This window comes from Pseudomonas sp. PSB11, assembly GCF_014596605.1.
Lineage (GTDB): Bacteria > Pseudomonadota > Gammaproteobacteria > Pseudomonadales > Pseudomonadaceae > Aquipseudomonas > Aquipseudomonas umsongensis.
In genome coordinates, this window is sequence record NZ_NOIO01000012.1 from 1 (window position 1) to 57,671 (window position 57,671).

Annotated in this window: 50 protein-coding genes and 2 pseudogenes (1 of these 52 running past the window's edge); 29 read left to right on the plus strand and 23 right to left on the minus strand. The window is 59.8% G+C overall.

Features of this window, described 5'->3' with window-relative positions:
* From CGA21_RS15555 to CGA21_RS15630, 16 genes and pseudogenes are all read left to right on the plus strand, one after another.
* Positions 1 to 269: pseudogene (locus tag CGA21_RS15555) on the plus strand (urocanate hydratase); the annotation flags it as partial.
* A 169-nt stretch (positions 270 to 438) separates the two neighbouring features.
* Entirely contained in the window at positions 439 to 1,911 is a 1,473-nt protein-coding gene (locus tag CGA21_RS15560) for a purine-cytosine permease family protein (protein ID WP_188264543.1), read from the plus strand.
* A gap of 69 nt (positions 1,912 to 1,980) precedes the next feature.
* Positions 1,981 to 2,949 (plus strand): ABC transporter substrate-binding protein, encoded by a 969-nt coding sequence (locus CGA21_RS15565; protein ID WP_020798508.1) that lies wholly within the window; start codon positions 1,981 to 1,983, stop codon positions 2,947 to 2,949.
* Positions 2,950 to 3,019: 70 nt separating this feature from the next.
* Positions 3,020 to 3,871: an ABC transporter permease gene (locus CGA21_RS15570; protein WP_110755251.1), complete on the plus strand. Its 852-nt coding sequence runs from the start codon at positions 3,020 to 3,022 to the stop codon at positions 3,869 to 3,871.
* On the plus strand, positions 3,868 to 4,698 hold the full coding sequence (locus tag CGA21_RS15575) for a glycine betaine/L-proline ABC transporter ATP-binding protein (RefSeq protein ID WP_110755250.1): 831 nt from the start codon (positions 3,868 to 3,870) through the stop codon (positions 4,696 to 4,698). The genes CGA21_RS15570 and CGA21_RS15575 overlap by 4 nt, the downstream gene beginning before the upstream one ends.
* 184 nt (positions 4,699 to 4,882) lie before the next feature.
* Complete coding sequence (gene hutH / locus CGA21_RS15580; protein WP_110755249.1) at positions 4,883 to 6,406, plus strand: histidine ammonia-lyase; 1,524 nt, start codon at positions 4,883 to 4,885, stop codon at positions 6,404 to 6,406.
* 118 nt (positions 6,407 to 6,524) lie between these two features.
* Positions 6,525 to 8,057 carry a histidine ammonia-lyase gene (hutH, locus tag CGA21_RS15585; RefSeq protein WP_179057042.1) on the plus strand — a complete coding sequence of 511 codons (1,533 nt, stop codon included), beginning with the start codon at positions 6,525 to 6,527 and terminating at the stop codon, positions 8,055 to 8,057.
* Positions 8,058 to 8,182: 125 nt separating this feature from the next.
* On the plus strand, positions 8,183 to 9,388 hold the full coding sequence (gene hutI, locus CGA21_RS15590) for an imidazolonepropionase (protein ID WP_110755247.1): 1,206 nt from the start codon (positions 8,183 to 8,185) through the stop codon (positions 9,386 to 9,388).
* Between the two features lie 10 nt (positions 9,389 to 9,398).
* The gene (gene hutG, locus CGA21_RS15595; protein ID WP_188264544.1) at positions 9,399 to 10,202 is read left to right on the plus strand and encodes an N-formylglutamate deformylase; all 804 of its coding nucleotides are present in this window, start codon (positions 9,399 to 9,401) and stop codon (positions 10,200 to 10,202) included.
* Positions 10,203 to 10,423: 221 nt separating this feature from the next.
* Complete coding sequence (pip, locus tag CGA21_RS15600; protein ID WP_188264545.1) at positions 10,424 to 11,395, plus strand: prolyl aminopeptidase; 972 nt, start codon at positions 10,424 to 10,426, stop codon at positions 11,393 to 11,395.
* Complete coding sequence (gene dtd, locus CGA21_RS15605; protein ID WP_188264546.1) at positions 11,392 to 11,829, plus strand: D-aminoacyl-tRNA deacylase; 438 nt, start codon at positions 11,392 to 11,394, stop codon at positions 11,827 to 11,829. The genes pip and dtd overlap by 4 nt, the downstream gene beginning before the upstream one ends.
* Positions 11,830 to 12,149: 320 nt before the next feature.
* Positions 12,150 to 13,967, plus strand: a complete 1,818-nt coding sequence (locus CGA21_RS15610) for a glucan biosynthesis protein G (RefSeq protein ID WP_110755244.1) — start codon at positions 12,150 to 12,152, stop codon at positions 13,965 to 13,967.
* A complete protein-coding gene (gene mdoH, locus CGA21_RS15615; protein WP_110755243.1) occupies positions 13,960 to 16,530 on the plus strand; it encodes a glucans biosynthesis glucosyltransferase MdoH in 2,571 nt (856 codons plus the stop codon). The genes CGA21_RS15610 and mdoH overlap by 8 nt, the downstream gene beginning before the upstream one ends.
* Before the next feature lie 242 nt (positions 16,531 to 16,772).
* Positions 16,773 to 17,570, plus strand: a complete 798-nt coding sequence (locus CGA21_RS15620) for a transporter substrate-binding domain-containing protein (RefSeq protein WP_110754762.1) — start codon at positions 16,773 to 16,775, stop codon at positions 17,568 to 17,570.
* Between the two features lie 154 nt (positions 17,571 to 17,724).
* On the plus strand, positions 17,725 to 18,684 hold the full coding sequence (locus tag CGA21_RS15625; protein ID WP_110754764.1) for an amino acid ABC transporter permease: 960 nt from the start codon (positions 17,725 to 17,727) through the stop codon (positions 18,682 to 18,684).
* Positions 18,677 to 19,411 (plus strand): amino acid ABC transporter ATP-binding protein, encoded by a 735-nt coding sequence (locus CGA21_RS15630; protein WP_188264547.1) that lies wholly within the window; start codon positions 18,677 to 18,679, stop codon positions 19,409 to 19,411. Before CGA21_RS15625 ends, CGA21_RS15630 begins: the two co-directional genes overlap by 8 nt.
* Before the next feature lie 119 nt (positions 19,412 to 19,530).
* On the opposite strand, the gene CGA21_RS15635 is transcribed toward CGA21_RS15630, so the two are convergent.
* From CGA21_RS15635 to ubiE, 12 genes and pseudogenes are all read right to left on the minus strand, one after another.
* Positions 19,531 to 22,602: a fibronectin type III domain-containing protein gene (locus CGA21_RS15635; protein ID WP_188264548.1), complete on the minus strand. Its 3,072-nt coding sequence runs from the start codon at positions 22,600 to 22,602 to the stop codon at positions 19,531 to 19,533.
* 172 nt (positions 22,603 to 22,774) lie between these two features.
* Positions 22,775 to 23,638 carry a methyl-accepting chemotaxis protein gene (locus CGA21_RS30410; RefSeq protein WP_411157074.1) on the minus strand — a complete coding sequence of 288 codons (864 nt, stop codon included), beginning with the start codon at positions 23,636 to 23,638 and terminating at the stop codon, positions 22,775 to 22,777.
* A pseudogene (locus tag CGA21_RS30415) lies at positions 23,630 to 24,691 on the minus strand (methyl-accepting chemotaxis protein); the annotation flags it as partial. The gene CGA21_RS30410 and the pseudogene CGA21_RS30415, both read right to left, overlap by 9 nt.
* Before the next feature lie 180 nt (positions 24,692 to 24,871).
* Entirely contained in the window at positions 24,872 to 25,579 is a 708-nt protein-coding gene (locus CGA21_RS15645; protein WP_110754754.1) for a 16S rRNA (uracil(1498)-N(3))-methyltransferase, read from the minus strand.
* A complete protein-coding gene (gene tatC, locus CGA21_RS15650) occupies positions 25,576 to 26,370 on the minus strand; it encodes a twin-arginine translocase subunit TatC (RefSeq protein WP_008058092.1) in 795 nt (264 codons plus the stop codon). Before tatC ends, CGA21_RS15645 begins: the two co-directional genes overlap by 4 nt.
* Positions 26,367 to 26,792, minus strand: a complete 426-nt coding sequence (tatB, locus tag CGA21_RS15655; RefSeq protein WP_110754752.1) for a Sec-independent protein translocase protein TatB — start codon at positions 26,790 to 26,792, stop codon at positions 26,367 to 26,369. Before tatB ends, tatC begins: the two co-directional genes overlap by 4 nt.
* A gap of 10 nt (positions 26,793 to 26,802) precedes the next feature.
* On the minus strand, positions 26,803 to 27,075 hold the full coding sequence (locus CGA21_RS15660) for a twin-arginine translocase TatA/TatE family subunit (RefSeq protein WP_110754750.1): 273 nt from the start codon (positions 27,073 to 27,075) through the stop codon (positions 26,803 to 26,805).
* A gap of 25 nt (positions 27,076 to 27,100) precedes the next feature.
* Positions 27,101 to 27,433 carry a phosphoribosyl-ATP diphosphatase gene (locus CGA21_RS15665; protein WP_007899279.1) on the minus strand — a complete coding sequence of 111 codons (333 nt, stop codon included), beginning with the start codon at positions 27,431 to 27,433 and terminating at the stop codon, positions 27,101 to 27,103.
* Positions 27,426 to 27,827, minus strand: coding sequence for a phosphoribosyl-AMP cyclohydrolase (hisI, locus tag CGA21_RS15670; protein WP_033045332.1), 402 nt, complete (start codon positions 27,825 to 27,827; stop codon positions 27,426 to 27,428). Before hisI ends, CGA21_RS15665 begins: the two co-directional genes overlap by 8 nt.
* 80 nt (positions 27,828 to 27,907) lie before the next feature.
* The gene (ubiB, locus tag CGA21_RS15675) at positions 27,908 to 29,512 is read right to left on the minus strand and encodes a ubiquinone biosynthesis regulatory protein kinase UbiB (protein ID WP_020801015.1); all 1,605 of its coding nucleotides are present in this window, start codon (positions 29,510 to 29,512) and stop codon (positions 27,908 to 27,910) included.
* A complete protein-coding gene (locus CGA21_RS15680; protein ID WP_110754747.1) occupies positions 29,509 to 30,132 on the minus strand; it encodes an SCP2 domain-containing protein in 624 nt (207 codons plus the stop codon). Before CGA21_RS15680 ends, ubiB begins: the two co-directional genes overlap by 4 nt.
* Positions 30,132 to 30,902: a bifunctional demethylmenaquinone methyltransferase/2-methoxy-6-polyprenyl-1,4-benzoquinol methylase UbiE gene (ubiE, locus tag CGA21_RS15685; RefSeq protein ID WP_033045331.1), complete on the minus strand. Its 771-nt coding sequence runs from the start codon at positions 30,900 to 30,902 to the stop codon at positions 30,132 to 30,134. The genes CGA21_RS15680 and ubiE overlap by 1 nt, the downstream gene beginning before the upstream one ends.
* Positions 30,903 to 31,057: 155 nt before the next feature.
* Between ubiE and CGA21_RS15690 the strand changes: the two genes are divergently transcribed.
* The 3 genes from CGA21_RS15690 to CGA21_RS15700 all read left to right on the plus strand — a co-directional run bounded on the left by CGA21_RS15690 (position 31,058) and on the right by CGA21_RS15700 (position 32,881).
* Positions 31,058 to 31,333 carry a polyhydroxyalkanoic acid system family protein gene (locus tag CGA21_RS15690; RefSeq protein ID WP_110754745.1) on the plus strand — a complete coding sequence of 92 codons (276 nt, stop codon included), beginning with the start codon at positions 31,058 to 31,060 and terminating at the stop codon, positions 31,331 to 31,333.
* A gap of 248 nt (positions 31,334 to 31,581) precedes the next feature.
* Entirely contained in the window at positions 31,582 to 32,004 is a 423-nt protein-coding gene (locus CGA21_RS15695) for a phasin family protein (protein ID WP_110754743.1), read from the plus strand.
* 10 nt (positions 32,005 to 32,014) lie between these two features.
* Positions 32,015 to 32,881 carry a phasin family protein gene (locus CGA21_RS15700; protein ID WP_188264549.1) on the plus strand — a complete coding sequence of 289 codons (867 nt, stop codon included), beginning with the start codon at positions 32,015 to 32,017 and terminating at the stop codon, positions 32,879 to 32,881.
* Between the two features lie 142 nt (positions 32,882 to 33,023).
* Here CGA21_RS15700 and CGA21_RS15705 read toward each other — a convergent pair whose 3' ends face one another.
* From CGA21_RS15705 to CGA21_RS15750, 10 genes are all read right to left on the minus strand, one after another.
* Complete coding sequence (locus CGA21_RS15705) at positions 33,024 to 33,641, minus strand: TetR/AcrR family transcriptional regulator (RefSeq protein WP_110754739.1); 618 nt, start codon at positions 33,639 to 33,641, stop codon at positions 33,024 to 33,026.
* A 57-nt stretch (positions 33,642 to 33,698) separates the two neighbouring features.
* On the minus strand, positions 33,699 to 35,381 hold the full coding sequence (gene phaC, locus CGA21_RS15710) for a class II poly(R)-hydroxyalkanoic acid synthase (RefSeq protein WP_110754737.1): 1,683 nt from the start codon (positions 35,379 to 35,381) through the stop codon (positions 33,699 to 33,701).
* Positions 35,382 to 35,509: 128 nt separating this feature from the next.
* Positions 35,510 to 36,364: a poly(3-hydroxyalkanoate) depolymerase gene (phaZ, locus tag CGA21_RS15715; RefSeq protein WP_110754735.1), complete on the minus strand. Its 855-nt coding sequence runs from the start codon at positions 36,362 to 36,364 to the stop codon at positions 35,510 to 35,512.
* A 218-nt stretch (positions 36,365 to 36,582) separates the two neighbouring features.
* On the minus strand, positions 36,583 to 38,262 hold the full coding sequence (gene phaC / locus CGA21_RS15720) for a class II poly(R)-hydroxyalkanoic acid synthase (protein ID WP_110754733.1): 1,680 nt from the start codon (positions 38,260 to 38,262) through the stop codon (positions 36,583 to 36,585).
* A gap of 257 nt (positions 38,263 to 38,519) precedes the next feature.
* Complete coding sequence (locus tag CGA21_RS15725; protein WP_188264550.1) at positions 38,520 to 38,897, minus strand: gamma-butyrobetaine hydroxylase-like domain-containing protein; 378 nt, start codon at positions 38,895 to 38,897, stop codon at positions 38,520 to 38,522.
* A 115-nt stretch (positions 38,898 to 39,012) separates the two neighbouring features.
* Positions 39,013 to 40,350 carry an ATP-dependent protease ATPase subunit HslU gene (hslU, locus tag CGA21_RS15730; RefSeq protein WP_110754729.1) on the minus strand — a complete coding sequence of 446 codons (1,338 nt, stop codon included), beginning with the start codon at positions 40,348 to 40,350 and terminating at the stop codon, positions 39,013 to 39,015.
* A 54-nt stretch (positions 40,351 to 40,404) separates the two neighbouring features.
* Complete coding sequence (gene hslV / locus CGA21_RS15735) at positions 40,405 to 40,935, minus strand: ATP-dependent protease subunit HslV (RefSeq protein ID WP_020801247.1); 531 nt, start codon at positions 40,933 to 40,935, stop codon at positions 40,405 to 40,407.
* Between the two features lie 212 nt (positions 40,936 to 41,147).
* Positions 41,148 to 41,858, minus strand: a complete 711-nt coding sequence (locus CGA21_RS15740) for an SPOR domain-containing protein (RefSeq protein ID WP_188264551.1) — start codon at positions 41,856 to 41,858, stop codon at positions 41,148 to 41,150.
* 1 nt (position 41,859) lies between these two features.
* Complete coding sequence (gene argS / locus CGA21_RS15745) at positions 41,860 to 43,596, minus strand: arginine--tRNA ligase (protein WP_033044373.1); 1,737 nt, start codon at positions 43,594 to 43,596, stop codon at positions 41,860 to 41,862.
* Positions 43,597 to 43,823: 227 nt separating this feature from the next.
* The gene (locus tag CGA21_RS15750) at positions 43,824 to 46,043 is read right to left on the minus strand and encodes a primosomal protein N' (protein WP_188264552.1); all 2,220 of its coding nucleotides are present in this window, start codon (positions 46,041 to 46,043) and stop codon (positions 43,824 to 43,826) included.
* Positions 46,044 to 46,218: 175 nt separating this feature from the next.
* Here CGA21_RS15750 and rpmE point away from each other — a divergent pair, with 175 nt between their 5' ends.
* Complete coding sequence (gene rpmE, locus CGA21_RS15755) at positions 46,219 to 46,437, plus strand: 50S ribosomal protein L31 (protein ID WP_008047849.1); 219 nt, start codon at positions 46,219 to 46,221, stop codon at positions 46,435 to 46,437.
* Between the two features lie 284 nt (positions 46,438 to 46,721).
* The gene (locus tag CGA21_RS15760; RefSeq protein ID WP_110754725.1) at positions 46,722 to 47,990 is read left to right on the plus strand and encodes a malic enzyme-like NAD(P)-binding protein; all 1,269 of its coding nucleotides are present in this window, start codon (positions 46,722 to 46,724) and stop codon (positions 47,988 to 47,990) included.
* A gap of 242 nt (positions 47,991 to 48,232) precedes the next feature.
* Here the strand turns inward: CGA21_RS15760 and CGA21_RS15765 are convergent, their stop codons facing one another.
* Positions 48,233 to 50,674 carry a penicillin-binding protein 1A gene (locus CGA21_RS15765; protein WP_188264553.1) on the minus strand — a complete coding sequence of 814 codons (2,442 nt, stop codon included), beginning with the start codon at positions 50,672 to 50,674 and terminating at the stop codon, positions 48,233 to 48,235.
* A 214-nt stretch (positions 50,675 to 50,888) separates the two neighbouring features.
* On the opposite strand from CGA21_RS15765, the gene CGA21_RS15770 reads away from it, so the two are divergent.
* From CGA21_RS15770 to CGA21_RS15805, 8 genes are all read left to right on the plus strand, one after another.
* The gene (locus CGA21_RS15770; protein ID WP_110754721.1) at positions 50,889 to 51,950 is read left to right on the plus strand and encodes a type IV pilus assembly protein PilM; all 1,062 of its coding nucleotides are present in this window, start codon (positions 50,889 to 50,891) and stop codon (positions 51,948 to 51,950) included.
* Positions 51,950 to 52,516, plus strand: coding sequence for a PilN domain-containing protein (locus CGA21_RS15775; protein ID WP_188264554.1), 567 nt, complete (start codon positions 51,950 to 51,952; stop codon positions 52,514 to 52,516). The genes CGA21_RS15770 and CGA21_RS15775 overlap by 1 nt, the downstream gene beginning before the upstream one ends.
* Positions 52,513 to 53,133 carry a type 4a pilus biogenesis protein PilO gene (locus CGA21_RS15780; protein ID WP_110754716.1) on the plus strand — a complete coding sequence of 207 codons (621 nt, stop codon included), beginning with the start codon at positions 52,513 to 52,515 and terminating at the stop codon, positions 53,131 to 53,133. The genes CGA21_RS15775 and CGA21_RS15780 overlap by 4 nt, the downstream gene beginning before the upstream one ends.
* Positions 53,133 to 53,657 (plus strand): pilus assembly protein PilP, encoded by a 525-nt coding sequence (locus tag CGA21_RS15785; RefSeq protein WP_188264555.1) that lies wholly within the window; start codon positions 53,133 to 53,135, stop codon positions 53,655 to 53,657. The genes CGA21_RS15780 and CGA21_RS15785 overlap by 1 nt, the downstream gene beginning before the upstream one ends.
* 13 nt (positions 53,658 to 53,670) lie before the next feature.
* Positions 53,671 to 55,719 (plus strand): type IV pilus secretin PilQ family protein, encoded by a 2,049-nt coding sequence (gene pilQ / locus CGA21_RS15790; RefSeq protein WP_188264556.1) that lies wholly within the window; start codon positions 53,671 to 53,673, stop codon positions 55,717 to 55,719.
* Positions 55,720 to 55,723: 4 nt separating this feature from the next.
* On the plus strand, positions 55,724 to 56,242 hold the full coding sequence (gene aroK / locus CGA21_RS15795; protein WP_032831512.1) for a shikimate kinase AroK: 519 nt from the start codon (positions 55,724 to 55,726) through the stop codon (positions 56,240 to 56,242).
* A 151-nt stretch (positions 56,243 to 56,393) separates the two neighbouring features.
* Positions 56,394 to 57,494, plus strand: coding sequence for a 3-dehydroquinate synthase (aroB, locus tag CGA21_RS15800; protein ID WP_110754710.1), 1,101 nt, complete (start codon positions 56,394 to 56,396; stop codon positions 57,492 to 57,494).
* A 10-nt stretch (positions 57,495 to 57,504) separates the two neighbouring features.
* Positions 57,505 to 57,671, plus strand: the start of a protein-coding gene (locus tag CGA21_RS15805) for an SPOR domain-containing protein (protein ID WP_110754708.1). It continues 1,417 nt past the right edge of the window; 167 of the gene's 1,584 nt are visible here — the first part of the coding sequence; the start codon lies at positions 57,505 to 57,507; its stop codon lies off the right edge, out of view.

Below are 57,671 nucleotides of genomic sequence, written 5' to 3' on the forward strand. Positions count from 1 at the left end.
GGCCACTGCTCAACGCCCTGCTCAACACCGCGAGCGGCGCGACCTGGGTGTCCCTGCACCACGGCGGCGGCGTCGGCATGGGCTTCTCCCAGCACTCGGGCATGGTGATTGTCTGCGACGGTACTGACGAAGCGGCCGAGCGTATCGCGCGCGTTCTGCACAACGACCCGGCGACCGGCGTCATGCGTCACGCCGATGCCGGTTATCAGATCGCGATCGACTGCGCCAAGGAACAAGGGCTGAACCTGCCGATGATTACCGGTAAATAAAAATGCGGGCCGCCTGTAATGGGTGGCCCGACGCATAACCTGTAGGAGCTGCCGCAGGCTGCGATCTTTTGGCGTCATCAGTGACGCCGAAGATCAAAAGATCGCAGCCTGCGGCAGCTCCTACATAGAACAAAAACGACATCGACAAACAATCCACAGAGGTTGAACCATGGCTGTCAGCAGCGAGCGTGCAGGCAACAAACCGTTGATCGAGAAACGTTCGATCGACTACATCCCGGAAGCGGAAAGACACGGTCGTCTGTTTAGCCAGTTCACCCTGTGGATGGGTGCCAACCTGCAAATCACCGCGATTGTTACCGGAGCCTTGGCCGTGGTGCTCGGCGGTGATGTGTTCTGGTCGTTGATCGGTTTGCTGATCGGACAAGTGCTCGGCGGCGGCGTAATGGCGTTGCATGCCGCGCAAGGTCCCAAGCTTGGCCTGCCGCAGATGATCTCCAGCCGTGTGCAATTCGGAGTTTATGGCGCGGCCATCCCGATCGTGCTGGTCTGCCTTATGTACCTGGGCTTCACCGCCACGGGCACCGTGCTTTCCGGCCAGGCGCTGGGGCAGTTGTTTGGCGTCAGCGACAGCGTCGGGATCCTCATCTTCGCCAGTGTCATCGTGCTGGTCACTGTGCTCGGTTATCGGGTGATCCATTGGATCGGCCGTGTTGCCAGTGTCATTGGTGTGATTGCCTTTGTTTACCTGTTCAGCCGTCTGATGAGTCAGGTTGACGTTGGCGCACTGCTGGAAATTCGCCATTTCAGCTGGAGCAGCTTTCTGCTGGCCGTGTCGCTTGCGGCGTCCTGGCAAATCGCTTTCGGCCCCTACGTGGCTGACTATTCACGCTACTTGCCGAGCCAGACTTCCTCGGTGAAAACCTTTTTCGCCGCAGGCGCAGGTTCGGTGATTGGCGCACAAGTGGCGATGATTCTCGGTGTGTTTGCTGCTGCTTCGGCCAATGGACAATTCGCTGGCCACGAAGTCGCCTACATCGTTGGTTTGGGCGGTACCGGCGCCACCGCTGCGTTGCTGTATTTCAGCATTGCGTTTGGCAAGGTCACCATTTCCACGCTGAACTCCTACGGCAGCTTCATGTGCATCGCGACCATCATCAGCGGCTTCCGTGGTGACCTGAAGGTAACGCGCTTGCAGCGTCTAGCCTTCGTGCTAGTCATCGTCGGGGCTGCGACCTTGATGGCTTTGCTCGGCCAGCACTCGTTCCTCGGCGCGTTCAAGTCCTTCATCCTGTTCCTGCTGGCGTTCTTTACGCCATGGAGCGCGATCAACCTGGTGGACTACTACTGCATCACCCGCGAGCGCTATGACGTGCCGGCGCTGTCCGATCCGAATGGCCGCTACGGTCGTTGGAACACCCTTGGTATCAGCGTCTATGTTTTCGGTGTGCTGGTGCAGCTGCCGTTCATCGCCACCAAGTTCTATACCGGTCCGCTGGTGGATGCCCTTGGAGGGGTGGATATCTCCTGGATCATCGGTCTGGTGATCCCTGCAGCCCTGTACTACGTGTGTGCGAAAAAATGGCACGGCTCAGTGCCCGATCACCTGATTCTGCCGGTCGAGCAGGACAGCGTTGTAGAACCTATAACAAGCGGGGCCGGTCGTGCTGCGGCGCAGGCCTGATTGGACGTGGACAGGGCTGGATGCCTCTTGACTGCCGTAAGCCAATTCATGATTAGGAGCGTCATTACAATGAAATCGAACAAGACCCTGCTGACCACATTGCTTTCCATGGGCCTGCTGGCCAGTGCCGGCGCCACTCAGGCGGCGGGTTGGTGCGAGTCGGGCAAACCGGTGAAATTCGCCGGCCTGAACTGGGAAAGCGCCATGTTGCTGACCGACGTGATGCAAGTCGTGTTGGAAAAAGGCTACGACTGCAAGACCGACAGCCTGCCGGGCAACTCCATCACCATGGAAAACGCCCTGAGCAGCAACGATATCCAGGTGTTCGCCGAAGAGTGGGTCGGCCGCAGCGAGGTCTGGAACAAGGCCGAGAAGGCCGGCAAGGTCGTCGGGGTCGGCGCTCCGGTCGTCGGCGCGATCGAAGGCTGGTACGTGCCGCGCTACGTAATCGAAGGGGATGCCAAGCGCAAGCTGGAAGCCAAGGCTCCGGACCTGAAAAACATCGCTGACCTGGGCAAATACTCCGCCGTGTTCAAGGACGCTGAAGAGCCATCCAAAGGGCGTTTCTACAACTGCCCGGCCGGCTGGACCTGTGAGCTGGACAACAGCGAAATGCTCAAGAGCTACGGCCTGGAAAGCACCTACACCAACTTCCGCCCAGGCACCGGCCCGGCGCTGGATGCCGCCGTACTGTCGAGCTACAAGCGCGGCGAGCCGATCCTGTTCTACTACTGGTCGCCGACGCCATTGATGGGCCAGGTCGACGTAGTGAAGCTCGAAGAGAAACCCGGTGTGAACAAGACCGTGACCATCAAGGTCGGCTTGTCCAAGACTTTCCACGACGAAGCGCCGGAACTGGTGGCCGTGCTGGACAAGGTCAACATTCCGATCGACCTGCTGAACCAGAACCTGGGCCGCATGACCAAAGAGCGGATCGAGTCGCCAAAACTGGCCAAGATCTTCTTGAAGGAACATCCTGAAGTCTGGCACGCCTGGGTAAGTGAAGACGCAGCCAAGAAAATCGACGCGGCCTTGTAGGTTGGGCTTCTCCGGCAGTCGGTAACGGCTGTCGGATGCTTGATCGCAACCCCTTGATTGAGAGTCTCTTATGTTTCCCGAAAGCTTTACCTTTTCCATCGCCGACTGGGTCAACGGTTGGGTCGATTCGCTGGTCACCAACTACGGCGATGTGTTCCGCAGCATCTCCGACACCCTGTTGTGGGCCATCGTCAATCTTGAAGGGCTGCTGCGTGCGGCGCCCTGGTGGCTGATGCTGGCAATCGTGGCGGGCGTTGCCTGGCATGCCACTCGCAAAGTCGTGACCACCGGCGTGATCGTCGGCTTGCTGTTCCTGGTGGGCGCGGTTGGCCTCTGGGACAAGCTGATGCAGACCCTGGCACTGATGATGGTGGCCACGGTTATTTCGGTGCTGATCGGCATCCCGTTGGGCATCCTCTCGGCGCGCAGCAATCGCCTGCGTTCGGTGCTGATGCCGTTGCTGGACATCATGCAGACCATGCCGAGCTTCGTGTACCTGATCCCGGTGCTGATGCTGTTCGGCCTGGGCAAGGTTCCGGCGATTTTCGCGACCGTGATCTACGCCGCGCCACCGCTGATCCGTTTGACCGACCTGGGCATTCGCCAGGTTGACGGCGAGGTGATGGAAGCCATCAACGCCTTCGGTGCCAACCGTTGGCAGCAACTGTTCGGCGTGCAACTGCCGCTGGCCCTGCCGAGCATCATGGCCGGGATCAACCAGACCACCATGATGGCCCTGTCGATGGTGGTGATCGCCTCGATGATCGGTGCCCGTGGCTTGGGCGAAGACGTGTTGGTGGGGATTCAGACCCTCAACGTCGGACGCGGCCTGGAAGCCGGTCTGGCGATCGTGATTCTGGCAGTGGTGATCGACCGCATTACACAAGCGTACGGTCGCGCACGGCATGAGGTGAGCAAATGAACAACGCAACCGTGAGCAAGATTGAAGTCAAGAATGTCTTCAAGATTTTCGGCAACCGTGCCAAGGATGCCTTGGCGATGGTTGGCCAGGGTAAGACCAAGGATCAGGTGCTGGCCGAAACCGGCTGCGTGGTCGGGGTAAACGATTTGTCCCTGAGCATCGGCAGCGGCGAGATTTTCGTGATCATGGGCCTGTCCGGTTCCGGCAAATCCACCTTGGTGCGCCACTTCAATCGCCTGATCGACCCGACCAGCGGCGCAATCCTGGTGGATGGTGTGGACATCCTGCAATACGACATGGAAGCCCTGCGCGAATTTCGCCGGCGCAAGATCAGCATGGTGTTCCAGAGTTTCGGCCTGCTGCCGCACAAGACCGTACTGGACAACGTCGCCTATGGCTTGAAGATCCGTGGCGAGAGCAAGCAGATGTGCGCCGAGCGCGCGCTGCACTGGATCAACACCGTGGGCCTCAAGGGCTACGAAAACAAATACCCGCACCAGCTCTCTGGCGGCATGCGTCAACGTGTGGGTTTGGCCCGTGCTTTGGCGGCGGACACCGATATCATCCTGATGGACGAAGCCTTCAGTGCCCTCGACCCGCTGATCCGCGCCGAGATGCAGGACCAGTTGCTGGAACTGCAAAAGACCCTGCACAAGACCATCGTCTTCATCACCCACGACCTCGATGAAGCCGTGCGCATCGGCAACCGCATCGCGATCCTCAAGGACGGCCGCCTGATCCAGGTCGGCACGCCGCGAGAGATCCTGCATTCGCCAGCGGATGAGTATGTCGACCGGTTCGTGCAGCGACGGGCGGCGGTGGTGTAAACAGCACCGCTTTTGTGGCGAGGGGATTTATCCCCGTTCGGCTGCGTAGCAGTCGTAAAGCCATTAGACGCGGTATGCCTGAGAAACTCTGGTGGCATGTTTTGGGGCCGCTTCGCTGCCCAACGGGGATAAATCCCCTCGCCACAGAGTTTCATTAGTCAAAAGAGTTTGTATGAGGTTAATGATGTCCCAGGCTGAAAAAATCGTTATCGCCGATGCCCCGTTGCGTTGGCAGGATGTGGTTGCCGTAGCCCGCCATGGCGCACAGCTTGAGCTGTCGGAGCAGGCCTGGGCTCGCATCGAAAATGCCCAGGCGATCGTCCAGCGCATCGTCTCCAGCGGCGAACGCGCCTATGGCGTGAATACCGGGCTGGGCGCTTTGTGCAACGTTTCGCTCAAAGACGAACAACTCAGCCAACTGTCGCGCAATACCTTGCTCAGTCACGCCTGTGGCGTGGGTGCTCCACTGGCCGACGAACAGACTCGCGCGATCATGTGCGCGGCGATCCGTAACTATTCCCACGGCAAATCCGGCATTCATCGCCGAGTGGTCGAAGCCTTGCTGGCGTTGCTCAATCGCGGCATCACTCCGCAAGTGCCGTCTCAGGGTTCGGTCGGCTACCTGACCCACATGGCCCACATCAGCATCGCCCTGCTGGGTGTCGGCAACGTCAGCTATCGCGGGCAAGTCGTGTCGGCGCAACAAGCGTTGGCCGAAGAGGGCTTGCAACCGGTTCAACTCGGCGCCAAGGACGGGCTGTGCTTGGTCAACGGTACGCCGTGCATGAGCGGCCTCAGTTGCCTGGCCATTGCCGACGCCACGCGACTGCTGCAATGGGCCGATGTGATCAGCGCCATGAGCTTCGAGGCCCAGCGTGGCCAGATTGCAGCGTTCGATGCCGAGATCATCGCCCTCAAGCCGCATCCGGGCATGCAACAGGTCGGGATCAATTTGCGGGCGCTGCTCGATGGCAGTGAAGTGATTGCCCAAAGCAAAGGCATTCGTACGCAGGATGCATTGAGTATCCGCTCGATTCCGCAAGTGCACGGCGCCGCTCGCGATCAGCTTGAGCACGCGATCAAGCAAATCGAAACCGAACTCAACGGCTGCACGGATAACCCGTTGTTGCTGGGTACACCGGACAACTTCCGCGTCATGTCCCAGGCCAATCCCCACGGCCAGTCCGTGGCAATGGCGGCGGACCTGCTGGCGATTGCCATGGCCGAAATCGGCTCCATCGCCGAGCGGCGCCTGGACCGTTTGATCAACCCGCACGTCAGCGGCTTGCCGGCGTTCCTGGTGGCCAACCCGGGGGTGAACTCCGGGATGATGATCGTGCAGTACGTCGCCGCGTCGCTGTGTGCGGAAAATCGCCAACTGGCGCAACCGGCGGTGCTCGACAACTACGTCACCTCCGGCTTGCAGGAAGACCACCTGAGCATGGGCACCAACGCCGCATTGAAGCTGCACCGCGCGTTGGAAAACTGCACGCAGATTCTCGCCATCGAGTACTTGCTGGCGGCCCAGGCTTTCGAGTTCCTGAAAGAACAGCGTTTTGGTGCTGGCACCGATGCCGCGTGGCGCCTGCTGCGCGAACGCGTGCCGGCCTACGATCAGGACCGCTGGCTGGCGCCGGACATCGCCGCCGCTGCCGGCGTTTTGAAAGACCCGGCTTTGTTGCAAAAGGCTTTACCGAATCTGAACTGATTTCCATACCAAACCAGCGTGCCAAGGCGCCAGCCCTTTCAAAAAGAGGGAAGCGACGGACAACGGATCAATCCGGAGCGTCTGGTAGTTAATAACAAACTCTCAAAAGGAGCATGAAATGACTGCGCTTAACTTGATTCCTGGCCAACTGAGCCTTGCCCAATTGCGTGATGTTTATCAGCAACCGGTCAAAATCACCCTCGACCACAGCGCCGCGGCCCAGATCGAAGCCAGCGTCGCCTGCGTGGAGCAGATCCTCGCCGAAAACCGCACCGCTTACGGTATCAACACCGGTTTCGGCCTGCTGGCCTCGACCCGCATTGCCAGCGAAGACCTGGAAAACCTGCAGCGCTCGCTGGTGCTGTCCCACGCGGCTGGTGTTGGCGAGCCGATTAGCGACGCGCTGGTGCGTCTGGTCATGGTGCTCAAGGTCAACAGCCTGAGCCGTGGTTTCTCCGGCATTCGTCGTGTAGTGATCGACGCATTGATCGCCTTGATCAACGCTGAGGTCTACCCGCACATTCCGCTGAAAGGTTCGGTCGGTGCGTCCGGCGACCTGGCCCCGTTGGCGCACATGTCGCTGGTACTGCTGGGCGAAGGCAAGGCACGCTACAAAGGCGAGTGGATGGAAGCGAGGGAAGCGCTGAAAGTCGCAGGCCTGACTCCGCTGACCCTGGCTGCGAAAGAAGGCCTGGCGTTGCTCAATGGCACGCAAGTATCCACGGCATTCGCCTTGCGCGGTCTGTTTGAGGGTGAGGACTTGTTCGCCGGAGCCCTGGCTCTGGGCGGCCTGACCGTTGAAGCGGTCCTGGGTTCGCGCTCGCCATTCGACGCACGCATTCACGCCGCCCGTGGCCAGAAAGGCCAGATCGATGCCGCTGCCGCCTACCGCGACCTGCTGGGCGAGCGCAGTGAAGTCTCTGATTCTCACCAGAACTGCGAAAAGGTCCAGGACCCGTACTCCCTGCGCTGCCAGCCGCAAGTCATGGGCGCCTGCCTGACCCAGTTCCGCCAGGCTGCCGAAGTGCTGGCGATCGAAGCCAACGCCGTATCCGACAACCCGCTGGTGTTTGCCGCCGAAGGTGACGTGATTTCCGGCGGCAACTTCCACGCCGAACCGGTGGCCATGGCCGCTGACAACATGGCCTTGGCCATCGCTGAAATCGGCTCCCTGAGCGAGCGGCGCATTTCGTTGATGATGGACAAGCACATGTCGCAACTGCCGCCGTTCCTGGTGGCCAATGGCGGCGTCAATTCCGGCTTCATGATCGCCCAGGTGACCGCAGCGGCGCTGGCCAGCGAGAACAAGGCGCTGTCCCATCCGCACTCGGTGGACAGCCTGCCGACTTCCGCCAACCAGGAGGACCACGTGTCCATGGCTCCGGCCGCAGGCAAGCGTTTGTGGGAAATGGCCGAGAACACCCGTGGCATTCTGGCTGTGGAATGGCTGGCCGCCGCTCAGGGCCTGGACCTGCGCAATGGCCTGAAGACGTCGCCGAAGCTGGAAAAGGCTCGGGCCATCCTGCGTAAGGAAGTGCCGTTCTATGAGAAGGACCGCTTCTTTGCGCCGGACATCAATGCGGCGACTGAGTTATTGGCTTCGCGTTGCTTGAATGAATTGGTCGCGGCGAAGTTGCTGCCTAGCCTCTAACCCGCCCCCAACCGATCGTTCCCACGCTCCGCGTGGAATGCAGCCCGGGACGCTCCGCGTCCCAAGAGCGTCCATTGAGGCATTCCCACGCAGAGCGTGGAGCGATCAACCATCGGAGGAACCGAATGAAAACCCTCTGGCAACACTGCCACGTCGCAACCATGGCCCAGGGCGTGTACTCGATCATCGAGGATGCGGCCATCGTGACGTCCGGTGCACTCATCGAATGGGTCGGCCCGCGCAGCGAACTGCCGTCCGGCGAGTACCCGGTGGTCAATGATTTGAATGGGGCCTGGGTCACGCCGGGCCTGATCGACTGCCACACCCACACGGTGTTCGGCGGCAACCGCAGCGGTGAATTCGAGCAGCGTCTGCAAGGCGTCAGCTACGCGCAAATCGCCGCAAGCGGCGGGGGTATCGCCAGCACCGTGCGTGCCACTCGCGCAGCCAGTGAAGATGAACTGTTCGCCAGCGCCGCCAAGCGCCTGAAAAGCCTGATGCGCGACGGTGTCACCAGCATCGAAATCAAATCCGGGTACGGCCTGGACCTGGCCAACGAACGCAAGATGCTGCGGGTCGCCCGTCGCCTCGGTGCCGAACTGCCGGTCAGCGTACGCAGCACCTGCCTGGCGGCTCACGCCTTGCCGCCGGAGTACACCGATCGCGCCGACGACTACATCGATCACATCTGCAGCGAAATGCTCCCGGCCCTGGCCGCCGAAGGGCTGGTGGACGCGGTGGACGCCTTTTGCGAATACCTGGCGTTTTCCCCTGCCCAGGTTGAGCGCGTATTCGTCACTGCTCGGGAACTGGGCTTGCCGGTGAAGCTGCACGCCGAGCAGCTCTCGTCCCTGCATGGATCGAGCCTCGCGGCGCGTTACCACGCACTGTCGGCCGACCACCTGGAATTCATGACAGAAGACGACGCCATCGCCATGGCCAAGTCCGGCACAGTGGCCGTGTTACTGCCCGGCGCTTTCTATTTCCTGCGCGAGACCCAATTGCCACCGATGGAGGCCTTGCGCAAACACGGGGTGAAAATCGCCATCGCCAGCGACCTCAACCCCGGCACCTCTCCGGCGCTGTCGTTGCGGCTGATGTTGAACATGGCCTGCACCTGTTTCCGCATGACCCCGGAAGAGGCCCTGGCGGGCGCGACGATTCATGCCGCGACGGCATTGGGCATGGCCGCTACCCACGGTTCGCTGGAGGCGGGCAAGGTAGCCGATTTTGTTGCCTGGCAAATCGATCGTCCGGCCGACCTGTGCTACTGGCTGGGCGGCGACCTGGAAAAACGCGTCGTGCGTCACGGCGTCGAAACAAGTCTGTAGGAGAGCAGTTGTGGATAAGGTTCTGAACTTCAAACAAGGCCGCGTGCCGCTGCTGATCAGCATGCCCCACGCCGGTGTGCGCCTGACCCCCGCGGTCGAAGCCGGGTTGATCCCCGCCGCGAAAAGCCTGCCGGACACCGATTGGCACATCCCGCAGCTGTACGATTTCGCCGCCGAACTGGGTGCCAGTACCCTGGCCGCCGAATACTCGCGGTTTGTCATCGACCTGAACCGGCCATCCGACGACAAGCCTTTGTATGTCGGCGCCACCACCGGTCTGTACCCGGCGACACTGTTCGACGGTATTGCGTTGTTCCATGAGGGAATGGAGCCTTCGAAAGAAGAGCGCGCGACCTATCTGGAGCAGATCTGGACGCCATACCACAGCACCTTGCACAACGAGCTGGCGCGATTGAAAGCCGAGTTCGGCTACGCGCTGTTGTTCGATGCCCACTCGATCCGCTCGATCATCCCGCACCTGTTCGACGGCAAACTGCCGGATTTCAACCTCGGCACCTTTAACGGCGCCAGTTGCGATCCACAGCTTGCAACTCAACTGGAAGCGATCTGCGCGGGGCATCCGGACTACAGCCATGTGCTGAATGGGCGCTTCAAGGGCGGACACATCACCCGTCACTACGGCAATCCGGCGCAAAACATTCATGCCGTGCAACTGGAGCTGGGCCAGTGCACCTATATGGAAGAGTTCGAGCCGTTCCGTTATCGACCAGACCTGGCAGAGCCGACCCGCGTGGTTTTGAAGGAATTGCTGCAAGGCCTGCTGGCCTGGGGCGAAAAGCATTACAACGCGTAACCTTGTGGGAGCGAGCCTGCTCGCGAATGCGGTGGGTCAGTCAACATGGATAGCGCCTGACACGCCCTCTTCGCGAGCAGGCTCGCTCCCACAGGTTTTCCGGCGGCCAATTTACAATCCAGCAAGTGCATGCTCATTGACGTAAATCGGGTTTATGATGCCCAACGGCAGAATAATAGAAGTCCCCCCAGGGATGACCTCGACCCCTTACGGAGTGCGCAATGCAGACTTTGTACCCGCAGATCAAACCCCACGCCCGGCACGATCTGGCCGTCGACGAGACCCACACGCTGTATGTCGACGAAAGCGGTTCACCGCAAGGTTTGCCAGTGGTGTTCATTCACGGCGGCCCCGGCGCCGGGTGTGACGCGGCGAGCCGATGCTACTTCGATCCAAACCTGTACCGCATCGTCACCTTCGACCAACGCGGTTGCGGTCGCTCCACCCCCCATGCCAGCCTCGAAAACAACACCACCTGGGACCTGGTCGCCGACCTTGAGCGAATCCGCGAGCACCTGGGCATCGACAAGTGGGTGCTGTTCGGCGGCTCCTGGGGGTCGACCCTGGCGCTGGCCTATGCACAAGCTCATCCGGAGCGCGTGCACGGCTTGATCCTGCGCGGGATTTTCCTGTGCCGCCCACAGGAAATCGAATGGTTCTATCAAGCGGGCGCCAGCCGTCTGTTTCCCGATTACTGGCAGGACTACGTTGCGCCGATCCCGATGGACGAGCGCGGCGATTTGCTCAACGCCTTCCATAAACGACTCACCGGCAACGATCAGATCGCCCAGATGCACGCCGCCAAAGCCTGGTCCACATGGGAAGGCCGGACCGCGACGCTGCGTCCGAACCCGCTGGTGGTCGATCGTTTCTCCGAACCGCAACGCGCGTTGTCCATCGCCCGCATCGAATGCCACTACTTCACCAATAATGCTTTCCTGGAACCCAATCAGCTGATTCGCGACATGGGCAAGATCGCCCACTTGCCTGGCGTGATCGTCCATGGCCGCTATGACGTGATCTGCCCCTTGGATAACGCCTGGGAACTGCACCAGGCCTGGCCCAACAGCGAATTGCAGATCATCCGGGATGCGGGCCATGCCGCCGCCGAACCGGGGATTACCGATGCATTGGTGCGCGCTGCCGATCGAATGGCCCGGCGCTTGCTCGACCTGTCGCCTGAAGAAGCATGAAGGGCCTGCTGCAACGCGTGCGCGGCGCGCGAGTCGAGGTCGCGGGGGAAGTGGTTGGCGCGGTCGACCAGGGCTTGCTGGTGCTGGTAGCCGTCGAGCCGGACGACACGCGGACCAGCGCCGACAAACTTCTCAATAAGCTGCTTAACTATCGTGTGTTCAGCGACGCTGAGGGCAAGATGAACCTGTCCTTGGCGGATGTGGGTGGCGGGTTGTTGCTGGTCTCGCAGTTCACCCTGGCCGCCGACACCAAGAGCGGGCTGCGACCGAGCTTCTCGACCGCGGCCCCCCCGGCCTTGGGCGAGGAGCTTTTCGGCTATCTATTAAGCAAAGCGAAACAGGTGCATGGCACTGTGGCATCAGGTAGATTCGGCGCGGATATGCAGGTGCACCTGGTCAATGATGGCCCGGTTACCTTCCTGTTACAGACCTGAAAGCGCTTGAAACATCTTTTTAAGCGCTTTTCGGTCGAAAACAGGCGTTTATCCCAATAAATACTTTGTTACCCCTGATGCGTTGTAACGCGGCCTACTAGATAATCGCGCGCTACGGGGATCAGCGTTCGTTGGTCCATTTTGACTTAGGTAGAGACTTGTCCGGATCCGATTGGGGAATCATTTTGCCCCAGCGGAGTCGGAACAATGCTCGCCAACTTGGCAAGAGTGGTCTGCAGGGTCGGCTTTTTCGTGCCGGATACCTGCTGGCCCTTTAACTGGCCGTTGGTTTTTTGATCTGTTTTCGGCGAGGGTTGCTCGTGATTGTTAGTCCCTGTAACGCACCAAAATTGACTGCCAAACGGTTTCGTAGCGCATTGGTAGCGGGCTCGGCACTGCTGTGCCTGCTCAGCGCCGGCCAGCTTTGGGCATTCAGTCTGGATGATGTATCGGTCAAGGCAAAAGAGCTGGCCGGGCAAAAGTACGAAGCTCCGCGCAGTAACCTGCCGAACGAATTTCGCGAGATGAAATTCGCCGATTATCAGAAAATTCGCTTCCTGACTGAAAAAGCCGAATGGGCCGATCAGAAGACACCGTTCAAGCTGTCGTTCTATCACCAGGGCATGCATTTCGATACGCCGGTGAAAATCAACGAAATCACGGCGAACACCGTCGAAGAGATCAAGTACGACCCGAGTCGTTTCGATTTCGGCGACGTCAAGTTCGATCCTAAGGCCACCGAGCAGCTGGGCTACGCCGGTTTCCGCGTCCTGTACCCGGTCAACAAGGCTGACAAGCAGGACGAAATCATGACCATGCTGGGCGCGAGCTACTTCCGCGTGGTCGGCAAGGGGCACGTCTACGGCTTGTCCGCTCGCGGCATGGCGATCGATACCGCACTGCCGTCCGGCGAAGAGTTCCCGCGTTTTCGCGAGTTCTGGATTCAACAGCCGAAACCGGGCGACAAGCACCTGGTGATCTTCGCCCTGCTGGATTCGCCACGGGCGACCGGCGCCTACCGCCTGACCCTGCGTCCGGGCAGCGACACCATTGTCGACGTCAAGGCGCAGATGTTCCTGCGCGACAAAGTCGGCAAACTGGGCATCGCGCCATTGACCAGCATGTTCCTGTTCGGTGCCAACCAGCCATCGAAAGTCCTCAACTACCGTCGTGAGCTGCACGATTCCAGCGGTCTGTCGATCCATGCCGGCAACGGCGAGTGGATCTGGCGTCCGCTGAACAACCCGAAACACCTGGCGGTGAGCAACTTCTCCGTCGAGAACCCACGTGGCTTCGGCTTGCTGCAACGTGGTCGTGATTTCAGCCACTACGAAGACCTCGACGACCGCTACGATAAGCGACCAAGCGCCTGGATCGAACCGAAGGGCGATTGGGGCAAGGGCACCGTCGATCTGGTCGAGATTCCGACCGCCGACGAAACCAACGACAATATCGTGGCGTTCTGGAGCCCGGAAAAGATGCCGGAGCCAGGCCAGCCGCTGGACTTCGCTTATCGCATGCACTGGACCATGGACGAAGCGGCGCTGCACGCACCGGACAGTGCCTGGGTCAGTCAGACCCTCAAATCCACCGGTGACGTCAAGCAGTCCAACCTGATTCGTCAGCCGGACGGCAGCGTTGCCTATCTGGTGGACTTCGAAGGTCCGTCCCTGGCGGCTTTGGCCCCGGATACGGATGTGCGCAGCCAGGTCAGCGTCGGCGAAAACGCCGAACTGGTCGAGAACAGCGTGCGCTACAACCCTGAAACCAAGGGCTGGCGCCTGACTCTTCGGATGAAGATCAAGGACCCGGGCAAGTCCACCGAGATGCGTGCTGCACTGGTGCAGAACATCGTGCCTGCCGATCTGGCCAAGACTTCGATTCCAGCATCCACTTCTTCCGTTGCCAAGGCCGACAAAGTTGCCGCCAAGCAAGCGGAGAAAGCAGACAAGGAAGCGAAGGCCGCCGAGGCCAAGCAGGCCGAAGCCAAGCCAGTCGCAGATGCCAAGGACAAGGCGAACAACAATGACGCCAAGCAGCCTGCTGCTGCCGACGCGGTCCCAGCCACACCGGAATCGGCATCGACTGAAGAAGTCCTGACCGAGACCTGGAGCTACCAGTTGCCTGCCGATGAGTAATTCTCAAGTACAGCCAGAGACTCTATCCGAGTATCTGGCACATCTGCCGATGACCGACCAGCAGCGCGCGGAACTCGCGGGCTGCAAGTCCTTCAGCGAATTGCACGAGCGTTTGTCGTCTTCGACATTTGATGCCCCGACCGAGGCCGCCCAGGCATCGGTTGGCAAGCGCCTGACCCTGAGCACCGCTGAAGAGTTGCAGGACGCTGAAATGCTGGCGCTCGACGCCAGCGGGCGCGTCTGCCTGAAGGCGACCCCGCCGATTCGTCGGACCAAGGTCGTGCCAGAGCCATGGCGTACCAATATCCTGGTGCGCGGCTGGCGACGTCTAACCGGTCGCACCAACCCGCCGAAACCGCCTAAAGACGAGAATGTGCTGCCGGCGGCGCGCTGGCGCACGGTCGGTTCGATCCGTCGCTACATTCTGTTGGTCCTGATGCTCGGACAAACCATCGTCGCCGGCTGGTACATGAAAGGCATCATGCCGTACCAGGGCTGGTCGTTCGTCGACCTTGATGAAGTCCTGCACCAACCGCTGTTGCAAACCGCCACGCAAGTGCTGCCGTATGCATTGCAGACCAGCATCCTGATCTTGTTCGGGATTTTGTTCTGCTGGGTCTCGGCCGGTTTCTGGACCGCGCTGATGGGCTTTCTCGAGCTGCTCACTGGTCACGATAAATACCGTATCTCCGGCAAAAGCGCTGGCAACGAGCCGATTCCGAAGGATGCGCGCACCGCACTGGTGATGCCGATCTGTAACGAAGACGTGCCTCGGGTATTCGCCGGCCTGCGTGCAACGTTCGAGTCGGTCGCCGCCACAGGTGACCTGGATCGCTTTGATTTCTTCGTGCTCAGTGACAGTAACGACGCCGATATATGCGTCGCCGAACAGCAAGCCTGGCTGGACGTCTGCCGCGAAGCCGGTGGCTTCGGCAAGATCTTCTATCGTCGCCGCCGTCGTCGTGTGAAACGTAAAAGCGGCAACCTCGATGACTTCTGCCGTCGCTGGGGGGGTGACTACAAGTACATGGTCGTGCTCGATGCTGACTCCGTGATGAGCGGCGAGTGCCTGACCAGTCTGGTACGCCTGATGGAAGCCACGCCGGACGCCGGGATCATCCAGACCGCGCCACGTGCGTCGGGCATGGACACCCTGTATGCGCGCATGCAGCAGTTCGCTACCCGTGTGTACGGTCCACTGTTCACCGCTGGCCTGCACTTCTGGCAGTTGGGCGAATCCCACTACTGGGGCCACAACGCGATCATCCGCATGAAGCCGTTCATCGAGCACTGCGCCCTGGCGCCGTTGCCGGGCAAAGGTGCATTTGCCGGTGCGATCCTGTCCCACGACTTCGTCGAAGCCGCGCTGATGCGCCGTGCGGGTTGGGGCGTGTGGATTGCCTATGACTTGCCGGGCAGCTATGAAGAATTGCCGCCGAACCTGCTGGACGAACTCAAGCGTGACCGTCGCTGGTGCCACGGTAACCTGATGAACTTCCGCCTGTTCCTGGTCAAGGGCATGCACCCGGTGCACCGCGCCGTGTTCCTGACCGGCGTGATGTCTTACTTGTCGGCGCCACTGTGGTTCTTCTTCCTGGTGTTGTCGACGGCGCTGCTGGCGGTCAATACGTTGATGGAGCCGCAATACTTCCTCGAACCGCGCCAGCTCTATCCGCTGTGGCCACAATGGCATCCGGACAAGGCGATTGCGCTATTCTCGACCACCATCGTGCTGCTGTTCCTGCCGAAGCTATTGAGCATCATCCTGATCTGGGCCAAGGGCGCGAAAGAGTTCGGTGGCAAGTTCAAGGTCACGCTGTCGATGCTGCTGGAGATGTTGTTCTCCATGCTGCTGGCGCCGGTGCGGATGATTTTCCACACCCGTTTCGTGCTCGCCGCATTCCTCGGCTGGGCCGCGACCTGGAATTCGCCGCAGCGTGACGACGACTCCACACCCTGGAGCGAAGCGGTCAAGCGCCACGGTCCGCAGACCTTGCTGGGTTTCTTCTGGGCACTGCTGGTGATCTGGCTGAACCCAAGCTTCCTGTGGTGGTTGGTGCCGATCGTCGGTTCGCTGATGTTGTCGATCCCGGTGTCGGTGATTTCAAGCCGCGTCGGCCTGGGTCTCAAGTCCCGTGACGAGAGCCTGTTCCTGATTCCGGAGGAATACAATCCACCGCAGGCGTTGCTGGCGACTGACCAGTACACTCATGAAAACCGTTATCACGCGCTCAAGGAAGGCTTCATCCGCGCGGTGGTCGATCCACAGCAGAACGCCCTGGCGTGTGCGCTGGCGACCTCGCGGCACCGTGAGGCCGAGCCGATCGAATGGCTGCGGGTCGAGCGGGTGCGGCACGCGATGAAAGTCGGGCCTGAAGGCCTGACCAACAATGAGCGGGTACAGCTGCTGAGCGACCCGGTGGCATTGGCTCGCTTGCATGAGCAGGTGTGGAGCGAAGGTCACCCCGGGTGGTTGGGTGCGTGGCGCAAGTCGGTCCAGGCCGACCCCCATGCACCGCTGTTGCCGCTCCAGCCGCTGAGCGCCCAGCCTCAGTTGGCGTAACAAAAAAAACCCGCGAAAGCGGGTTTTTTATTGATCGTTGGGACGCGGAGCGTCCCTGGCTGCGTTCCCACGCAGAGCGTGGGAACGATCAATTACCCAAAAAACTTGTGCAATTGGACAGGTGCGTTAGCATCCCTCCCCGAATTGGTGCGCCCGGACCGTTTTGTGTCCGTATCTATCGGTTTTCTCAGGAAAAACTGTCGATTTCGTGCCGCAAACGCAATGGTTTTGGGGACTTGAAGATGAAGAAGTATCTGTCGATGCTGCTGGTCAGCGTCATGGCATTGGTTGCAGTCAGCGCGGCGCAGGCCGGTGCCATTGATGACGCGGTCAAGCGCGGCACGTTGAAAGTCGGCATGGACCCGACTTACATGCCGTTCGAAATGACCAACAAGCGCGGCGAGATCATCGGTTTCGAAGTCGACATCCTCAAAGCCATGTCCAAGGCCATGGGCGTCAAGCTGGAGCTGGTGTCCACCGGCTACGACGGCATCATCCCGGCCCTGCTGACCGACAAGTTCGACATGATCGGCAGTGGCATGACCCTGACCCAGGAGCGCAACCTGCGCCTGAACTTCAGTGAACCGTTTATCGTGGTCGGCCAGACCCTGCTGATCCGCAAGGAGCTGGAAGGCACCATCAAGTCCTACAAAGACCTGAACACCGCCGACTACCGCATCACCTCCAAGCTCGGCACCACCGGCGAGATGGTCGCCAAAAAGCTGATTGCCAAAGCCAAGTACCACGGCTACGACAACGAACAGGAAGCTGTGCTCGACGTGGTCAATGGCAAGGCCGACGCCTTTATCTACGACGCCCCTTACAACGTTGTGGCGGTGAACAAGGTCGGCAACGGCAAGCTGGTGTTCCTCGACAAGCCGTTCACCTACGAGCCGCTGGCCTTCGGCCTGAAGAAGGGTGACTACGACAGCATCAACTTCATCAACAACTTCCTGCACCAGATCCACGAAGACGGCACCTACGATCGCATCCATGACAAGTGGTTCAAAGACACCGCTTGGCTCAAGGATATGGAGTAAGGCCTCAGACCGAGTCGCGTCAACGCCAGCAAGCCGGCTCCTACAGGATTAGCGTCGGACACACCTGTTGTATTCACCCAAATCAACTGTAGGAGCCGGCTTGCCGGCGATGGCGGCCTCCCTGGCGACACAGAATCCGGAACCTGCATACCCAATGAAACAGAAAAAAGCCCAATGGCCCTGGCACGTCCTGACCGTGCTGGTGCTGATCGGCCTGGCTGGCGCGTTGTATTACGCCACCTCGCTGATGTCGTACGAATGGCGCTGGAACCGCGTACCGCAGTACTTTGCCTACCACGCCGAAGAATCCCAGCGCGCCGCCGACATCTCCACCGTCAGCGAGTTAGTGCGCAAGGGCGATAAAGCTGAGGTCACGCTGCGCAATGACGCAGGGGACGAACAACATCTGACCGTCGACGAAAACAGCCTGCAAGTCGCCCAAGGCGATGATGTGGCCGAAGGCGATGTGATTGGTGTTACCCGCCACTGGGCCGCCGGACCGCTGTTGTGGGGCCTCTGGACCACGTTGTGGCTGTCGGTGGTGTCCGGCGTGCTCGGCCTGTTGATTGGCTTGGCGACGGGCCTGTGTCGGCTGTCGAATAACCCGACCCTGCGCGACCTCTCGACCATCTACGTCGAACTGGTGCGCGGTACACCGCTGTTGGTGCAGATTTTCATTTTCTACTTCTTCATCGGTACCGTAATGAACCTGTCCCGGGAATTCGCCGGGATCGCCGCGCTGTCGCTGTTCACCGGCGCCTACGTCGCAGAGATCATCCGCTCCGGCGTGCAGTCGATCGCCCGTGGCCAGAACGAAGCCGCGCGCTCGCTGGGCTTGAATGCTGGCCAGTCGATGCGTCATGTGGTGCTGCCGCAAGCGTTCAAGCGCGTACTGCCGCCGCTGGCCGGTCAGTTCATCAGTCTGGTGAAAGACACGTCGCTGGTGTCGGTGATCGCGATTACCGAACTGCTCAAAAGCGGTCGTGAAGTCATCACCACCTCGTTCTCGCCGTTCGAAATCCTGTTCTGCGTCGCCGGCCTGTACCTGTTGATCAACCTGCCGCTGTCGAAAATCGCCAGCAGGCTTGAGCGGAGGCTCGCGCAAAGTGATTGAAGTCCGCGATCTGGTAAAAATCTACGACACCCGCGGCCAAGTGGTGCGCGCGGTGGACAACGTCAGCACGACCGTCGCCAAGGGTGAAGTACTGGTGGTGATCGGTCCGTCCGGTTCCGGCAAGTCGACCTTCTTGCGTTGCCTTAATGGCCTGGAAGAGTTCGATTCCGGTTCAGTGAGCATCGACGGCCTGCAACTGGCCGATCCGAAAACCGACGTGAACGCCTACCGCCGTGAAGTTGGCATGGTATTCCAGCATTTCAACCTGTTCCCGCACATGACCGTGCTGGAAAACCTGTGCCTGGCGCAGAAAGTCGTGCGCAAGCGCGGCAAGAAGGAGCGCGAGGCCAAGGCCATGGTGCTGCTCGAAAAGGTCGGTATTGCACAGAAAGCCAACGAATTTCCGTCGCGGCTGTCCGGCGGCCAGCAACAGCGGGTAGCGATTGCCCGGGCGCTGGCGATGGAACCGAAGGTGATGCTATTCGACGAGCCGACCTCGGCGCTCGATCCGGAAATGGTTGGCGAAGTGCTGGATGTCATGAAGACGCTGGCTGTGGAAGGCATGACCATGGTCTGCGTGACCCACGAGATGGGCTTTGCGCGGGAAGTGGCGGATCGGGTGTTGTTCTTCGATCATGGCAAGTTGTTGGAAGACGCCTCGCCAGCGGAGTTCTTCGATGCTCCGAAGGATCCACGGGCGCAGGCGTTTTTACGCCAGGTGTTGTGAGCCGGTTTGATCTAGCGTTGTACGTCACGCAGCAAAACGCTTGGGCGCCTCCTGCCCACAGAATCTACAACTGGACGAAGACTCTGTGGGCGCAGGAGCTTGCTGTCGGTAATTCCAGATCAGCCACTAATCTGGACAGCATCCGAATACCTTCCATTGCGGTTCGCTCGCACCTCGAACAAGTGCGTTACACCGGGCGTCAAATTAAGGAACAGGTAGTAGGTATCGGGAAGATCTCCGAGGATGTTTCGATCTCGTGAAAGCTGATAACCGGTGACGCCGCTACTATCAACGGGAGGTTCCCATTTGAGAAGTCCGACAATGTCGCTGGACCGTTCGAACGTCAGATTGGTCGGGCCATTGCCCGCAAGCGTGGTGAGTGGTAGCGGATCGGAATAGGTACCGTTTCCGGCGGCATCCATCGCGCGCACCTTGAATACATAGGGTGTATTTTTGCTCAAGCCGGTGACAACGATGCGGGTGCCGTTCGCAGTGTCGATCCTATTGTTGCCACGGAAGATCTCATAGCCGGTAACCCCGACGTTATCACTGGATGCATTCCACTCCAGAGTGGCAGAGGTGTCGGTGATAGTGGTGGCTCTCAAGTTAGTGGGTTTGGAGGGCGCTGTCGTGTCTGGTTTGGTGGTGGTGACTGGCAGCGGATCGGAGTCGGTACCGTTGCCGGCGGCATCCATCGCCCGCACCTTGAAAACATAGGGTGTACCTGGGCTCAAGCCGTTGACAACGAAGCGGGTGCCGTTCGCAGTGTCGATCCTATTGTTACCACGGAAGATCTCATAGCCGGTAACCCCAACGTTATCACTGGATGCAGTCCACTCCAGGGTGGCGGAGTTATTGGTGATGCTGGTGGCTCGCAGATTGCCGGGTTTGCTGGGTGGCTGATCGTCTTTGGATACCAGCACGTCCGAGTAGGTACCGTTTCCGGCAGCATCCATTGCGCGCACCTGGAACCGAGAGGGTTGGGTCACGTCGATAGGGAAAAGAAGCGTACCTTCGGTTATGTCGAGTAGATTTCCGTTTCGATAAACCTCATAGCCGATGACCTTGACGTTATCAGTTGACGGGCGCCAGAGGAGAGCGCTTTTGCCTGCATGAGTTATGATTTCGAGGTTGGTTGGCTTGGAAGGTGCAGTCTTGTCTAGTGTAGTGACCGGCAACGGGTCGGATTCGGCAAAGTTTCCGCCGGCATCCAGCGCACGCACCTTGTAAATATAGTGGGTAGCTTCGGCAAGACCATGATCGGTGTAACGGGTGTCGACAATAAGCGGGTTGATCGGTGTGCCGTTGCGGTAGATCCGATAGCCGATAACCGCGACATTATCACTGGATGGATACCACTCCAGGCTGACGGAGTTGACGGTGATTGTGGGAGCGCGAAGGTTGGTGGGTTTGCTGGGGGGGATTTTGTCTACTGGCACTGTCAGCGAGGTGGAGTCGGCGAAGTTTCCGGCGGCATCCAGCGCTCGGACTTTGTACGACTGGTTGGTGACAACCTCGATTAGGGTAGACGTTTGTTGGGTTATTTCTCCGAACGGCGAGCCGTCGCGGTAAACCTGATAGCCGATGACTGCCACGTTGTCAGTCGAAGCGGTCCATTGAAGGCGGGCAAGATTGGCCTCGCCAAAAAAAACGAAGTGGAGATCGGTCGGTGGAGTGGGTTTTATGGTGTCTGGTATCCCTACAGTGATTTCAGCTGCAGCACCTTTGCCGGAGTTGAAAACTGCTACTACCTGGAGCCGGTAAGGTACCCCAGCCTTTAATCCTTTGAACGTATACTCCATGACGTTTTCCCAGTGAACGAGTTCATCATTCAGGAAGAATGCGTAATGATTAACTGTTTCGTTGTCTTGAGGAGGGCCCCACCTCAAACGAATTGAGTCGGTTGTTATATTGCTCGCTGTCAGACCCGTGGGGGGGGTTAGACTGGCCTTATTCGCTCTCGTTCGCGTGGCGTTGATGCATCGATCAACTACGCCTGTTCCAGCGAAGAAATCAACGTTGATCATATTCCCTTTGCTGGGCTGCCGATAGCGGTCAGAACCCACACTGTTAAAGAAAGAATCCCAATGTAAAGCGCTGGGCCCAAAGCGTATAGGTCCCAATAAATCGTAGCCAGCGGCGAATATCGACCATAGCCGATCCTGCGGCGGCTCGGCCATGGTGCGAATTATATGGTTATAAAGATCCCTGTCGCTATTCAAGTCTTCGCCGGTCCAGGTCTGATGAACGGGTGGCCAGCAAAGGGAATCTGAATAGTTCCAGGCAATAATGACGTTTCTGCCAGGGAATCGGCTGCGGATTTGACCAATTGTCAGGTCTTTTGCCGTTGGGGGAATGCAGCGCCTACCGAGTACCAAGTTTATAATGAAGGCGGCGTGTGACTCTCTACCGTCTAATTGTACGTCGTGGAAGCCGAGTATCACGATTTCCCCTGGGTTTTGTTCTGCGAACTCTAAAACTCCATGAATACAATCGTTCAGATAGCGATTGGCGTGATAGTTTGAGTGTTCAAATCTGAATTCTCTATGGGTGTCCATCTCCTGGCTTTGGCGATATAAGCGCAGGTCAAGAGCTCGAACACCGTTACGCAGTTGATAGGTAAAAGAGTCATCCTGGCAGGCAGCCCACTGATCAGCCGGCCACCCAGCGCCTACTTGGTCGACGCCAGCATTATGGGCTTGGAGTAATATCAGGTCATGTATTTTCAAGTGTTCAAGGTTTGAGCCAATGTCTGTCATCCAACGACTGTAATTGGTCAGGATTATAGGGTGTTGAAACATTAGGCTGTAGCGAACGCTGTTGAGAGATTGTTTCTCCAGTGTGCCATCGCTACTCACCATCAGGATTATTGTAATGGTAGTGTTGTCGGCCAGCTTCGAGAGCTCGTCTAGTGGTAGTTCGCAGGAGAACGCCTGTGCGTCAGGCGAGGTGCTCACTGGTACAGCCTCTGCCAGCTCAATAATGCAAGGGCGTCCGTTGGCGTAGATGCATTCGCAATGCATCCATAGTTTTGATTGGCTATTAATTCCAACCCAGGGTGCAACGCTGACTATTGGGGGGCTTATCAAGTTATTGAAGTTCAAAGTTCCATCTACTGTGTCGGTCACAGTAGGTGGGAGCAAAAAAGAGCGAGATGTTTGAACTTCTAGAGTTTGCGCTGGGAGAGACATGGTGGGTTCCTGTCGGGGGAGCAACAGGATTGATTAATGCACAGGTCAAACCCCATTGACCACTAGCAGAACTGTTAGGGGAATAGTACTTAAATAAAGATTAAACTGTACTGATTTTTCGATTGTAGGCAGAGCCTCGGTTTCAAATAAACCGAGGCATCCGTATCACCGTTTAAACTCTGAATCTGCCTACCAACATCTGCAGATGAGTCCCCAACCGCGCCAGCTCAACACTGGAGGCGGCGGTCTCTTCACTGGCAGCCGAGGTCTGTTCCGAAACATCGCGTACGTTCAGCACGCTACGGTTGATTTCTTCGGCCACGGCGCTTTGCTCTTCAGCGGCAGCGGCGATTTGTTGGTTCATTGCCTGAATGGCTGAGACGGTGCGGGTGATGTTGGCCAGCGAGCCGCCGGCGCGGCGAGTCAGCTCTACGCTGCTGTCGGTCAGGTTGCGGCTATTGTCCATGATGTTGGCGACTTGCTGAGTGCCGCTTTGCAGGCCAACGATCAGCTCTTCGATTTCCTCAGTGGACTTCTGGGTGCGCTGGGCGAGGCTGCGTACTTCATCGGCGACCACCGCAAAACCACGTCCGGCCTCACCGGCACGGGCGGCTTCAATAGCCGCGTTGAGCGCCAGCAGGTTGGTTTGCTGGGCGACGGACTTGATCACGTCGAGCACGCTGCCGATCTTGTCGCTTTCGCGCTTGAGCTCGCCCATGGCTTCGGTGGAATGACCCACTTGCGTGGCCAGGCGCTCGATCTGGGCGATGGCCTCACCGACTACCTTGTCACCTTCGCGGGCCTGTTGGTCGGCGGCTACGGCGGCCTCCGAGGCTTCCTCGGCGTTGCGTGCGACTTCCTGCACCGTTGCGGTCATCTCGTTCATGGCGGTCGCCACCTGATCGGTCTCGACCTTCTGGCTGTTGACCCCGGCGCTGGTCTGTTCGGTGACGGCCGACAGTTCCTCGGCGGCGCTGGCGATCTGCGTGACGCCGTCGCTGATGCCGCCGATCAATTCGCGCAGGCCTTGGGTCATGCTCTGAATGGCGCGCTGCAGTTGGCCCAGTTCATCTTGGCGACGGGACACCAGGTTGTGGGTCAGGTCACCGGCAGCGATGCGTTCGGCCGCCTTGAGGGTCTGGTTCAGCGGAATCACGATCTGCCGGGTGATGGCCCAGGCGGCAAACAGGCCAATGACCAGGGCCAGGAGGGTGGCCAGCAACAGCATGTTCTTGGCGTGCGCTACGTCGGTATCGCGCACCAGGGTTTGCGAGGCGGTGAGCTTCTTGCTGACGTCGAGCAGAATCTCGCCTTGGGCAGCCATATGTTTGAATGCATCGGCGCTGGCGGTCTGGGAATCGTGGTATTGGATGACCGCGGCGCGGTAGGCCCTGAGCGAGTCTGTTGCTTGCTGCAAGTTAGCGATGTGTTGTTCTGGCAGCTTCGACGGCAGGCTTTGCAGATGTTTCAGCGCGTTGTCGATGGCGTCCAGCGCTGGCTGTTCTGCCTCAGCCTTTCCGCTGTAGGTGTAACCACGCACCTGAAAGCGCGCTTGCTGGATCAATTTGCTCAAGTCGATCACGCTATTGAACTGCGCCACGCTGTCGCCTTGCAGTAGGGATTGTTCGACTTCGGCGACTTTGGCCACGGCATTGTCGGCGGTGGCGCCCAATTTGCTGCGAGCATCTTCGCGACTGGCGCTGATCTGGGTCATGGATGCGAAGGCTTGCTTGTACAGGCTGACGGCGGCCAATTGCTGGTCGACCATGGCTACGTCGCCGGGTTGCTCGATCATCCGGCGAGCCGCTTGCAGGCTGGTGTCGAGCTTGCCCAGCAAATCATTGACGGCGCCGGGGCCTTGTTCGCCACGGCGCATTTCGTAATCCAGGCGGGCGATGCGCAGGTCTTTGGTCATCCCGTTGATATCGGAAATGAACCCCAGCGTATCACCGCGACGGGTGACGTCGCTCAGGCCGGTCCAGCCCGTGAAGGTGATCAGCATCGTCAGCAGCAGCACAAGACCGAAGCCGACGCCCAGCTTGCGGTTTACGCTTACGTTCCCCAGTTTATCGGCTAGCGATTGGTACATGCTGCAACTCTCCCGAAGCAAACATTGGTTTCATGGGAGGTATATCGGCAGGCGGAGGGAATCCTGTAGGAGCGAGCATGCTCGCGAAGGTCGTGAACGATGACGCTGGCTGCCTGATACCCTACGGCGCTCTGATGTCCATCGCGAGCATGCTCGCTCCTGCAGGGTGGCGGTGTTGGGTTAGAAGAGCCGGGCGAGCAGCGCGGTAACGGCAGTTTCCACGCGCAGGATGCGCTCGCCCAACTGCACCGGTTGCAGGCCGGACTTGCCCAGCAAGTCGATTTCGTAGGGAATCCAGCCACCTTCCGGGCCGATGGCCAGGGTCACGGGCTCGGTGAGGGCGCGGGGGCAGGGCGGGTATTGGCCTGGATGACCAACCAGGCCGAGAGTGCCCTCGGTAATGGCAGGCAGGCGATCTTCGACGAACGGCTTGAAGCGTTTCTCGATCACGACTTGCGGCAGCACGCTGTCCCTGGCCTGTTCGAGTCCCAGGATCAATTGCTCGCGAATGGCCTCGGGCTCCAGGAACGGTGTCTGCCAGAAACTCTTCTCGACGCGATAGCTGTTCACCAGCACGACCCGTGGCACTCCCATGGCCGCGACGGTCTGGAACACCCTGCGCAGCATCTTGGGCCGCGGCAGGGCCAGGACCAGGGTCAACGGCAGCTTGGCGGGTGGGGACTGGTCGAGGGTGACGCGCAGTTCCGCCTCGTTGGCGTCCAGGCGCAACACCTCGGCCGAGCCCATCAAGCCGCCGATGCGGCCGACCCGCATGCTGTCACCCACTTCACAGCGGTGGACTTCCTGCATGTGGGTCAACCGCCGATCACGCAGGACCACCCGGTCGGCCGCAATGAAGTCGGCCTCTTCAAGGAGCAACAGGTTCACGGTTGGGTCGCTGGCGGCTGGTCGTTGTTATCGTCGGCAGGCTGGTCGTCCGGATGCTCGCCACGCTTGCTGATCAGGCTGCCAAACAGGATGCCGATCTCGAACAGCAGCCACATCGGTACCGCCAGCAGGGTCTGCGAGAAAATGTCCGGCGGGGTAAGGATCATGCCGACCACGAAGCAGCCGATGATCACGTACGGGCGGATCTTCTTCAGGTACTTGACGTCGACCACGCCGATCCACACCAGCAGCACCACGGCCACCGGGATTTCGAACGCCACGCCGAAGGCGAAGAACAGCGTCATGACGAAATCGAGGTAGCTGGTGATGTCCGTCATCATTTCCACGCCGGCCGGGGTGGCGGCGGCGAAGAATTTGAAAATCAGCGGGAACACCAGGAAATAGGCGAACGCCATGCCGGCGTAGAACAGCACGATGCTCGAACACAGCAAGGGCACGGCGATGCGTTTCTCATGCTTGTACAGGCCCGGTGCGATGAAGCCCCAGATCTGGTGCAGGATCACCGGAATCGCCAGGAACAGCGACACCATCATGGTCAGCTTCAGTGGCGTCAGGAACGGCGACGACACATCCGTGGCAATCATCGTCGCACCGGCTGGCAGGTAGGCCCGCAGCGGTGTCGAGACGAAGGTGTAGATTTGCTGGGTAAAGGCGAACAGCCCGGCAAAGATGATGAAGATCGCCGCTACGCAGCGTAGCAGACGGGTACGCAACTCGGTGAGGTGCGAAACCAGCGGCATGTGCTGGTCGTTTTCAGGAAGATCGCTCATGGGGCTCGCGGCGGCAATGTTGGGTCTTGAGGGGCCGGCGCAACGGGCGCCGCCGCAGGTGCAACGGGTTCGACCGGCATTGTTGCGACAGGTACAGCTTCGACTGGCGCAGATTCAACGACAGGCGCATGGATCGTCGACGACGCTGCAGGCTCGACAGGTGTCGGTTGCTGCTGGGTCGGCGAGAAGATCTTGCGGGCCTCCTGCTCAAGCGACAGGATGTGCTCGTTGTGCAGTTGCCGACGAATCTCGTCGGCACCGATCTCACGTTCAACTTCCTGTTTGATTGCATTGAAGCTGCGCTTGAGGCGCCCGACCCACAGGCCGGCGGTACGCGCAGCGCCCGGCAGGCGCTCGGGGCCCAGCACCAGCAGGGCGACGAGGCCGACGAGCAGCAGTTCAGAGAAGCTGATACCAAACATTAGTCAGTGCTCACGAGTCTTTGCGGATCGGCTCTTCGACTTTCTGCGCCTGCACGTCGATGGTGTGCGGCTGGTTCACAGAGGCCTGTGGCTGGACCGGTGGCACCGGTTGAGCCGGAGTCGCTGTCGGATCGGCCGGCTTTTCGTCGTCGTTCATGGCCTTGCGAAAGCCCTTGATCGACTCGCCAACGTCGGTGCCGAGGTTTTTCAGTTTCTTGGTGCCGAATACCAGTACCACGACAACCAGGATGACGATCCAGTGTTTCCAGTCAAAAATGCCCATGCTGCTGCTCCTCTCTAATAGTTATTCAGGCGGACGGGCGCGAGGCTTTCTCGGCGTGTCCGGACAGACCGAAGCGACGGTCCAGTTCATCGAGTACAGCCTGGGGATGCTGCCCCAATTGGGCGAGCATGACCATGCTGTGGAACCATAAATCGGCGGTTTCGTAGATCACATCGCTGCAGTCGCCGCTGATGGCGGCGTCCTTGGCGGCAATGATGGTCTCGACTGACTCTTCGCCGACTTTTTCCAGAATCTTGTTCAAGCCCTTGTGGTACAGGCTGGCGACGTACGAGCTGTCGGCGGCGGCGCCTTTGCGCTCTTCCAGCACCTGGGCCAGACGGGTCAACGTGTCACTCATGTTTGTGTCCTGCGCAATAGATGGCGTGCGGATCTTTCAGGACCGGGTCGACAGTCGTCCAGTCACCGTTCTCGAAAACACGGTAGAAGCAGCTCTGGCGCCCGGTATGACAGGCAATGTCGCCAATCTGCTCGACCATCAGGATGATCACGTCGGCGTCGCAGTCCAGCCGCATCTCATGCAGGGTCTGCACATGACCGGACTCTTCGCCCTTGCGCCACAGCTTGCCGCGCGAGCGCGACCAGTAGATGGCGCGGTTCTCGGCAGCCGTCAGTTCCAGTGCTTCGCGGTTCATCCAGGCCATCATCAGGACGCGCCCGGTCTTGTGGTCCTGGGCAATCGCCGGCACCAGGCCGTCGGCGTCCCATTTGATCTCGTCCAGCCAGTTTTTCATCTTCGACTCCGACAGCAAGCCCGTCACATCATTAGTCGGGCTCAACGTTGAAACAGTGTGCCAGTGCGCAGCACAACTGGCTATCGGCGAACGACCAGATACAAGCCGACCGCCATCATGATGCCCGCTGGCCAATAGGCCAGATCGTTCAATGGCCCGCCTGCGGCGAGGATCGCGCCACCGGCCAGATGGGCCGTACCGAGCAGGCGCAGGAACCAGTCGTCGCGGCGTCGATGCCAGGGTGGCGGCGGATCGTTGGCATGGGGCTGGGACAGGCGTTCGAGCAGGTCACGGGTCATATTGGCCAGGTGCGGAATCTGTTCGATCTGGGATTGCACGTTGCCAAACAAGGCTTTGGGGCTGACGCGGTCACGCATCCAGCGCTCGAGGAAGGGTTGCGCGGTGTTCCACAGGTCGAGGTCCGGGTACAGCTGACGGCCCAATCCTTCGATGTTCAACAGGGTTTTTTGCAGCAGGACAAGTTGCGGCTGCACTTCCATGTTGAAGCGACGAGCTGTCTGGAACAGGCGCATCAGCACTTGGCCGAAGGAAATATCTTTTAACGGTTTTTCGAAGATCGGTTCGCAGACCGTCCGGATCGCCGCTTCGAATTCGTTGAGTTTGGTTTCCGCCGGCACCCAGCCCGAATCGATGTGCAGCTGTGCCACTCGCCGGTAATCGCGCTTGAAGAACGCGAACAGGTTGCGCGCCAGGTAATCCTGGTCCTGGGGGGTAAGGCTGCCGACAATACCGCAGTCGATCGCGATGTATTGCGGGCTCCACGGCTGCACCGTGCTGACGAAGATGTTGCCGGGGTGCATGTCGGCATGGAAGAAGCTGTCGCGAAACACTTGGGTGAAGAAGATCTCCACACCGCGTTCGGCGAGCATTTTCATGTCGGTGCGTTGGTCCGCCAGGGTCGCGAGGTCGGTCACCTGGATGCCGTAGATGCGCTCCATCACCAGCACTTTCGGCCGGCACCAGTCCCAATAGACTTGTGGTACGTACAGCAGCGGCGAACCCTCGAAGTTTCGCTTGAGCTGGCTGGCGTTGGCCGCTTCGCGCAGCAGGTCGAGCTCGTCGTAGATGGTTTTTTCGTAGTCCTGGACTACATCCACCGGGTGCAGCAGGCGCGCATCGGCCGAGAGTTTTTCGGCGGCGCGGGCGAGGATGAACAACCACGCCAGATCTTGCGCGATCACTGGTTTGAGGCCCGGCCGGATCACCTTGACCACGACTTCCTCGCCGGTTTTCAACTGCGCAGCGTGCACCTGGGCCACCGACGCCGAGGCCAGTGGTTCGACGTCGAAGCGGCTGAACACTTCGCTGATTTTCTTGCCCAGCTGCTCTTCGATCAGATTGACCGACACTTGCGAGTCGAACGGCGGCACGCGGTCCTGCAGCATCATCAGCTCATCGGCGATGTCTTCGGGCAGTAGGTCGCGGCGGGTGGACAGGATCTGCCCGAACTTGATGAAAATCGGCCCCAGGTCCTGCAACGCCAGGCGCAATCGTGCGCCACGACTCAAGTCCAGCGTCTTGCGCGGGAACCAGCGCCACGGCAAGGCGTAACGCAGCACCAGGAGAAACCAGGGCAGCGGGAGGGCGAACAGCAGGTCATCGAGGCGGTAGCGGATCACGACGCGCTGGATGCGCAACAAACGGCGGACGGCAAGCAGCTTCATGCGTTATCGCTTGGGTCGAGGGATCGGGAAAGGCGCTCGAAACGCGCCTCGAGACGTTCCAGATCGAGTTTGATCTGGTCCAGTTCACTGAATCGGGCTTCGGCTTCGCGCTGCCCGACGAGGGTGCGTGATTCTTCGGCCAGGTATTCGCCCAGGTTCTGGCCGAGGCTGGCGAACCCTTGCTGGTACCAGCGGGCGCGGCTGCGCAGGTGACCGCCGACCAGTTGCGTGGCGACAGGGCCGAGCCAGCGCGAGAGTTCGTACTCCCAATCCAGCTCGAGGTCCTGGAGGATCGCCGCCAGTTCCAGCAATACACCGCTGTCGCCGTCGAGCTCGACTTCGGGTGCATGCAGCACCGCCGTCTTGTCCTTGCTCATCGCCAGCTTTAGCAGGCTCGAGGCCGGTGCGCGCAAGGTGCAATCGGCACCGGTTTCCCAATGGGAGGCGAGCATCAGGCCCTCATCGCTGGGCAGGATGAACACTTGCAACGCCGGGCTGCGGCAGTCGACGGCAATCACTTTGCCGGCCAAATGTGCCAGCCGTGGCAGTGCCGTGCTGTCGAGGCGAAGCACCCGGTTCAGACCGAGCTCAACGCTGGCGAGCAGGCCGGCGAGCAGCATCAGGGCTTGATGCCACGGTGCAGGGCGACGATGCCTGCGGTCATGTTGTGATAGGTCACGCGGTCGAAGCCGGCCTCGACCATCATCGACTTCAGGGTTTCCTGGTTCGGGTGCATGCGGATCGATTCGGCCAGGTAGCGATAGCTTTCCGAGTCGTTGGTGATCAGCTTGCCCATCAGCGGCATGAAGGCGAACGAGTAGGCGTCGTAGGCCTTGGACATCAGCGCGTTGGTCGGCTTGGAGAATTCCAGCACCAGCAGGCGACCGCCAGGCTTGAGCACGCGCAGCATCGAACGCAGTGCGTCTTCCTTGTGCGTGACGTTGCGCAGGCCGAAGGCGATGGTCACGCAGTCGAAGTGGTTGTCCGGGAACGGCAGTTTTTCCGCATCGGCCTGGACGAATTCGACGTTGCCGGCCACGCCCAGATCCAGCAGGCGGTCACGACCGACCTTGAGCATGGATTCGTTGATGTCGGCCAGCACCACCTGGCCAGTCGGGCCAACGAGGTGCGAGAACTTGCGGGTCAGGTCACCCGTGCCGCCGGCGATGTCCAGCACCCGGTTACCGGTGCGCACGCCCGACAACTCGATCGCGAAACGCTTCCACAGGCGGTGCATGCCGCCCGACAGGAGGTCGTTCATCAGGTCGTACTTGGCGGCTACGGAGTGGAAAACCTCAGCGACTTTTTCCGCTTTCTGGCTTTCCGGAACGTTTTTGAAGCCGAAGTGTGTGGTGGGTTCGGCATCGTTGCCTTTGCGCTGATCAGTCATATCGCTGTCACCAAAAGAGAATGCGCGACATTCTAATCCCCAAGGCATGCTTTGTCTTGGCAAGGCTGAAGGTAAGATGGGCAACCATCGGGACGTTTTGACGCAGCAGAGGTCAAGATGCCTCAGGAACGCATCCATAAAGCAGGAGTCATTTGATGGCCCATATCAGTGTTGAACGTGCCCATGGCCTGGGTAAGGAAGCGGCTCGCGAGAAGGCCGACAAGCTGGCGCAGAAACTCTCCGATCAGTATGGCCTGGAACCGCAGTGGTCTGGCGATACCTTGAACCTCAAGCGCTCCGGTGTGAAAGGCGCGGTGCACGTCAGTGACGACTCGATCAGGGTCGAAGTGGAGTTGGGCCTGATGATGTCGGCCATGAGCGGCATGATCAAAGCGGAAATCGAAAAGGCGCTGGATAAAGCGTTGGTCTGACCCGGTTCTTATTGTGAAATGCGGTCGGTGTGGGAGCGGGCTTGCTCGCGAATGCGTCGTGTCAGTCAATATCACAGTCAACTGAACGAACGCATTCGCGAGCAAGCCCGCTCCCACATTTGTTTGTGATGTGTTCAAAGGTTCATGTCAGTTGTTAGGGTGCCGTTTCTAATTTTTCTCCCTACTTTGTGCCGGAGCCCGACACTTATCCGGGCAGTTCCTCAAACCTTCTGCGCGTGAGGTGCACCATGGCCAAAGTTATTTTGAAGAAAAAAATCGACGCATCGACGACCGCTCTGCATGACGTCAAATCGTATGCCCGCAAGATCTGGCTGGCAGGCCTGGGTGCCTACACCAAGGTCGGCCAAGAGGGTAGCGAGTACTTTCAAGAGCTGATCAAGGCTGGGCAAGCAGTTGAAACCAAAGGCAAAAAAGCAGTTGCCCAGAAGCTTGAAGCTGCCAACGCCGAGATCGATGAAGCCAAGAGTGAAGTGAGTACTTTCAAAGGCAAGGTCGAAGTTCAGCTCGACAAAGTCGAGAGAGCGTTCGACACGCGTGTCGCAAGTACCTTGAATCGCATCGGCATTCCGTCTAAACATGACGTTGAGACACTCTCTGCCAAGCTCGATGAGCTGACGGCACTGCTCGAACGCGTCGCGCGTAAATCTTAAGGAGAACGGGATGGCTGGTAAAAAGAACACCGAAAAAGAAAGCAGCTCGTGGATCGGAAAAGTCGAAGACTACTCCCGCAAAATCTGGCTGGCTGGTTTAGGCGTGTACTCGAAGATCGACACTGACGGCAGCAAACTCTTCGACTCGCTGGTTAAGGACGGCGAGAAAGCCGAGAAGCTGACCAAGAGCGCTGTTGGCAAGACTGTCGACGCCGCCAAGGACTCCGCATCGTCGGCCAAGTCGCGCATCAGCGGCGTAAAAGATCGTGCACTGGGCAAGTGGGATGAGCTGGAAGGAGCTTTCGACAAGCGCCTGAACAGCGCCATTTCGCGCCTGGGCGTGCCGAGCCGCAATGAAGTCAAGGCACTGCACAGCAAGGTCGATACCCTGACCAAGCAAATCGAAAAACTTACCGGTGCCAAGGTTGCGCCTGTTGCGGCGAAAACCGCGGCAGCCAAACCAGCCGCCAAACCGGCTGCCAAAACCGCAGCCAAGCCATTGGCCAAAGCGGCGGCCAAACCGGCTGCAAAAACTGCTGCCGCCAAGCCAGCCGCCGCCAAGCCAGCTGCAAAATCAGCGGCCAAACCAGCCGCTAAACCGGCTGCCAAAACCGCAGCCAAGCCTGCAGCGAAAACCGCTGCCGCTAAACCGGCAGCCAAGCCAGCGGCAAAACCTGCTGCAGCGAAGAAACCAGCGGTGAAAAAACCGGCGGCTCCAAAAGCTGCCGCAGCCAAACCAGCAGAGGCTACCGCCAAGCCGGCAACCCCGGTGACTTCGGCAGCTGTGACAAGCACTTCGAATTCCGCTGCCGCGCCGACCCCTGCTGTAACCCAGACTGCCGCGCCAGCTCCATCGACGCCAACCAGTCAGTCCTGATAGTTCAGGGCTCAAAAAAACGCCCGGCCTGCCAAGGTCGGGCGTTTTTGTTTGAAGGCTTGAAAAGATCGCAGCCTGCGGCAGCTCCTACAGTAAAACGCGATCCTGTGTAGGAGCTGCCGCAGGCTGCGATCTTTTGATCTTAGTGTTCCTCCAGATACTGCAGCGCCATCTGCTCAGTCGCCGCCTTGATCGACGGCAACAGATGCGGCGCCACCAGCATCATGATCTGGTAGACCACCAATCGAACTTCGCCTTCACGGCCCAGAATCCGCTGATAGTCCAGTGAGAACAGCAGCGTCAGGGTGATCTGCTCCACCAGCTGCCCCAGCGCCTGGGTGTCGCTGACCAATTGCCCCAAGGCCTTCAATCGAGCCAGCAGCGACGCGAGCGTGCGCTTGAGCGCATTGAGCAGGTTGCGAATACCCTTGGCCAGTTTCGGCAGGCGCCCGGCCAGATTCGACAGGTCCTGAAACAGAAAGCGATAGTGTGACAAGCGTTCGACGATCAGGTGCAGGAACAGCCAGTAATCCTCAGGAGCCAGTTCGACGTCGGCCGGAGGATCGAGCAACGGGGACAACTCGGCCTGGAAACGTTCGAACAGGCCGAGAATCAGCGGCTCCTTGCCATGGAAGTGGTAATACAGATTGCCCGGGCTGATGCCCATTTCGTTGGCGACTTCCATGGTGGAAACATTCGGTTCGCCCTTCTCATTGAACAACTGCAGGGCACATTCGAGTATCCGTTCGCGGGTTTTCATCCAGTCTTCTTATGATCGGGTCATGCCTCGGCCGTTAAAGGCCGCGGTCGTTGAACATCAGCGCACGCGCACGTAAGTCCCGGGCGCCGCCTCCATCGGTGGATAATTCTGATTGCCGAGGGCCATGTGCGTTTCTTTTTTTGCGCCCGAGCGCTCCTGAATCCAGCCCAGCCATTGCGTCCACCAGCTACCGTCGACGGGCTTGGCGTCGTAGTACCAGGCCCTGGGGTCGCTGCTCAGTTTTGTGCCTTCGAGGTAGTTGGCTTTGGGATTGTTCGGCGGGTTGAGAATGCTCTGCACGTGACCGCTGTTGGCCAGGACAAAGCGGCGCTCGCCACCGAGCAACAGGGTTGAGCGATACACCGCGTCCCACGGCGTGATGTGGTCGTTGATGCCGGCCACGCTGAAGCTGTCGACGGTAACCTTCTGCAAGTCGATCGGTGTGCCGCACACTTCCAGGCCACCCGGGTGGCTCAGCGGGTTGTGCTTGAAGAAGTCCAGCAAGTCACCATGCAGGGCGGCCGGCAGGCGTGTGTTGTCATTGTTCCAGTAGAGAATGTCGAATGCCGGCGGCTCCTTGCCCATCAGGTAATTGTTGACGAAGTAGCTCCAGATCAAATCGTTGGGGCGCATCCAGGCGAAAACCTTGGCCATGTCGCGGCCGTCCAGTACACCTTTCTGGTAGGAGCGGCGCTTGGCGGCTTCCAGGGTCTGTTCGTCGGCGAAGAGGGTGGCCGGGCTGTCCAGTTGGCTGTCGAGCAGGCTCACCAGGTACGTCGCGCTGGAGACGCGGCGCAGCTGTCGCTTGGCTTGCAAGTGGCCCTGCAGGGCAGCAATGGTCAGCCCGCCAGCGCAGGCGCCCATCAGGTTGACCTCGCGCGCGCCGGTGATTGCCCGGCAGACATTCATGGCTTCTTCCACCGCTTCAACGTAGCTCGACAGGCCCCATTCGCGGTGACGTACATCCGGATTGCGCCAACTGATGACGAAGGTTTGCAGGCCGTTCTTGAGCGCGAACTGGACGAAGCTGTTATGGGGGCTGAGGTCAAAAATGTAGTACTTGTTGATCTGTGGCGGCACCACCAGCAGCGGTTTGGAATACTGCTTTTCGCTCATCGGCTTGTATTGGATCAGCTCCAGCAGCTCGTTGCGAAACACCACGGCGCCGGTGGTGGTGGCGACGGTCTTGCCAACCTCGAATGCATGCTTGGTGACTTGCCGGGGCAAGCCATCGTTGTGCAAGAGGTCATCGACCAGATGGCCGATCCCGCGCACCAGGCTGTTGCCGCCGGAGTTGAAGATTTCCTTGATCGCCAGTGGATTGAGCAGGCTGTTGGACGGCGACATTGCATCGTTGAGCAGGGCGAACGCGAAGTGCGCACGGGCGCGGTCATCCGGGCTCATGTTGCTTTCGTCGATCCAGCTCCTGACCTGCTTCTGCCAGCTCAGGTACGCCTGCAGGCTGCGACGATAAAAGGGATTGAGACTCCACGCCGGGTCGTCGAAGCGACGGTCTTGCGGGTTGGTGGGATGCAGAGTGTCACCCAGCAACACGCGACCCAGTTGGCTACCCAGTTTCAAGGCGTGTCGCGCGGTGTGCACGGGGTGGCGCAGGCCATGGGCGGCAACACTGCGCAAAGTCGAAACCAGATCCCGGCCACGCAGGCCGGTAATCGCACTTTGTGCGTTGATGAACTTGGCGGGAGTGGGTAGTGACTCCCTCGCAGGTTTATCGCGCATGACTCAACACTCCTTCGTCTTCAGGCCAAATACAAAACACCGAACCAGAACACCATAGACGCTGTAGCAGGTTGTTGCGCGGTGCGATGTCCTGCCACCTCCTCTTTGCCATACAAGAAATGAGCCGCTCAGCCACCCAGTGGCGCCGGATGCGGGTGCATCACCGCCCGCTGGCGCTCCTCTTCAAGGAACTTCATGATGATCGGTGCCACTGCTTCGGCCCGGGTGATCAAGAACAGATGGCCGTCATCGATGATGTGCAACTGGGCATTGGGAATCCGCCAGGCCAGCAAGCGCATGTTGACCAACGGGATCAAGGGATCGTCGTCGCCGGCCAGCACCAGGGTCGGCTGATTGATCTTGTGCAGCCAGTGGATGCTGGTCCAGCCCAAGCCGGCGAACAGTTGCCAGTAGTAACCGAGCTTGCCCGCCGAACGGACCTTTGCCGCATGGCTTGCAGCCAGCGTCGGGTCGCGACGGAACGCGCCGCCGTAGATCATCGGCGCAATGCGGATCACGTGGGATGGCTGGATGTACCGTCGTGGGCTGGCCATCATCCACAAGACTTTCGGCTTGCCCGGCACCATCACCGTACCCGCGGCTGTCGCTGCCAGGACCAGCTTCTTGCATCGCTCTGGATAGTCATAGGCGAACTGTTGCGCCAGGGCGCCACCCCAAGACACGCCGATCACGTTGACTCGCCCATAATCAAGGTAGTCGAGCATGCGTGCCGTGAGCTTTGCCAGGCCTGGGAAGCGATATGGACGATTGGGCGTCGATGAACCGCCAACTCCGGGCACGTCGAAGGCGATGACTTCGAGGTCCGGGTCCAGCGCTGCGACGAACGGAAACACCAGCTCCAGGTTGGCGCCGATGCCGTTGAAAATCAGCAAGGGCGTCAAGTGAGGCTTGCCGGGGCGCACCGCCGTGCGGAGGGTCTGGCCATCCAGGTCGACGGTGCGGAATATGAACGGTTGCGGCATGCTTCTAGCCCTGTGGGTTAATTCATCCCTGGACCCTTGCAGGAGCGAGCTTTTGTGGTGAGGGGATTTATCCCCGTTGGGTGGCGCAGCCGCCCCAAAACCTGCAACTGCGGTGTATCAGTTACACCGAGTGCATTGATTTTACGACTGCTTCGCAGTCGAACGGGGATCAATCCCCTCGCCACAGCTCGCTCCCACAGGGGAGCGGGGTGTGTCAGTTACCGTTCGTGCACGTAAGTGCCTGGCGCCGCTTCACCTGCCGGATACGCCTTGCTGCCCAGTTTTGTCGGGGACTTTTTCAGCTCGCCCGAGCGTTGGGCCTGCCAGGCCTGCCAGTGCAGCCACCAGGAATCGGTATGCTTGGTGGCATTCGCTTGCCATTCATCGGCACTGTCCGCCACTTCGGTGCTGGTCATGTAGCGCGATTTCGGATTGCCCGGCGGGTTCAGGATGCTCTGGATATGCCCGCTGCTCGACAGCACGAATTCAACGTTGCCGCCAAACAGCTGCGCCGACTTGTAGCAGGACTTCCACGGGGTGATGTGGTCGTTGGTGCCGGCCAGGGAAAAGATGTCGGCCGTCACCTGCTTGAGGTCGATGGGGGTGCCGCACACTTCCAGTGCATTCGGGCGAATCAGTGGGTTATTTTTGAACAGTTCGATCAGGTCGCCGTGGAACGCCGCGGGCAACCGTGTGGTGTCGTTGTTCCAGAACAGGATGTCGAACACCGGCGGCTCGTTGCCTAGCAGGTAATTGTTGACCCAGTAGTTCCAGATCAGATCGTTGGGGCGCATCCAGGCGAAGACCTTCGCCATGTCGCGGCCTTCCAGCACGCCGGCCTGGTACGAGTGGCGCTTGGCGGCTTCAAGGGTCTGTTCATTGACGAACAGGGCGACATCGCTGTCGAGGGTGGTATCAAGCACGCTCACCAGCAAGGTGAGGGCGTTGACCTTGTTTTCGCCAATCGCCGCGTAATGGCCCAGCAGCGCGGTGCAAGTGATGCCGCCGGAGCAGGCGCCGAGCATGTTCACGTCTTTGCTGCCGGTGATTGCGGTAACCACGTCAACCGCTTCCTTGAGGGCTTCGATGTAGGTCGACAGGCCCCACTCTCGCTGTTCCTTGGTCGGATTTCGCCAGCTGACGATGAACGTCTGCACGTTGTTGCGCAGGCAGAACCGCGCCAGGCTCTTGTCCGGGCTCAGGTCGAAAACGTAGAACTTGTTGATCTGCGGCGGCACCACCAGCAGCGGGCGTTCATATACCTGCTCGGTGGTCGGCTTGTACTGGATCAGTTCCAGCACATCGTTGCGAAACACCACCGCGCCTTCGGTCACGCCCAGGCTCTTGCCGACCTCGAATGCACCCATGTTGACCTGGCTCGGCATGCCGCCGTTGTGTACCAGATCCTTGGCCAGATGCGAGAGGCCGTCGAGCAGGCTTTTGCCACCGGTTTCGAAAAAGCGTTTGACTGCCGCCGGGTTGGCCGCGGTGTTGGTCGGCGCCATGGCTTCGGTCATGAGGTTGATCACGAAGTGCCCGCGCGCCACATCGCTGGGGCTGAGGCTGCTGTCGTCGATCCAGGCGTGAAGCTCCTTGCGCCACGCCAGGTAGGTTTGCAAATAACGTTTATAGAGCGGGTTCTGACTCCAGGCCGGATCGGCGAAGCGACGGTCATCGCTGGTCGGTTGCAGTCCGGACTTACCCAACAGTACGTTCTTGAGTTCAAGACCAAAATGCGCAACATGTTTGACGCTGTGCACCGGTTGCCTGATGGCCTGCCTAAGCACCATTCGAGCAGAAGCCAGTAGATCCTTTCCACGCAGCCCAACGACAGGATTGAGCCCCAAGGTGTTTTCCGAGGCTTGATACTTCAACTCATCGTTACTCTTGTCACTCATCTACGACGCTCCATTGCCTTGAGACGAGTACCTCGGTCCCGCTGTGTAGCGACACAGCAACTGCCAGGTACTGCTGCTCGGGTGACCTTTAATTCTGCATCACTGCTTTTCCGTTCAGAGAGCGCTGCAGGGAACTTGCCAGTTCATTGGTTACCCGAGTTTAATTTTTTTCGCAAGCGGGCCAAGCGTCGACCCTGAAGCCGAGCATTCAAACAGATGAAATTAGAAAATGCCCTCTAAAGAGCAAGAGGCTCAGGCTAGAGCATCAGCTTGACGACAGATTCGTTCGGGTCGCGGGTTTTTCCTGCCGCCTTGAGCTCGGCAAGATAATCGTCCCAGAGCGCGTCCTGACGTCGCCCCAGTTCGTAGAGGTATTCCCAGGTGAACAGGCCGCTGTCGTGGCCATCGTCAAAGGTCAGTTTCAGTGCGTACTGACCGGCGGGTTCTATCTTGCTCAGGCCTACGTTGATCTTGCCAAATTGCAGGATGGGTTTGCCGTGGCCCTGGACCTCGGCGGAAGGAGAGTGCACGCGCAGGAACTCGGCGGGCAGGGTGAATTCCTCACCGGACGCATATTTGAGCGTCAGGGTTTTCGAGGCTTTGTGCAGCTTGATGTCGGTGGGGAGTTGGGTCATGACCGGATGTCCGTTTGTATGTGTGGCCTGACCCTTGTAGGAGCCGGCTTGCTGGCGATGGCAATCTCAGGTACGCCATCGCCAGCAAGCCGGCTCCTACAAGGAATCACATGACCTACAGGATATAACGGGACAGGTCTTCGTTCTGCGCCAATTCGCCCAGGTGGCTGTTGACGTAGTCGGCGTCGATCTGGATTACCTTGTCGTCATGGACGCTGGCCAGGTCGCCGGCACTGAAAGACACTTCTTCGAGCAGGCGCTCAAGCAATGTGTGCAGACGACGGGCACCGATGTTTTCGGTCTTCTCGTTGACCTGCCAGGCGATCTCGGCAATGCGCTTGATCCCGCTCGGCAGGAACTCGATACCCAGGCCTTCGGTTTTCAGCAGCGCGCAATATTGCTCGGTGAGCGAGGCGTGGGGCTCGCTGAGGATGCGTTCGAAATCCTCGGGGCTCAGGGCCTTGAGTTCGACACGGATCGGCAGTCGACCTTGCAGCTCGGGTACCAGATCGCTTGGCTTGCTCAGGTGGAAGGCACCGGAGGCGATGAACAGGATGTGGTCGGTCTTGACCATGCCCAGCTTGGTGTTGACGGTGCAGCCTTCGATCAGCGGCAGCAAGTCGCGCTGCACGCCTTCGCGGGATACATCGACGCCGCCGGAGTTGCCGCGCTTGGCGACCTTGTCGATTTCGTCGATGAACACGATGCCGTGCTGTTCGACTGCTTCCAGGGCCTTGGCTTTCAACTCGTCATCGTTGACCAGGCGGCTGGCTTCTTCGTCGCGCACCATCTTCAGCGCTTCTTTGACCTTGAGCTTGCGGGCTTTCTTCTTGCCCTTGCCCATATTGGCGAACAGGCTCTGCAACTGGTTGGTCATTTCTTCCATGCCCGGTGGCGCGGAGATATCGACGCCGGCCATTTCGGCGACTTCGATCTCGATCTCCTTGTCGTCCAGCTGGCCTTCGCGCAGGCGCTTGCGGAAGAGTTGGCGGGTATTGGAGTCCTGGGTCGGGGCGTCGTCGCTGGTGAAACCCATGCGTGCCGGAGGCAGCAGGGCGTCAAGGATGCGTTCTTCGGCAGCGTCTTCGGCGCGGTGGCGCACTTTGACGATTTCCTGCTCGCGCAGCAGCTTGATCGCGGCATCGGCCAGGTCACGAATGATCGATTCGACATCACGGCCGACGTAGCCGACTTCGGTGAACTTGGTGGCTTCGACCTTGATGAAAGGTGCGTTGGCCAGTTTCGCCAGGCGACGGGCGATCTCGGTCTTGCCGACACCGGTCGGGCCGATCATCAGGATATTCTTGGGTGTGACTTCAACGCGCAGCTCTTCAGGCAACTGCATGCGGCGCCAGCGATTGCGCAGGGCAATGGCGACGGCGCGCTTGGCATCGTCCTGGCCGATGATATGGCGATTGAGTTCGTGGACGATTTCACGGGGAGTCATGGACATAATATTTAATGGACCTCAAGCAAGAATGAGCCGTGGCGCGGGGCCGAATCAGGCTTACTCGGCGCAGTCCTGCTCCTCAATGGTCTGGGTGTGGTTGGTGAATACACAGATGTCGCCGGCAATGCCGAGAGCCGTCTCGACGATCTCCCGGGCCGACAGGTCGGTTTTCTTCAGCAGTGCGCTGGCGGCGGCCTGGGCGTAACCGCCGCCGGAACCCATGGCGATCAGGCCTTCTTCGGGTTCGACCACGTCGCCGTTACCGGTGATGATCAGGGAGGCGTCTTTGTTGGCAACCGCGAGCATGGCTTCGAGGCGGCTCAGGGAGCGATCGGTACGCCATTCCTTTGCGAGCTCGACAGCGGCGCGTACCAGGTGACCCTGATGCTTTTCAAGTTGGCCTTCGAAACGTTCGAAGAGGGTAAAGGCGTCAGCGGTGGCGCCGGCAAAACCGGCAATGACCTGGCCGTGGTACAGGCGACGAACTTTTTTCGCGTTGCCTTTCATCACGGTATTGCCAAGGGAAACCTGGCCGTCGCCGCCCATGACGACTTTGCCGTGGCGGCGAACTGAAACGATGGTGGTCAAGGGAAGAGTCTCCACGCTGCGGGGCGAAAATGCCGTATGCCCATTCATATGGGGGTGGTGGAGTGGATTTCAACTGTGTGCGGCGGCGGGGGACGAATGGCGTGTGATGACTGTGGCGAGGGGATTTATCCCCGCTGGACTGCGCAGCAGGCCAATTTTGGGGGCCGCTACGCAGCCCGCCGGGGATAAATCCCCTCGCCACAGGGGGTGGATCAGCGGTTCTGGCGTTGTTGTAACAACAGATTGCTGAAGCCGGCGCCGGCCAGTTGTTTCTGTGCCGTGGTCAGTTGCTCGCGATTGCTGAACGGTCCGACCAATACCCGATACCAGGTCTCGTCCTTCACCGTACCCGATTCTACCGCCACCGCCTGGCCAAGCAGAATGATCTGCGCCCGCACCTTGTCCGCGTCAGCCTCCTTGCGGAACGATCCGGCCTGCAGGAAGAACTTGATCACCGGTGCGGCCTTGGCCACCGGTGGCGCTGGCGGCGGCGTAATGCCCGCCAGGGCAGCCTGGGCACGGGCGGTATCGATTTTCGCCGCTTCCGCCGGGGTAACCGGCGTGGTCGGGATGGCTGGCACCTGTGGCGTCGGCAGGGTCTTTTCCGGCACGGCATCCGGCGGCACGATCACTTCCGATTCCGGCAGCAGGGTGTAGAAGTCGTATTTCGGCTTCACTGGTTGCGTCGGACTCGGCGGGGTCTTGTTGGCCTCGGCGATCTTGGTGGCTTTCTGTTGCTGCTCGACCTTCTCGCGCTTGACCGTGTCGCTGCCCTTGCCGGGCTCCAGCTTCATCAGGAATACGATGAAAGCACCGACCGTCAGGCCGATGGCCATCCACAGCCATCCCGGGATCGGTTGCTTCGCTGGAGCTTGGTAACGGCTGGCGCCACGCTTGGGTGCAGGTTTTTTCTTGGCAGCCAACTTACATACGCTCCAGAGTTTCCAGGCCCAAGAGTTCCAGGCCTTGTTTGAGAGTGCGTCCGGTCAGCGCGGCGAGGCGCAGACGGCTCTGCATTTGTTCCGGGGTGTCGGCGGCGAGGATCGGGCAGTTCTCGTAGAAGCTGGAGAACAGGCCGGCGACGTCATACAGGTAGGTGCAGAGGATGTGCGGGGTGCCTTTCTCGGAAACGTTGTTCAGCACCTCGCCAAACTGCGCGAGTTTTGCCGCCAGTTCAAGTTCGTGCGGGGCTTCGAGAACGATCTGGCCTTCGACTTCGCTGAAGTCCTTGCCGAGTTTGCGGAACACGCCAGCCACGCGGGTGTAGGCGTACAGCAGGTATGGCGCGGTATTGCCCTCGAAGTTCAGCATCAGGTCGAAGTTGAAGCTGTAGTCGCTGGTGCGGTGCTTGGACAGGTCGGCATATTTCACCGCCCCGATACCCACCACCTTGGCGATGTTGCGCAGCTCGGCTTCGGCCAGCTCCGGGTTCTTGTCCTTCACCAGCGTGTAGGCGCGTTCCTGGGCTTCTGTCAGCAGGTCGATCAGCTTCACGGTGCCGCCGTCACGGGTCTTGAACGGGCGACCGTCAGCGCCGTTCATGGTGCCGAAGCCCATGTGTTCCATTTCCATCGGGTGCGTCACGAAGCCCGCTTTACGGGCGACTGCGAACACTTGCTGGAAGTGCAGGGCTTGACGCTGGTCGACGAAGTACAGGGCGCGATCGGCCTTGAGCGTGCCGCTGCGGTAGCGCACGGCAGCCAGGTCGGTGGTGGCGTAGAGGTAGCCTCCGTCGGCCTTGACGATGATCACCGGCAGCGGGTCGCCGTCGGCGTTCTTGAACTCGTCGAGGAACACGCACTGAGCGCCGTTGCTCTCGACCAGCATGCCGGCGGCCTTCAGGTCGTTGACCACATTGATCAGGTCGTCGTTGTAGGCGCTTTCGCCCATCACGTCGGCCATGGTCAGCTTGACGTTCAGCAGCTCGTAGATTTTCTGGCAGTGGGACAGCGAGATGTCCTTGAACTTGGTCCACAGTGCCAGGCAATCGGGATCGCCAGCCTGTAGCTTGACCACCAGGCCACGGGCGCGGTCGGCGAACTCTTCGGATTCGTCAAAGCGCCCTTTGGCGGCGCGGTAGAAGTTTTCCAGGTCCGACAGTTCGTCGCTGGTGATCGGGTTTTCCTGCAGGTAAGCCATCAGCATGCCGAACTGGGTGCCCCAGTCGCCGACGTGGTTCTGACGGATCACTTCGTCACCGAGGAATTCCAATACGCGGGCTACGCCGTCGCCAATGATGGTCGAGCGCAAGTGGCCGACGTGCATCTCTTTGGCCAGGTTCGGTGCCGACAGGTCGACCACGGTGCGCTGTACCGGGCCAGCCTTGCGTACGCCGATGTGTTCATCGGCCAGGGCGGCGTCCAGGCGAGTGGCCAGGGCCTGGGTGTTCTGGAAGAAGTTCAGGAAGCCAGGGCCGGCGATTTCGGCCTTGGAGACGTTTTCGTCAGCCGGCAGGGCCGCGATGATTTTTTCCGCCAGGTCGCGCGGTTTCATGCCCGCAGGCTTGGCCAGCATCATGGCGATGTTGCTGGCGAAGTCGCCGTTTTTCTTGTCGCGAGAGTTTTCAACCTGGATCGCCGGCGACAGGCCTTCAGGCAACACACCTTCGTTGACGAGTTGGGTGATGGCTTGTTGGATCAGCTGGCGAATGGTGTCTTTCATGGTCTTCTCTTTCGACCGCAGGCGCGGCGGCGCATCAATGCGCTGGTGGAAAAACTGGGCATTATCCGTTGCCGAGGCGACCTTGCCAACCATAGCGGGCAGGTTATGGATATGCGGTGACAAATCGGGCCCCTTCGCGAGCAGGCTCGCTCCCACAGTAGATCCAGGGTCTGCATTTACCTTAACCCCTGCGGGAGCGCAGCCTGCTCGCGAAGGCGACCTTGCGATCAATACAAATCGACCGGGTCGACATCCAGCGACCAGCGCACCGCCCGCCCGCTTGGCATTTGCTCCAGCACCAACAGCCAGCTGGCAAGCAACCGGTGCAGCGGTGCCCGGGCCGTAGCCTGTAACAACAACTGGGCACGATAACGCCCGGCGCGTCGCTCCATCGGGGCGGGTACCGGTCCGAGCAGTTCGATTGCGCTCAGGTTCTGTTCGGCGAGCAAGCGCTCGGCTTCGCTGCAGGCCTCATCGAGGAACCCTTCGGCCTGTCCGGGCTTGTGCGCCTCGGCGCGCAGCAATGCCAAATGCGCAAACGGCGGCAGGCCGGCTGCGCGACGTTCACTCAAGGCCTGTTCGGCAAAGGCGAAGTAACCCTGTTCGGTCAACTGCACCAGCAGCGGGTGGTCGGCCAGGTGTGTCTGGATGATCACCTTGCCCGGCTCTTCCGCCCGGCCTGCTCGACCGGCGACCTGGACAATCAGTTGCGCCATGCGCTCACTGGCGCGGAAGTCGCCGGAGAACAGCCCGCCGTCCGCATCCAGGATCGACACCAGGGTGACCCGTGGAAAGTGGTGGCCCTTGGCAAGCATCTGCGTGCCGACCAGGATGCAGGGCTGCCCTTTGTGGATGGTGGCGAACAACTGGTTCATCGCGTCCTTGCGCGACGTGCTGTCGCGGTCGACCCGCAAGACCGGATAGTCCGGGAACAGGATTCCCAGGCGTTCCTCGGCCCGTTCGGTGCCGGCCCCCACTGGGCGCAGGTCGACCTTGCTGCACTTGGGGCACTGGCGCGGTACGCGTTCGACATAGCCGCAATGATGGCAACGCAGTTCGCCGTAGCGCTGGTGCACCGTCATGCGCGCATCGCAGCGTTGGCACTCGGACATCCAGCCGCAGTCATGACACAGCAGGGTTGGGGCAAAGCCGCGGCGGTTGAGGAACACCAGCACCTGCTGGCCGGCAGCGAGGGTCTGGCCGATGGCTTGTTGCATGGGCCCGGAAATGCCGCTGTCCAGTGGACGGCTTTTCACGTCCAGGCGTAGGAAGCGCGGTTGCTTGGCGCCGCCGGCACGCTCGTTCAGCCGCAGCAGGCCATACCGGCCGGTGTAGGCGTTGTGCAGGCTTTCCAGTGAGGGTGTGGCAGAGCCGAGGACAATCGGGATGTTTTCCTGGCGTGCCCTGACCAGCGCCAGGTCGCGGGCGTGATAGCGCAAGCCTTCCTGCTGTTTATAGGAACCATCGTGTTCTTCGTCGATGATGATCAGCCCCGGGTTTTTCATCGGCGTGAACAGCGCCGAGCGGGTGCCGATTATGATGTCGGCTTCACCATCGCGGGCGGCGAGCCAGGCCTCGAGACGTTCGCGATCATTGACCGCGGAGTGAATCAGCGCGATTCGCGCGTTGAAACGCTGCTCGAAGCGCGCCAGGGTCTGCGGGCCGAGGTTGATTTCCGGGATCAGTACCAGCGCTTGCTTGCCGGCCTCCAGGGTTTCGCGAATCAGCTGCAGATAGACTTCGGTCTTGCCGCTGCCGGTGACACCGGCCAACAGAAACGCATGATAACTGTCGAACCCTGAGCGAATCGCTTCATAGGCGGCGCGTTGCTCCGGGTTGAGCGGCAGCTCCGGTTGGGCCAGCCAGTGATCATGCCGGGCTCCAGGGGCGTGCCTGCGAATCTCGACCTGGACCAGTTCCTTGGCCAGCAACAGGTCGAGGCTGTCCTTGCTCAGCATCAGCTTGCTCAATAGCTGATGGGCAACGCCATGGGGGTGCTGGGCCAGCGTTGCCAGGGCTTCGCGCTGGCGCGGGGCGCGGGCGATGCGCGGGTCATCGAGGCTGGCGCCCGGCGCAGCGGACCAGAAGCGCTCCTGGCGCGCCTCAGCCAATTCGCCCTGGCGCAGCAACACCGGCAGTGCCCAGCTCAAGGTGTCGCCGAGGCTGTGCTGGTAATACTGCGAGGTCCACAGACAAAGCTTGAACAGCGCGGGCGGCAAGGGCGAGGTTGCGTCAAGCAGTGCGAGGGCGGGTTTGAGTTTTTCCGCCGGCACCTCGCTGGTGTCGGCGATCTCCACCAGAATCCCGATCATCTCCCGACGGCCGAACGGCACCCGCAAACGCATGCCGGGGTGTAGCTGCGCACGCAGAACGCCGGCCGGCGCCCGGTAGTCGAACAGGCGGCGCAGGGGCGAAGGCAGGGCGAGGCGCAAAATGGCGTCGGGCACGCGGGGGGATCTCGATAGACGGTACAAAGGATGACTCAGGGCCGGGAGCCTAGCAGACGACCGGTTTGAGGGACAGCTTGCGTGATTGGCATTGTCTGGTAGAATCCGCGGCCTAATTACGTGCGGTATTCAACAATAGTGTTGGGTGGCGGCACGCTAGCCCGAGGAAGACACCATGAAAGCTGATATCCATCCAGAATACCCAGCAGTTGCTGTTACCTGCAGCTGCGGCAACAAGTTCGAAACTCGTTCGACCTTCGGCAAAGCCCTGGCGATCGACGTTTGCAACGAATGCCACCCGTTCTACACCGGTAAGCAGAAGACTCTGGACACTGGCGGCCGCGTTCAGCGCTTCGCAGACCGTTTCGGTGCTTTCGGTGCGAAGAAGGCCTAAGGCCGATCATCCTGGGGAAACGCAGTATTCCCATGCTGATGAAAAAGGCGTCCCTCGGGACGCCTTTTTTGTGTCTTTGATTTGGCTGTAAAGGCCATTTTCAAATAATTGTAGACATTTTTTACGTGAATTGTGAACAGTCTATCCCTTGTGTTTCGCGGCTCTTGGCCCAAAGTCGTAGGGCCGGGCGCTTGACAGGGGTGACCGGTCAGTCTTGTGGGGATTTTGCCAGGCGCGTATCCTCGCTGACCAGTCTGTCCAACAGTAAAAAGCGGAATGCCAAAATGTCTGATCTGAAAACTGCCGCTCTCGAATATCACGCCAATCCTCGTCCAGGGAAGCTGAGTGTCGAGCTCACCAAGGCCACTGCTACCGCCCGCGACCTGTCGCTGGCCTACAGCCCCGGCGTAGCTGAACCAGTACGCGAGATCGCCCGCGATCCTGAGCTGGCCTACAAATACACCGGCAAAGGCAACCTGGTTGCAGTCATTTCCGATGGCACCGCGATTCTGGGTCTGGGTAACCTCGGCCCATTGGCCTCCAAGCCAGTAATGGAAGGTAAAGGCGTACTGTTCAAGCGTTTCGCCGGCATCGACGTTTTCGACATCGAAGTCGACTCTGAAAGCCCGCAGGCCTTCATCGACACCGTCAAGCGCATCTCCATCACTTTCGGTGGCATCAACCTGGAAGACATCAAGGCACCTGAGTGCTTTGAGATTGAACGCGCCCTGATCGAGCAGTGTGACATCCCGGTATTCCACGACGACCAGCACGGTACCGCGATCGTGACCGCGGCCGGCATGATCAACGCCCTGGAAATCGCTGGCAAAACCCTGCCGCAAGCCAAGATCGTGTGCCTGGGTGCTGGTGCCGCCGCCATCTCCTGCATGAAATTGCTGGTGAGCATGGGTGCCAACATCGAAAACATCTACATGGTTGACCGTACCGGTGTGATCCACTCCGGCCGTGACGACCTGAACCAGTACAAGGCCGTCTTCGCTCACGCGACCGACAAGCGCACCCTGGCAGACGCCCTGCAAGGTGCAGACGTGTTCGTCGGCCTGTCCGGCCCGAACCTGCTGAGCCCAGAAGGCCTGCTTTCCATGGCGCCTAACCCGATCGTGTTCGCGTGCTCCAACCCTGATCCGGAAATCTCCCCGGAGCTGGCTCACGCTACCCGTAGCGACGTGATCATGGCCACCGGCCGTTCGGACTACCCGAACCAGGTCAACAACGTGCTGGGCTTCCCGTTCATCTTCCGTGGTGCCCTGGACGTTCGCGCCAAGCGTATCAACGAAGAAATGAAGGTGGCTGCGGCCAACGCCCTGCGTGAACTGGCCAAGCTGCCAGTGCCTCAGGAAGTGTGCGATGCCTACGGCGGCATCAAGCTGGAATTCGGTCGTGAGTACATCATTCCGAAACCAATGGATGCCCGCTTGATCACCCTGATCTCTGACGCTGTGGCCAAGGCTGCGATCGAGACCGGCGTGGCGACCCTGCCGTACCCGAAGAACTACCCGCTCAAAAGCGTGGATGACGTGTTCAACGGCTAAGCCGTTGTAGCGCTTCAACCGAAAGCCCCGGCTCGTTTTGAGCCGGGGCTTTTTTACATCCCTGAGTCTTGCGTCGATTGTGCGGGCCTCTTCGCGGGCAAGCCCGCTCCCACAGGGTTCATGCGATTTCCTGTGGGAGCGGGCTTGCCCGCGAAGGCGGCAGTTAAATAAATGCAAATCTGGCAGGCAATAAAAAGCCCTGCACTTCTCACGAGGGCAGGGCTCTTTGATGTGGCTTGCGATCAGAACAAATCGATCGGCGCGCCCTCATCCGCCGGCAGCGGGCTGCCTGGGGCGTTGCCGTTGCCCAGCTCATTACCCGTCGGCGGCGTATCTTCGACCTTGAACAGCTCGAAGTAGGCCCCAGGCGTACCCGGCGTGGCTGCACGGCCGCTGATTGGATCTACCCGCAGGCTCAGGATGCCTTCCGGCTCTGGTTGGGTGTGAGGCGGCAGGCCTTTGAGCGCAGCACCCATGAAGTTCATCCAGATGGGCAGGGCGACGGTGCCGCCAAACTCTTTGCGACCCAGGCTTTCGGGTTGGTCGAAGCCTGTCCAAACGGTAGTGACGTAATCGGCGTTGTAGCCCGAGAACCAGGCGTCCTTGGACTCGTTGGTGGTGCCGGTCTTGCCGGCAATGTCGCCGCGGCCCAGGGCCAGCGCGCGACGACCGGTACCGAGCTTGATCACGTCCTGCAGCATGCTGTTGAGGATGTAGGTGGTTCGTCCATCGACTATGCGTTCAGCCACGGCAGGTGTTTGTGGTGCTGGTTGCTCGCCCGGTGCCTGGCCAGGTGTTGCATTTACCGTAATGGCTTCGGCGGCGGGTGCGGCGATACCGTCGGTCGCGACGGTGCCTTTTGGCACGCTGGGTGGGTTCGCAACGAACAGTGTGTCGCCATTGCGGCTTTCGATCTTGTCGATAATGTATGGGGTGATCTTGTAGCCACCGTTGGCGAAGGTACTCCAGCCCGTGGCAATTTCCATCGGTGTCAGGGTTGCGGTACCCAGCGCCAGGGACAGGTTGGGTGGCAGATCCTGCTTGTTAAAGCCAAAGCGGGTGATGTAGTCGATGGTCTTGCCAACGCCCATCGCTTGCAGCAGGCGAATCGAAACCAGGTTGCGTGACTTGTAGAGCGCTTCGCGCAGGCGGATCGGGCCGAGGAAGGTGTTGGTGTCGTTCTTCGGGCGCCAGACCTTGTCCAGGTATTCGTCGACAAACACGATCGGTGCGTCGTTCACCAGGCTGGACGCGGTGTAGCCGTTATCCAGTGCGGCACTGTAGACGAAAGGCTTGAAGCTCGAACCCGGCTGGCGCTTGGCTTGAAGGGCGCGGTTGTAGTTACTTTGCTCAAAGGCGAAACCGCCGACCAGTGCGCGGATGGCGCCATTTTGTGGATCAAGGGAGACCAGTGCGCCCTGGGCCTGCGGGATCTGGCTGAATTTCAGCGAATTGTCCGCCTGGCGTTGCACGCGAATCAGATCGCCGACCTGGGCCACATCCGAAGGCTGCTTGGGGTTTGGGCCCATGCTGTTGGTGTTCAGGAATGGGCGAGCCCATTTCATGGTGTCCCAACTAACGTGTTCGCTGCCGGTGCGGGTCAGCACCTGCAGGCCGCTCTTGTCGACCTGGGTGACGATGGCCGGTTCAAGGCTGCTGATGGTGCGTTGCTTGGTCAGCTCGGTCGCCCACGCCTCGCGCGTCTTGCCCGGCAGACGGGACTCGGGGCCCCGATAGCCGTGACGCTGGTCATAGGTCATCAAGCCTTCGTGGAGGGCGGTGTTGGCCATCTCCTGGAGGTTGCTCGGCACCGTGGTGGTGACGCGGAAACCTTCGGTGTACGCGTCGCTGCCATAGCGGCCAACCATTTCGGCGCGGGCCATCTCGGCGATGTAGGGCGCGTTCACTTCTGGGGTCGGCACGTGATAGCTGGCGTTCAGCGGCTCGTTGACGGCAGTGGTGTAGTCGGCTTCGCTGATTTTGCCCAGCTTGTACATGCGCCCCAGGATCCAGTCGCGACGCTCCTTGCTACGGGCCGGGTTGGCCAGCGGGTTGAATCGTGAAGGCGCTTTGGGCAAGCCGGCGATCATCGCCATCTGCGCCAGGCTGATGTCGCGAATCGACTTGCCGTAATACACCTGCGCCGCTGCCTCGATGCCGTAGGCGCGGTTGCCCAGATAGATCTTGTTGACGTACAGCTCAAGAATTTCGTCCTTGGTCAGCTGCCGTTCGATCTGCAGGGCCAAGAGGATTTCGGTGGTTTTACGCGAGAAACTGCGTTCGCTGGTCAGGAAGAAGTTCTTCGCCACCTGCATGGTGATGGTGCTGCCCCCGGACTGGATATGGCCGCTTTTGACCAATTGAGTGGCGGCGCGCATCAGGCTGCTGGGATCGACGCCGTAGTGATTGGCGAAGTTATCGTCTTCAGCACTTAGTAACGCATTAATGAAGTTGGGGGGAATGTCGGCGAAACGGATCGGTGTACGGCGCATTTCGCCAAATTCTGCGATCAACTTGTTGTCGCTGCTGTAGACCCGCAGGGGAATCTGCAACTGGATGCTTCTCAGCGCCTCAACAGAGGGCAATCCAGGACTAAGGTAGAGAAACGCCCCACTCAGACCCAGAAGCAGTCCGCAGAATACGGCGACGATGGACCAACCGAAAAATTTCAGCAGACGAATCAAGGCTTTTGGACATCCAGGGCAAAAAATGAATTTGGCATCAGGGTTCAGGCTAAAGGAGAACGACCCGCGCTTGAGAAAAACCGGAAAAAAACGCTGGGCATTATAAGCATTTTTCCGTCCAAGGCGTTATTTGCGCTAGCTGTCAAGACGGGTGGATTGAACGCAACACCCATTATGGAGTCCGTAACTCACGGAAAGTCATAGGGAATTGGTAGTGCTAGGACTCTTCAATAAAAAAGCCAGGTCGCTCCTGGGAATCGATATCAGCTCCACTTCGGTGAAGTTGCTGGAACTGAGCCGCCAGGGCAGTGGCTTTCGGGTCGAAGCCTACGCAGTCGAGCCGTTGCCCGCCAACGCGGTCATCGAGAAAAATATCGCCGAGCTCGATGGGGTGGGCCAGGCGCTGGCGCGCGTGCTGGTCAAGGCCAGGACTAACCTCAAGTACGTAGCGGTGGCCGTGGCCGGTTCGGCGGTGATCACCAAGACCATCGAAATGGATGCCGGCCTTACCGATGACGAGATGGAAGACCAACTGAAGATCGAGGCCGACCAGTACATCCCTTATCCGCTGGACGATGTCGCCATCGATTTCGAAGTCCAGGGCGCTTCCACGCGTAATCCTGGGCGGGTCAACGTATTACTCGCCGCCTGTCGCAAGGAAAATGTCGAGGTCCGTGAGGCCGCCCTGGCCCTGGCGGGCTTGACTGCACGCGTGGTCGACGTGGAGGCCTATGCCCTGGAGCGTTCGTTCGGTTTGCTCAGGATCCAACAGGGCGTCGCTCAAGGGCGCTTGGTGGCAGTAGTCGATGTCGGAGCAACCATGACCACCCTGAGCGTGCTGCATGAGGGGCGGATTATCTATACCCGAGAGCAATTGTTCGGCGGCCGTCAGCTTACCGAGGCAATCGAGCGCCGATATGGTCTGACCGTTGAGCAGGCTGGCCTGGCGAAGAAACAAGGCGGCTTGCCGGATGATTATGTCGGCGAAGTGCTGCAGCCGTTTCGCGAGGCGCTGGTACAGCAAGTATCGCGCTCATTGCAGTTCTTCTTCGCTTCGGGCCAGTACAGCGCGGTCGACCAGATTCTGTTGGCCGGCGGTACCGCGTCAATCCCTGGTCTGGATCGGTTGATCGAGCAGCAATTGGGAACGCCAACGCTGGTGGCCAACCCGTTTTGCGACATGACGTTGGGCAGCAAGGTCAACGCCGCGGCCCTGGCCAGCGATGCGCCGGCGTTGATGATTGCCTGCGGGTTGGCCCTCAGGAGTTTCGACTGATGGCGCAGATCAATCTATTACCCTGGCGCGAAGAGCGACGGGAACAGCGGCGCAAGCGCTTTCTCCTGGTGCTGGCAGCTGTAGTGCTGGGTTCGGCAGCCGCCTTGCTCGTGGTCAACCAGGTCATCGGCAGTGCTATCGAGCGGCAGATTGCACGTAACAACTACATCGGCAGACAGATCGCCATGGTCGACGAGCGGATCAAGCAGATCAGCGATCTCAAGGCTCGTCGCCAACAATTGGTCGAGCGCATGGGCATCATCCAGGACTTGCAAGGTAATCGTCCGATCAGCGGGCGAATATTTGATCAACTGGCGCGGACATTGCCCGACGGGGTGTATTTCACCGAAGTCAAAATGACGGGCAAGACCTTGTCCATCACCGGAGCGGCGCAATCGAACAACCGTGTTTCAGACCTGATGCGAAACCTGGAGGCGTCCGACTGGTTCGATGCGCCCAGCCTGACTGAAGTCAAGACGACGACCGCGGGCCAGCTGGACCAGGCCAATGTTTTTCAGTTGACCGTTCGTCAAACCCGGACCGCGGCCGTGGAGGATGGCGAATGAGTCCGTCCGAATGGCTCGACGGGTTGCGCAGGATCGATATCAACGATCTGGATACTCACAACATGGGGGCCTGGCCACCCGCGATTAAAGTCCTGATGGGCATTGTGGTCGCGATCCTCGTGCTGTCGATCGGCTACAACTTTTCCACGAGCGAGCTTGAAGACCAGCTTGAGCTCAAGCGAGAGGAGGAGTCGACACTCAAGGAGCAATTTGCCAGCAAATCCCATATGGCGGCGAATCTGGAACTTTACTCCCAGCAGATGAAGGAGATGGAGAATGCCTTCGGCGTGCTGCTACGGCAGCTGCCCAGCGACACTGAAGTCCCAGGCCTGCTGGAAGATATCACTCGAACAGGGCTGGGCAGCGGCCTGGAGTTCGAAGAAATCAAGCTGTTGCCGGAGGTCGCCCAGCCGTTCTACATCGAATTGCCGATCAAGATCACGGTCACCGGTGCCTATCACGACCTTGCCACTTTTGTCAGTGGCGTGGCCGGGTTGCCGCGTATCGTCACCCTGCATGATTTCGACCTCGCGCCGGTCAATCCGGACGACGGACCGAAATTGCGCATGAGCATCCTGGCCAGGACTTACCGCTACAACGACAAGGGGCTGCATTGATGAGCCCGCTACGTGGTTGTTCGATAGTGGTTTTGGTCGCCGTATTGGCAGGCTGTGACGGCGGCGATGATTTCAGCGACCTGGACGCCTCCCTGAACGAAATACGCCTTCGGGCGCCGGGCAAAATTGAACCAACGCCGACATTTCGGTCTTACCCGACGTTCACCTACAACGCCGCCAACTTTCGCAGCCCGTTTTCACGGCAGGTCAAGGTCGATCTGGCACACCAACAGGGGGCGCGCAACGTCAAGCCTGACCCCAGCCGGGTCAAGCAGTACCTCGAGGGTTTCAACATCGAGCAGTTTGAAATGGTCGGCACGATTTCCAATGCGGCAGGCTCCTTTGCACTGCTGCGCGGCGCCGGTGGGGTGCATCGGCTGAAAGTTGGCGATTACCTGGGGCGTAACGACGGCCGGATAGTCGCCATCAGTGGCTCGCAAGTCGAAGTGGTAGAAATCGTTCCTGACGGCGAAGGTGCCTGGCTGGAGCGGCCGCGGATCCTTCCTTTGAAAGAGCACTCATAGTGGAACTCGTACAATGAACAGGATTTTCTCCACCCTCGGGGTATCGCTATGGATAGCGTTGCTGTCACCGATGGTACAAGCGGCCAACCTCAAGGCGCTGGATGTCGCCGCGTTGCCGGGAGACCGCGTCGAGTTGAAGCTGGTGTTCGACCAACCGCCTCCGACGCCCCGTGGCTATACGACGGACTCTCCTGCCCGGATTGCCCTGGATCTGCCCGGTGTCGTCAGTCAGCTGGCGAGCAAAACTCGCGACCTGGGCAGTGGCAATGCCCGCAGCGCGACCGTGGTGGAGGCCAAGGATCGTGCGCGGCTGATCATCAACCTGACCCGGTTGAGCCCCTACGACATGCGGGTCGAAGGCAATAACCTGTTTGTGGTCGTCGGGCAGGGAGGTAAAAGCCCTGCGCCAAGAGCGGCCGCTGCTGTACCGGTCCCGGTTCCGGCGCGCGCGGTTGCACCGACAGGCAAAGCGATTCGTGCGGTGGATTTCCAGCGGGGTACCCAGGGCGAAGGCAATGTCGTGATCGACTTGTCGGATCCGTCCATTGCACCCGATATCCAGGAGCGCGAAGGCAAGATTGTTCTCGGCTTCAGCAAGACCCGACTGCCCGAGCCGTTGCGTGTGCGCCTGGATGTGAGGGATTTCGCCACGCCGGTGCAATTCGTCAATGCCAGTGCCACGGGGGACAAGACGACCATCACCATCGAACCCAGCGGTGCCTTTGACTATTCGACCTACCAGACCGACAACAAGCTGACCGTCAGCATTCGTCCGATGACGGTCGACGACCTGCAAAAGCGCAACGCCGATCGCAATGCCTACAGCGGTGAAAAGCTTTCGCTTAATTTCCAGGACATCGACGTGCGCTCGGTACTGCAACTGATCGCCGATTTCACCAACCTCAATCTTGTCGCCAGTGACACGGTCCAGGGGGGAATTACCCTGCGCCTGCAAAATGTACCCTGGGACCAGGCGTTGGACCTGGTACTGAAAACCAAGGGCCTGGACAAGCGCAAGCTGGGTAATGTGTTGCTCGTCGCTCCGGCCGACGAAATTGCCGCCCGTGAACGCCAGGAGCTGGAGTCGCAAAAGCAGATTGCCGACCTGGCGCCACTGCGTCGGGAACTGTTGCAGGTCAATTACGCCAAGGCGGCCGATATCGCCAAACTGTTCCAGTCGGTGACCAACGCCGAGGCGAAAGCCGACGAACGGGGATCGATCACGGTCGATGAGCGCACCAATAACATCATTGCCTACCAGACCCAGGACCGGCTCGACGAATTGCGGCGCATCGTTGCGCAGCTGGATATTCCGGTACGCCAGGTGATGATCGAGGCGCGTATCGTTGAAGCCAACGTTGACTACGACAAGAGCCTTGGCGTGCGCTGGGGAGGCTCAATACAGAACAAAGGCAACTGGAATGCCTCGGGAGTCGGTAACGGCACCAGCGACGGCGGCAGCACCAGTTCGCCGTTCGTCGACTTGGGGGTCGCCAACAACACGTCGGGCATCGGCATCGCCTTCATCACCGACAACGTATTGCTGGACCTTGAATTGACGGCCATGGAAAAGACCGGCAATGGCGAAATCGTCTCGCAACCCAAGGTCGTCACTTCCGACAAGGAAACCGCAAAGATCCTCAAGGGCACCGAGATTCCCTACCAGGAAGCCAGCTCCAGCGGCGCTACTTCGGTCTCGTTCAAAGAGGCTTCGCTATCGCTGGAGGTGACGCCGCAGATCACGCCGGACAACCGGATCATCATGGAGGTCAAGGTCACCAAGGATGAGCCGGATTACCTGAACAAGGTCCAGGATGTGCCGCCGATCAAGAAAAACGAAGTCAATGCCAAGGTCCTGGTCAACGATGGCGAGACGATCGTCATTGGTGGTGTTTTCTCAAATACTCAAAGCAAGGTTGTAGATAAGGTGCCATTTCTTGGCGATGTGCCGTATCTTGGCCGCCTTTTCCGGCGTGACGTGGTTTCGGAGAAAAAATCCGAGCTGTTGGTGTTTCTCACACCGCGTATCATGAATAACCAGGCGATTGCTGTGAGTCGTTGATTCTGTGCGAAATTTGATACTTGTAGGACCGATGGGGGCTGGAAAAAGCACCATCGGCCGATTGCTGGCCAAAGAGCTGCGCTTGCCATTCAAAGATTCCGATAAGGAAATTGAATTACGCACGGGCGCCAATATCCCATGGATCTTCGACAAGGAAGGCGAACCGGGCTTTCGTGAGCGCGAGCAGGCAATGATTGCCGAGCTGTGCGATTACGACGGCGTGGTGCTGGCGACGGGCGGTGGCGCGGTCATGCGCGAGGCCAATCGTCGGGCGTTGCGCGCTGGCGGACGGGTGGTCTATCTGCATGCCTCCGTCGAGCAGCAGGTCGGCCGCACTTCCCGCGACCGCAATCGGCCATTGTTGCGTACAGCCGATCCGGCCAAGACCCTCAGGGACCTGCTGGCCATTCGCGACCCCCTTTATCGGGAAATCGCCGATCTGGTGGTGGAAACGGATGAACGACCGCCGCGAATGGTCGTGCTCGATATCCTGGAGCGCTTGCAGCAATTGCCGCCCCGTTAAAGCGTCGCACGAAATGCGCTATCCTCGGCCTCCTGCCATGACCGCTCGAGGTTGTGGCGAATGGCCATCGAGCGACGTCACACCAGCGGTGGCCTTAGACATTCGTTAACCCAAGGCAGGTTGCCTGATTCCATCTTCACTGTGGGGACACATGCAGACACTCAAGGTCGATCTAGGCGAGCGCAGCTACCCGATTCATATTGGCGAAGGTTTGTTGGACCAGCCTGAACTGCTGGCCCCGCATATTCGCGGACGGCAAGTGGCAATCATTTCCAATGAAACCGTTGCGCCGCTCTATCTCGAACGCCTGACCCGCAGCCTTGCGCAGTTCTCGGTGATTTCCGTGGTGTTGCCCGACGGCGAGGCCTTCAAGACCTGGGAAACCCTGCAATTGATTTTCGACGGTCTGCTGACCGCACGGCACGATCGGCGCACCACGGTGATCGCCCTGGGTGGCGGCGTGATTGGCGATATGGCCGGTTTCGCGGCTGCCTGCTACCAGCGCGGTGTCGATTTCATCCAGGTTCCCACCACGCTGTTGTCGCAAGTCGACTCTTCGGTGGGAGGCAAGACCGGTATCAATCATCCGCTGGGCAAGAACATGGTCGGCGCCTTCTATCAGCCGAACGTCGTGCTTATCGACACCGCCTCCCTCAATACGCTGCCGGCCCGCGAGCTGTCCGCCGGCCTGGCCGAAGTCATCAAGTACGGGTTGATCTGCGATGAGCCGTTCCTGACCTGGCTCGAAGACAACGTCGACCGCCTGCGCAACCTGGATCAGCAAGCCCTCACCTATGCCATCGAGCGCTCCTGTGCGGCCAAGGCTGCCGTGGTCGGCGCCGACGAGAAAGAGACGGGAGTACGGGCAACGCTCAACCTGGGGCACACCTTCGGTCACGCCATCGAGACCCACATGGGCTATGGTGTCTGGCTACATGGTGAAGCGGTGGCTGCTGGCACTGTCATGGCTTTGGAGATGTCCGCGCGCCTGGGCTGGATCAGCGAACAGGAACGCGATCGCGGCATTCGCCTGTTCCAGCGCGCCGGCTTGCCGGTTATTCCGCCTGAAGAAATGACGGCAGCCGATTTTCTCGAACACATGGCAATTGACAAGAAAGTGATCGACGGTCGTTTGCGCCTGGTGCTGCTGCGCCACATGGGCGAAGCGGTAGTGACCGACGATTATCCGAAAGAGGTTCTACAGGCCACGCTGGGAGCGGATTACCGCGCCCTGGCTCAGCTTAAAGGTTAATAAGAACGCGATGACTAGTTTGCATGCCGACGAGGCTTTCCTCGGCCACTACCAGTTGAGTCATGACCCTTTTGCTCCACGGGTCCCTGGCTTCAAGTTTTTCCCTGCCCAGCGCAAGCCGGTGCTGGGGCAGTTGCACCATCTGGCGCGTTACAGCCAGTTGCTGTTGGTGGTCAC

Bases quoted from the DNA above. Each gene is read 5' to 3' on its own strand.
- CGA21_RS15560 (WP_188264543.1), top strand. From the start codon at position 439: ATGGCTGTCAGCAGCGAGCGTGCAGGCAACAAACCGTTGATCGAGAAA.
- CGA21_RS15565 (WP_020798508.1), top strand. From the start codon at position 1,981: ATGAAATCGAACAAGACCCTGCTGACCACATTGCTTTCCATGGGCCTG.
- CGA21_RS15570 (WP_110755251.1), top strand. From the start codon at position 3,020: ATGTTTCCCGAAAGCTTTACCTTTTCCATCGCCGACTGGGTCAACGGT.
- CGA21_RS15575 (WP_110755250.1), top strand. From the start codon at position 3,868: ATGAACAACGCAACCGTGAGCAAGATTGAAGTCAAGAATGTCTTCAAG.
- hutH (WP_110755249.1), top strand. From the start codon at position 4,883: ATGTCCCAGGCTGAAAAAATCGTTATCGCCGATGCCCCGTTGCGTTGG.
- hutH (WP_179057042.1), top strand. From the start codon at position 6,525: ATGACTGCGCTTAACTTGATTCCTGGCCAACTGAGCCTTGCCCAATTG.
- hutI (WP_110755247.1), top strand. From the start codon at position 8,183: ATGAAAACCCTCTGGCAACACTGCCACGTCGCAACCATGGCCCAGGGC.
- pip (WP_188264545.1), top strand. From the start codon at position 10,424: ATGCAGACTTTGTACCCGCAGATCAAACCCCACGCCCGGCACGATCTG.
- dtd (WP_188264546.1), top strand. From the start codon at position 11,392: ATGAAGGGCCTGCTGCAACGCGTGCGCGGCGCGCGAGTCGAGGTCGCG.
- mdoH (WP_110755243.1), top strand. From the start codon at position 13,960: ATGAGTAATTCTCAAGTACAGCCAGAGACTCTATCCGAGTATCTGGCA.
- CGA21_RS15620 (WP_110754762.1), top strand. From the start codon at position 16,773: ATGAAGAAGTATCTGTCGATGCTGCTGGTCAGCGTCATGGCATTGGTT.
- CGA21_RS15625 (WP_110754764.1), top strand. From the start codon at position 17,725: ATGAAACAGAAAAAAGCCCAATGGCCCTGGCACGTCCTGACCGTGCTG.
- CGA21_RS15635 (WP_188264548.1), bottom strand. From the start codon at position 22,602: ATGTCTCTCCCAGCGCAAACTCTAGAAGTTCAAACATCTCGCTCTTTT.
- CGA21_RS30410 (WP_411157074.1), bottom strand. From the start codon at position 23,638: ATGACCCAAGGCCTGCGCGAATTGATCGGCGGCATCAGCGACGGCGTC.
- tatC (WP_008058092.1), bottom strand. From the start codon at position 26,370: ATGAGCGATCTTCCTGAAAACGACCAGCACATGCCGCTGGTTTCGCAC.
- tatB (WP_110754752.1), bottom strand. From the start codon at position 26,792: ATGTTTGGTATCAGCTTCTCTGAACTGCTGCTCGTCGGCCTCGTCGCC.
- CGA21_RS15660 (WP_110754750.1), bottom strand. From the start codon at position 27,075: ATGGGCATTTTTGACTGGAAACACTGGATCGTCATCCTGGTTGTCGTG.
- CGA21_RS15665 (WP_007899279.1), bottom strand. From the start codon at position 27,433: ATGAGTGACACGTTGACCCGTCTGGCCCAGGTGCTGGAAGAGCGCAAA.
- hisI (WP_033045332.1), bottom strand. From the start codon at position 27,827: ATGAAAAACTGGCTGGACGAGATCAAATGGGACGCCGACGGCCTGGTG.
- ubiB (WP_020801015.1), bottom strand. From the start codon at position 29,512: ATGAAGCTGCTTGCCGTCCGCCGTTTGTTGCGCATCCAGCGCGTCGTG.
- CGA21_RS15680 (WP_110754747.1), bottom strand. From the start codon at position 30,132: ATGCTGCTCGCCGGCCTGCTCGCCAGCGTTGAGCTCGGTCTGAACCGG.
- ubiE (WP_033045331.1), bottom strand. From the start codon at position 30,902: ATGACTGATCAGCGCAAAGGCAACGATGCCGAACCCACCACACACTTC.
- CGA21_RS15690 (WP_110754745.1), top strand. From the start codon at position 31,058: ATGGCCCATATCAGTGTTGAACGTGCCCATGGCCTGGGTAAGGAAGCG.
- CGA21_RS15695 (WP_110754743.1), top strand. From the start codon at position 31,582: ATGGCCAAAGTTATTTTGAAGAAAAAAATCGACGCATCGACGACCGCT.
- CGA21_RS15700 (WP_188264549.1), top strand. From the start codon at position 32,015: ATGGCTGGTAAAAAGAACACCGAAAAAGAAAGCAGCTCGTGGATCGGA.
- CGA21_RS15705 (WP_110754739.1), bottom strand. From the start codon at position 33,641: ATGAAAACCCGCGAACGGATACTCGAATGTGCCCTGCAGTTGTTCAAT.
- phaC (WP_110754737.1), bottom strand. From the start codon at position 35,381: ATGCGCGATAAACCTGCGAGGGAGTCACTACCCACTCCCGCCAAGTTC.
- phaZ (WP_110754735.1), bottom strand. From the start codon at position 36,364: ATGCCGCAACCGTTCATATTCCGCACCGTCGACCTGGATGGCCAGACC.
- phaC (WP_110754733.1), bottom strand. From the start codon at position 38,262: ATGAGTGACAAGAGTAACGATGAGTTGAAGTATCAAGCCTCGGAAAAC.
- CGA21_RS15725 (WP_188264550.1), bottom strand. From the start codon at position 38,897: ATGACCCAACTCCCCACCGACATCAAGCTGCACAAAGCCTCGAAAACC.
- hslU (WP_110754729.1), bottom strand. From the start codon at position 40,350: ATGTCCATGACTCCCCGTGAAATCGTCCACGAACTCAATCGCCATATC.
- argS (WP_033044373.1), bottom strand. From the start codon at position 43,596: ATGAAAGACACCATTCGCCAGCTGATCCAACAAGCCATCACCCAACTC.
- rpmE (WP_008047849.1), top strand. From the start codon at position 46,219: ATGAAAGCTGATATCCATCCAGAATACCCAGCAGTTGCTGTTACCTGC.
- CGA21_RS15760 (WP_110754725.1), top strand. From the start codon at position 46,722: ATGTCTGATCTGAAAACTGCCGCTCTCGAATATCACGCCAATCCTCGT.
- CGA21_RS15775 (WP_188264554.1), top strand. From the start codon at position 51,950: ATGGCGCAGATCAATCTATTACCCTGGCGCGAAGAGCGACGGGAACAG.
- CGA21_RS15780 (WP_110754716.1), top strand. From the start codon at position 52,513: ATGAGTCCGTCCGAATGGCTCGACGGGTTGCGCAGGATCGATATCAAC.
- CGA21_RS15785 (WP_188264555.1), top strand. From the start codon at position 53,133: ATGAGCCCGCTACGTGGTTGTTCGATAGTGGTTTTGGTCGCCGTATTG.
- pilQ (WP_188264556.1), top strand. From the start codon at position 53,671: ATGAACAGGATTTTCTCCACCCTCGGGGTATCGCTATGGATAGCGTTG.
- aroB (WP_110754710.1), top strand. From the start codon at position 56,394: ATGCAGACACTCAAGGTCGATCTAGGCGAGCGCAGCTACCCGATTCAT.